54 protein-coding genes and 1 pseudogene (2 of these 55 running past the window's edge) are annotated in these 57,671 nt (G+C 55.7%); 26 read left to right on the top strand and 29 right to left on the bottom strand.

Annotation, left to right across the window (positions count from 1 at the left end; translation table 11 throughout):
- Positions 1-104, bottom strand: partial view of a hypothetical protein gene (locus KT71_RS16095; RefSeq protein WP_023660198.1) — the 5' portion only. 421 nt of this gene lie to the left of the window's left edge; the window shows 104 of its 525 coding nt (coding positions 1-104); it begins with the start codon at positions 102-104; its stop codon lies off the left edge, out of view.
- Positions 101-1,750, bottom strand: coding sequence for a cation:proton antiporter (locus tag KT71_RS16090; protein ID WP_023660197.1), 1,650 nt, complete (start codon positions 1,748-1,750; stop codon positions 101-103). The genes KT71_RS16095 and KT71_RS16090 overlap by 4 nt, the downstream gene beginning before the upstream one ends.
- 706 nt (positions 1,751-2,456) lie before the next feature.
- Here KT71_RS16090 and KT71_RS16080 point away from each other — a divergent pair.
- From KT71_RS16080 to KT71_RS16045, 8 genes are all read left to right on the top strand, one after another.
- The gene (locus tag KT71_RS16080) at positions 2,457-3,026 is read left to right on the top strand and encodes a DUF7933 domain-containing protein (protein ID WP_008294294.1); all 570 of its coding nucleotides are present in this window, start codon (positions 2,457-2,459) and stop codon (positions 3,024-3,026) included.
- Entirely contained in the window at positions 3,019-3,945 is a 927-nt protein-coding gene (locus tag KT71_RS16075; RefSeq protein ID WP_008294295.1) for a YihY/virulence factor BrkB family protein, read from the top strand. Before KT71_RS16080 ends, KT71_RS16075 begins: the two co-directional genes overlap by 8 nt.
- Positions 3,942-4,847, top strand: coding sequence for a mechanosensitive ion channel family protein (locus KT71_RS16070; protein WP_008294296.1), 906 nt, complete (start codon positions 3,942-3,944; stop codon positions 4,845-4,847). Before KT71_RS16075 ends, KT71_RS16070 begins: the two co-directional genes overlap by 4 nt.
- A 524-nt stretch (positions 4,848-5,371) precedes the next feature.
- The gene (locus tag KT71_RS16065) at positions 5,372-5,566 is read left to right on the top strand and encodes a hypothetical protein (RefSeq protein WP_008294297.1); all 195 of its coding nucleotides are present in this window, start codon (positions 5,372-5,374) and stop codon (positions 5,564-5,566) included.
- 373 nt (positions 5,567-5,939) lie between these two features.
- Positions 5,940-7,241 (top strand): sigma-54 interaction domain-containing protein, encoded by a 1,302-nt coding sequence (locus KT71_RS16060; RefSeq protein ID WP_169729168.1) that lies wholly within the window; start codon positions 5,940-5,942, stop codon positions 7,239-7,241.
- A gap of 249 nt (positions 7,242-7,490) precedes the next feature.
- Positions 7,491-7,889, top strand: coding sequence for a SpoIIAA family protein (locus KT71_RS16055; protein WP_023660195.1), 399 nt, complete (start codon positions 7,491-7,493; stop codon positions 7,887-7,889).
- A 54-nt stretch (positions 7,890-7,943) separates the two neighbouring features.
- Positions 7,944-8,102, top strand: coding sequence for a YqaE/Pmp3 family membrane protein (locus tag KT71_RS20240; RefSeq protein WP_008294300.1), 159 nt, complete (start codon positions 7,944-7,946; stop codon positions 8,100-8,102).
- A gap of 96 nt (positions 8,103-8,198) precedes the next feature.
- A complete protein-coding gene (locus KT71_RS16045) occupies positions 8,199-9,599 on the top strand; it encodes a TrkH family potassium uptake protein (RefSeq protein WP_008294301.1) in 1,401 nt (466 codons plus the stop codon).
- 74 nt (positions 9,600-9,673) lie between these two features.
- Here KT71_RS16045 and KT71_RS16040 read toward each other — a convergent pair whose 3' ends face one another.
- Together KT71_RS16040 and KT71_RS21250 are read right to left on the bottom strand one after the other, a co-directional pair.
- A complete protein-coding gene (locus tag KT71_RS16040) occupies positions 9,674-10,987 on the bottom strand; it encodes a mechanosensitive ion channel family protein (protein ID WP_023660194.1) in 1,314 nt (437 codons plus the stop codon).
- Positions 10,988-11,168: 181 nt separating this feature from the next.
- Entirely contained in the window at positions 11,169-11,300 is a 132-nt protein-coding gene (locus KT71_RS21250; RefSeq protein WP_008294304.1) for a hypothetical protein, read from the bottom strand.
- Positions 11,301-11,819: 519 nt separating this feature from the next.
- Between KT71_RS21250 and KT71_RS20930 the strand changes: the two genes are divergently transcribed.
- From KT71_RS20930 to KT71_RS19840, 5 genes and pseudogenes are all read left to right on the top strand, one after another.
- Positions 11,820-12,209, top strand: a complete 390-nt coding sequence (locus KT71_RS20930) for a hypothetical protein (RefSeq protein WP_008294305.1) — start codon at positions 11,820-11,822, stop codon at positions 12,207-12,209.
- A gap of 74 nt (positions 12,210-12,283) precedes the next feature.
- Positions 12,284-12,682 (top strand): hypothetical protein, encoded by a 399-nt coding sequence (locus KT71_RS16025; protein ID WP_040362427.1) that lies wholly within the window; start codon positions 12,284-12,286, stop codon positions 12,680-12,682.
- A gap of 444 nt (positions 12,683-13,126) precedes the next feature.
- Complete coding sequence (locus tag KT71_RS16015) at positions 13,127-13,408, top strand: hypothetical protein (RefSeq protein ID WP_008294308.1); 282 nt, start codon at positions 13,127-13,129, stop codon at positions 13,406-13,408.
- A 24-nt stretch (positions 13,409-13,432) separates the two neighbouring features.
- A pseudogene (locus tag KT71_RS19845) lies at positions 13,433-14,110 on the top strand (sigma-54 factor interaction domain-containing protein); the annotation flags it as partial.
- 15 nt (positions 14,111-14,125) lie between these two features.
- Positions 14,126-14,623 carry an AAA-type ATPase lid domain-containing protein gene (locus KT71_RS19840; protein ID WP_491844273.1) on the top strand — a complete coding sequence of 166 codons (498 nt, stop codon included), beginning with the start codon at positions 14,126-14,128 and terminating at the stop codon, positions 14,621-14,623.
- A 90-nt stretch (positions 14,624-14,713) separates the two neighbouring features.
- Here KT71_RS19840 and KT71_RS20235 read toward each other — a convergent pair whose 3' ends face one another.
- Both KT71_RS20235 and KT71_RS21425 read right to left on the bottom strand, forming a co-directional pair.
- Complete coding sequence (locus KT71_RS20235; protein ID WP_008294311.1) at positions 14,714-14,881, bottom strand: DUF1328 domain-containing protein; 168 nt, start codon at positions 14,879-14,881, stop codon at positions 14,714-14,716.
- A 110-nt stretch (positions 14,882-14,991) separates the two neighbouring features.
- On the bottom strand, positions 14,992-15,168 hold the full coding sequence (locus KT71_RS21425; protein ID WP_023660189.1) for an entericidin A/B family lipoprotein: 177 nt from the start codon (positions 15,166-15,168) through the stop codon (positions 14,992-14,994).
- A 404-nt stretch (positions 15,169-15,572) separates the two neighbouring features.
- Between KT71_RS21425 and KT71_RS16000 the strand changes: the two genes are divergently transcribed.
- A complete protein-coding gene (locus KT71_RS16000; protein ID WP_008294312.1) occupies positions 15,573-16,310 on the top strand; it encodes a Crp/Fnr family transcriptional regulator in 738 nt (245 codons plus the stop codon).
- A gap of 503 nt (positions 16,311-16,813) precedes the next feature.
- On the opposite strand, the gene KT71_RS15995 is transcribed toward KT71_RS16000, so the two are convergent.
- On the bottom strand, positions 16,814-18,001 hold the full coding sequence (locus KT71_RS15995) for an AI-2E family transporter (RefSeq protein WP_008294313.1): 1,188 nt from the start codon (positions 17,999-18,001) through the stop codon (positions 16,814-16,816).
- Positions 18,002-18,823: 822 nt separating this feature from the next.
- Between KT71_RS15995 and KT71_RS15990 the strand changes: the two genes are divergently transcribed.
- From KT71_RS15990 to KT71_RS15980, 3 genes are all read left to right on the top strand, one after another.
- Positions 18,824-19,945, top strand: coding sequence for a GTPase domain-containing protein (locus KT71_RS15990; protein WP_023660188.1), 1,122 nt, complete (start codon positions 18,824-18,826; stop codon positions 19,943-19,945).
- Positions 19,942-21,522, top strand: coding sequence for a GTPase family protein (locus KT71_RS15985; protein ID WP_008294316.1), 1,581 nt, complete (start codon positions 19,942-19,944; stop codon positions 21,520-21,522). The genes KT71_RS15990 and KT71_RS15985 overlap by 4 nt, the downstream gene beginning before the upstream one ends.
- A 267-nt stretch (positions 21,523-21,789) precedes the next feature.
- Complete coding sequence (locus KT71_RS15980) at positions 21,790-22,221, top strand: hypothetical protein (protein WP_169729166.1); 432 nt, start codon at positions 21,790-21,792, stop codon at positions 22,219-22,221.
- Positions 22,222-22,289: 68 nt separating this feature from the next.
- Here KT71_RS15980 and KT71_RS20225 read toward each other — a convergent pair whose 3' ends face one another.
- From KT71_RS20225 to KT71_RS15930, 10 genes are all read right to left on the bottom strand, one after another.
- On the bottom strand, positions 22,290-22,799 hold the full coding sequence (locus KT71_RS20225; protein ID WP_023660185.1) for a DUF4112 domain-containing protein: 510 nt from the start codon (positions 22,797-22,799) through the stop codon (positions 22,290-22,292).
- A gap of 507 nt (positions 22,800-23,306) precedes the next feature.
- Entirely contained in the window at positions 23,307-23,789 is a 483-nt protein-coding gene (locus KT71_RS15970; protein WP_008294319.1) for a BLUF domain-containing protein, read from the bottom strand.
- Between the two features lie 164 nt (positions 23,790-23,953).
- Positions 23,954-25,657, bottom strand: coding sequence for a two-component system response regulator (locus KT71_RS15965; protein WP_008294320.1), 1,704 nt, complete (start codon positions 25,655-25,657; stop codon positions 23,954-23,956).
- Positions 25,658-25,682: 25 nt separating this feature from the next.
- Positions 25,683-26,099: a response regulator gene (locus KT71_RS15960; RefSeq protein ID WP_008294322.1), complete on the bottom strand. Its 417-nt coding sequence runs from the start codon at positions 26,097-26,099 to the stop codon at positions 25,683-25,685.
- Positions 26,096-27,640: a sensor histidine kinase gene (locus KT71_RS15955; protein ID WP_008294323.1), complete on the bottom strand. Its 1,545-nt coding sequence runs from the start codon at positions 27,638-27,640 to the stop codon at positions 26,096-26,098. The genes KT71_RS15960 and KT71_RS15955 overlap by 4 nt, the downstream gene beginning before the upstream one ends.
- A gap of 304 nt (positions 27,641-27,944) precedes the next feature.
- On the bottom strand, positions 27,945-29,456 hold the full coding sequence (locus tag KT71_RS15950) for a sensor domain-containing diguanylate cyclase (RefSeq protein WP_008294324.1): 1,512 nt from the start codon (positions 29,454-29,456) through the stop codon (positions 27,945-27,947).
- A 183-nt stretch (positions 29,457-29,639) separates the two neighbouring features.
- Positions 29,640-30,236: a DUF4136 domain-containing protein gene (locus KT71_RS15945; protein WP_008294325.1), complete on the bottom strand. Its 597-nt coding sequence runs from the start codon at positions 30,234-30,236 to the stop codon at positions 29,640-29,642.
- A gap of 117 nt (positions 30,237-30,353) precedes the next feature.
- The gene (locus KT71_RS15940; RefSeq protein ID WP_023660184.1) at positions 30,354-31,433 is read right to left on the bottom strand and encodes a polysaccharide deacetylase family protein; all 1,080 of its coding nucleotides are present in this window, start codon (positions 31,431-31,433) and stop codon (positions 30,354-30,356) included.
- Positions 31,433-32,188, bottom strand: coding sequence for a glucosaminidase domain-containing protein (locus KT71_RS15935; protein ID WP_008294327.1), 756 nt, complete (start codon positions 32,186-32,188; stop codon positions 31,433-31,435). The genes KT71_RS15940 and KT71_RS15935 overlap by 1 nt, the downstream gene beginning before the upstream one ends.
- Positions 32,189-32,192: 4 nt before the next feature.
- Entirely contained in the window at positions 32,193-33,404 is a 1,212-nt protein-coding gene (locus tag KT71_RS15930) for a lytic murein transglycosylase (RefSeq protein WP_040363354.1), read from the bottom strand.
- Between the two features lie 155 nt (positions 33,405-33,559).
- On the opposite strand from KT71_RS15930, the gene KT71_RS15925 reads away from it, so the two are divergent.
- Both KT71_RS15925 and KT71_RS15920 read left to right on the top strand, forming a co-directional pair.
- The gene (locus tag KT71_RS15925; RefSeq protein WP_008294329.1) at positions 33,560-34,075 is read left to right on the top strand and encodes a thermostable hemolysin; all 516 of its coding nucleotides are present in this window, start codon (positions 33,560-33,562) and stop codon (positions 34,073-34,075) included.
- Positions 34,076-34,122: 47 nt separating this feature from the next.
- A complete protein-coding gene (locus tag KT71_RS15920; protein ID WP_084567002.1) occupies positions 34,123-35,127 on the top strand; it encodes an MBL fold metallo-hydrolase in 1,005 nt (334 codons plus the stop codon).
- On the opposite strand, the gene KT71_RS15915 is transcribed toward KT71_RS15920, so the two are convergent.
- From KT71_RS15915 to KT71_RS15905, 3 genes are all read right to left on the bottom strand, one after another.
- Complete coding sequence (locus KT71_RS15915) at positions 35,117-36,391, bottom strand: NAD(P)/FAD-dependent oxidoreductase (RefSeq protein WP_008294331.1); 1,275 nt, start codon at positions 36,389-36,391, stop codon at positions 35,117-35,119. The genes KT71_RS15920 and KT71_RS15915 overlap by 11 nt on opposite strands.
- Before the next feature lie 186 nt (positions 36,392-36,577).
- Complete coding sequence (locus KT71_RS15910) at positions 36,578-37,633, bottom strand: efflux RND transporter periplasmic adaptor subunit (RefSeq protein WP_008294332.1); 1,056 nt, start codon at positions 37,631-37,633, stop codon at positions 36,578-36,580.
- On the bottom strand, positions 37,630-40,926 hold the full coding sequence (locus KT71_RS15905) for an efflux RND transporter permease subunit (RefSeq protein WP_008294333.1): 3,297 nt from the start codon (positions 40,924-40,926) through the stop codon (positions 37,630-37,632). Before KT71_RS15905 ends, KT71_RS15910 begins: the two co-directional genes overlap by 4 nt.
- 182 nt (positions 40,927-41,108) lie before the next feature.
- Here KT71_RS15905 and KT71_RS15900 point away from each other — a divergent pair, with 182 nt between their 5' ends.
- Complete coding sequence (locus tag KT71_RS15900) at positions 41,109-42,374, top strand: acyl-CoA dehydrogenase family protein (RefSeq protein ID WP_008294335.1); 1,266 nt, start codon at positions 41,109-41,111, stop codon at positions 42,372-42,374.
- 5 nt (positions 42,375-42,379) lie between these two features.
- On the top strand, positions 42,380-43,771 hold the full coding sequence (locus KT71_RS15895) for a phosphotransferase family protein (protein WP_008294336.1): 1,392 nt from the start codon (positions 42,380-42,382) through the stop codon (positions 43,769-43,771).
- Between the two features lie 103 nt (positions 43,772-43,874).
- Here KT71_RS15895 and KT71_RS21125 read toward each other — a convergent pair whose 3' ends face one another.
- On the bottom strand, positions 43,875-44,078 hold the full coding sequence (locus KT71_RS21125; protein ID WP_238549432.1) for a hypothetical protein: 204 nt from the start codon (positions 44,076-44,078) through the stop codon (positions 43,875-43,877).
- Between KT71_RS21125 and KT71_RS15890 the strand changes: the two genes are divergently transcribed.
- Positions 43,992-44,285 carry a diacylglycerol kinase gene (locus tag KT71_RS15890; protein WP_238549525.1) on the top strand — a complete coding sequence of 98 codons (294 nt, stop codon included), beginning with the start codon at positions 43,992-43,994 and terminating at the stop codon, positions 44,283-44,285. The genes KT71_RS21125 and KT71_RS15890 overlap by 87 nt on opposite strands.
- A 19-nt stretch (positions 44,286-44,304) precedes the next feature.
- Here the strand turns inward: KT71_RS15890 and KT71_RS15885 are convergent, their stop codons facing one another.
- The 6 genes from KT71_RS15885 to KT71_RS15860 form a co-directional block, all read right to left on the bottom strand.
- On the bottom strand, positions 44,305-45,219 hold the full coding sequence (locus KT71_RS15885; RefSeq protein WP_008294338.1) for a M14 family metallopeptidase: 915 nt from the start codon (positions 45,217-45,219) through the stop codon (positions 44,305-44,307).
- A 115-nt stretch (positions 45,220-45,334) separates the two neighbouring features.
- Positions 45,335-46,276, bottom strand: coding sequence for a TM2 domain-containing protein (locus KT71_RS15880; RefSeq protein ID WP_008294339.1), 942 nt, complete (start codon positions 46,274-46,276; stop codon positions 45,335-45,337).
- Positions 46,277-46,298: 22 nt separating this feature from the next.
- Complete coding sequence (locus KT71_RS15875) at positions 46,299-46,694, bottom strand: MAPEG family protein (protein WP_008294340.1); 396 nt, start codon at positions 46,692-46,694, stop codon at positions 46,299-46,301.
- 122 nt (positions 46,695-46,816) lie between these two features.
- Positions 46,817-47,506 (bottom strand): SDR family oxidoreductase, encoded by a 690-nt coding sequence (locus KT71_RS15870; RefSeq protein ID WP_023660182.1) that lies wholly within the window; start codon positions 47,504-47,506, stop codon positions 46,817-46,819.
- A 79-nt stretch (positions 47,507-47,585) separates the two neighbouring features.
- Positions 47,586-48,497 carry an AEC family transporter gene (locus KT71_RS15865; RefSeq protein ID WP_008294342.1) on the bottom strand — a complete coding sequence of 304 codons (912 nt, stop codon included), beginning with the start codon at positions 48,495-48,497 and terminating at the stop codon, positions 47,586-47,588.
- A 38-nt stretch (positions 48,498-48,535) separates the two neighbouring features.
- Positions 48,536-49,507, bottom strand: coding sequence for an NAD(P)H-dependent flavin oxidoreductase (locus KT71_RS15860; RefSeq protein WP_008294343.1), 972 nt, complete (start codon positions 49,505-49,507; stop codon positions 48,536-48,538).
- Positions 49,508-49,629: 122 nt separating this feature from the next.
- Here KT71_RS15860 and KT71_RS15855 point away from each other — a divergent pair, with 122 nt between their 5' ends.
- Positions 49,630-49,833: a hypothetical protein gene (locus KT71_RS15855; protein WP_023660181.1), complete on the top strand. Its 204-nt coding sequence runs from the start codon at positions 49,630-49,632 to the stop codon at positions 49,831-49,833.
- Positions 49,834-49,892: 59 nt separating this feature from the next.
- Here the strand turns inward: KT71_RS15855 and KT71_RS15850 are convergent, their stop codons facing one another.
- A complete protein-coding gene (locus KT71_RS15850; RefSeq protein ID WP_008294345.1) occupies positions 49,893-51,749 on the bottom strand; it encodes a choice-of-anchor I family protein in 1,857 nt (618 codons plus the stop codon).
- Between the two features lie 167 nt (positions 51,750-51,916).
- On the opposite strand from KT71_RS15850, the gene KT71_RS15845 reads away from it, so the two are divergent.
- Both KT71_RS15845 and KT71_RS15840 read left to right on the top strand, forming a co-directional pair.
- Positions 51,917-54,148 (top strand): acylase, encoded by a 2,232-nt coding sequence (locus tag KT71_RS15845; protein WP_008294346.1) that lies wholly within the window; start codon positions 51,917-51,919, stop codon positions 54,146-54,148.
- A 4-nt stretch (positions 54,149-54,152) separates the two neighbouring features.
- On the top strand, positions 54,153-55,118 hold the full coding sequence (locus KT71_RS15840) for an alpha/beta fold hydrolase (protein ID WP_040362422.1): 966 nt from the start codon (positions 54,153-54,155) through the stop codon (positions 55,116-55,118).
- Between the two features lie 19 nt (positions 55,119-55,137).
- On the opposite strand, the gene prlC is transcribed toward KT71_RS15840, so the two are convergent.
- Complete coding sequence (gene prlC, locus KT71_RS15835) at positions 55,138-57,171, bottom strand: oligopeptidase A (protein ID WP_008294348.1); 2,034 nt, start codon at positions 57,169-57,171, stop codon at positions 55,138-55,140.
- Positions 57,172-57,273: 102 nt separating this feature from the next.
- On the opposite strand from prlC, the gene KT71_RS15830 reads away from it, so the two are divergent.
- Positions 57,274-57,671, top strand: partial view of a glycerol dehydrogenase gene (locus KT71_RS15830; protein ID WP_008294349.1) — the start only. The gene runs 856 nt beyond the window's last position; only the first 398 of its 1,254 coding nucleotides appear in the window; it begins with the start codon at positions 57,274-57,276; its stop codon lies off the right edge, out of view.

The following is a 57,671-nucleotide window of genomic DNA, read 5'->3' as shown; positions in this document are numbered from 1 at the left end:
TCGTCACATCCGATCAAGAGCGTGCTGAGCAATGCGAGGTAACAGTGTCGCCTCAAAAACACGGTTACGGTACTCGGATTTTTTTCGTTCGAGAAACGTTTCATGCTTGAGATTCTCGCTGGGGTAGGACTGTCGACAGTTGCCTCAGCGCTGAATCTGCAGCGTCACGGTAAGGCATCAAAATCAGGTCCACGTTGTGCTGCCTGAGCCAGGCCGACGACTCCCGATCTGGGGCAGCGATAATCAGGCCGCATTCATGACCTACTTGTCGCAGCGATTCTATGGCCATTTTGATCAAACCTGCATCGCGCACCGTGAAGATTAACCATTCAGCCTCGTTCAAGGGCAGTGTGGAAAGGAACTCTGCATCAGACGCATCGCCATACGCTACATCGACGTTACTGCTCTCCACCAACGTTACTTTCGCCGGATCAAGATCGACGGCAAGGATCTTGTGCCCCTGCTGATGGAGACCATCCGCAATAACCTGTCCATAACGACCCAGTCCAACGACAATGATGTCGGGGCTGGCTACTTGCTCGCCACCCTCAATGCGCTCACGGAAAGGGTCTTGGCGCTCGAAGAACTTCAGATGCGTAGCAAGGACCGCGTATAGAGGCTGCGAATACAAAATCATATAGGTCGACGCGCTGATGGTGATTAGTCCCACCAGCGCAATCAGCCCCACGGTTTCCTCGGTGAGATGGCCCAATCCAAGTCCCAGGGCTGCCAACACGAGAGAGAACTCGCTGATCTGCGCCACCGTTAAACCAGCATGGAAACCGGTTCTGCGCCGATACCCCATCACGCCCATGATGCCCATGACAATCAAAGGATTGCCGATCAACACAAAAAGGGATAGGAGGATTGCACTGGGAAGCTGGGCGCCCAGATGGAGAAGATCAATAGTTGCGCCCAACTCAATAAAGAAGAACAGGAGTAAAAAGTCTCGCAGACTGACAAGGCGCGCTGCTATTTGCTCGCGATAGGGTGTGGAGGCAAGACATATACCGGCAAGAAAAGCCCCCACCTCCTTACTGAACCCAAGGGCTACTCCAGCTGCTCCCCCTAGCACTGCCAGGGCGATAGAAAACAGCATCAATAGCTCTGAAGACGTTGCTAATCGCGGCAGGATGAGAGGCAGGACGTAGCGCATGAGAGCTAACACAGCCAGCAGCATTAGCGCGCCCTTTACGACGACTGCCAGGGCCTCTTGCAGCAAGGTATCGCCGCTGGACATGCCACCAAAGGCCGTCAGGGCGATCATTACCAGAACGACCACAATGTCCTGAACAATCAGAAAACCAATGGCAATTCTGCCATGGAGAGTCTCCAGTTCCCGTTTGTCCGAAAGCAACTTTACGATAATGATCGTACTCGAAAAGGTCAGTGCTACCGCGACATACAGAGCAACGGTAGTCGACATGCCCAGGGCGAGGGACAAGCCAAAACCAATCGCAGTGGTAAACGCGACCTGACCAAGGCCTGAGGCAAGAGCGACGGGACCTACGGAACGAATGACGTGTAGGTCGAGGCGCAAACCGACAACGAAGAGAAGTAAAGCAATTCCCAAACGCGCAAAAAGCTCGATCTCGTTGCTGGGAACAACAATACCTAAAGCGGAGGGGCCAAGCGCTATGCCTACTGCTATGAACGCGACGATCAGAGGTTGATTCAACGATCTTGCAATGAAGCCGCCGCAGGCAGCCAAGCCTAAGATCAGACCCACATTGAAGAATAAGCTGTCCATAGTCTCATCGCCTACTTGCAGAGAAGAGGTCATCGACCGTTAGCCGAACTCATAAGCTACCACACAAATGCGGATAATTATCATTACAGTTTGTGAGGGATTTAGGTAGGCGCCGCTAGGACACCGGTCTTCGATACAGCGATAGCTGGACAGCACTGATTGGTCGGCTGCCGTTGAGGAGCTCAACTAACAAGTCCCTCACAGAGCAGGTCTCCGCCCTGCTCATCAAAGTGGCGCGTGTCACAGATCTTTTATAGCTGCTAAGATTAACGCCTTTAACGTCGCCCAATCCTCAATTACAATGACAAGGGTGTAAAACGGTGCGCTGTGCAATAAGCAGGGCCTTATTGGCGTGCTTCGGGTACCACAAATCGGATAAAAATATGCGTACCAGCGAGCTTCGGTTTATCCCTGCGGCAAAAAACGGATCCCGCTGCAATGTACCTCGTCTCCTGGGATATCTAGGCGTTTTTTTCCTTGCATTGTTCGCCACGCGCTTCGCCTGGTCTCAAAAACCCGATTTCAATGTCACGGTTAACATTGGCCCTGTGGCGCCAAGCTCCACCGCGGTTTTCCTGGGCAAATTTGCAGCTTGCGCGTAACGCTAAGCAACAATTCCATCGTCAATCCCATCACCGGTGTTTCTGTTAATGGAGCTTTCCAGAGCTTTGGTTCTGCGGGTCTCGTCATTGGAGAGGGGGTGTGAGTGCTGAACGGCAGTTGCGGCAGTGGCACGCTCACCGTCACGCCGGGGTCTTCCTCTATTGTTGTTAGCGGCGTAGATAACCCGACGCGAGATGATGGCATTGCCGGCTCGGGTGAGTGCTACGTTGACCTTTCCACCGGAGCCTTTTCTACTGATGGTGCCAGCACCACGCTGAACCTTGAAGTAGCGGCGGGCGCAGTCAACTCAGATCAGGGAGTGAATGCTACTGGAGGACCTCAGATGATTACTGTCCGGGCGGTAGACCGACCGGCGATTAGCAAAGCGTGTAGCAGTACTAATATTCTGGTCGTGGGTGGCAGTACACGAACCCTGACGATCACCGTCAACAACCCTCGCAGCAATGTTGCTCTTGATGACGTAGCCCTGACAGATGTGTTCCCCGATAGCGGTCTAACAGGCGGTGCTGCCAATGGCGCTGTGATGGAGCCCAGGGGTACACCGGCTACGGGTACCTGTGTCGCCGGCGGCGGAACCGTGGTCCCAACACAGGGCGCGGCCGCGCGGGGTGAGGTAAGCGGCGTCAGCGTTCCGGCGGGCGGCAATGTTTAAGACACTCAAGGTCGGGCTGAAACGGTGGACGACTGTGCTTCGAGACGCCGGAGAATATTGGCTAGATAGCAATGCGTTCGCAAATGCGGGAGCACTCGCGTTTTTTACTATATTTTCCATGGCGCCGATGATGATCATGATCGTGTCCGTGGTGGGTGTTTTTTATGGGCAAGAAACAGCGCAAGGAGAGATCGCAGCAAAAATTCAAGCAGCGGTTGGGTCGAAAGCTGCAGAAGCGGTAGAGGAGGCGATCGCGCGCGCTCGTGACCAGGAGGATGGTCTTTTCGCCACGCTGTCGGGGCTTGGTGCTATGTTGATCGGGGCGACTACGGTATTTGGCCAGATGCAAGATTCTCTTAACGCCATTTTTGGTGTGGCGCCCAAACCATCAAGGAGTGGAGTCTGGCTGCTTATTCGCAAACGATTGACATCTCTCACGATAGTACTCGCGGTCGGTTTCGTCATGCTGGTTTCTCTGTCCTTGAGTGTGGTGCTACGAGTGGTACTTCAATCGATGCAAGAGTGGATACCTTGGCATGATGCAGCGTTCAGTGCTCTGGACACGGGGCTGTCACTTGCTGTAGCAGCGCTCCTTTTTGGTACGATCATTAAGACTCTCCCGGACGTGAAACTAAGCTGGCGAAACGTTTTGCTGGGATCGTTGCTAACTGCAGCGATGTTTACTGTTGGCCGCGTTCTAATTGCACTCTACCTTTCCGTTACTGCCACCGCGTCAACCTACGGAGCAGCGGGGTCTCTTGTGCTACTGTTGCTTTGGGTAAATTACTCGTCTCTCATCTTGCTTTACGGGGCCGCATTTGTGCGCGCTGACTTGGAGCATAGGGGGTGTGTTGTGCAGCCCGAGAGTGTAGCGGTACGCGTCCAGCGCTCCATTGTCGAAGATTTGGAGGGATCGTGAAGTTTCTAACACCACTATTTGATCAGCTACAGACTATGTGGGTCAGCCTGGTAAAGGCCTTACCGTTATTAAGTTTAGCTGCGCTCCTGCTCTTGGTTACGTGGATAATTCTGCGTGTAGTTAGACGGGTTTTGCGCTCCACTCTTGGAAAGTCCAGCATGCGGCCGTCTCTTGCGAATTTACTGCAAACGGTTGTACACACCGCTTTGTGGACGCTCAGTATCCTTACTGCTTTGACCATTGTGTTCCCAAGTTTGACCCCCGCTAAGTTGCTCGCCACTATCGGTTTGGGCTCTGTCGCAGTGGGCTTCGCCTTTAGAGATGTGTTCGAGAACTTCCTCGCTGGGGCCTTGATAATGCTTCGCAAACCTATGCGCATAGGCGACTTTATTGACTGTGGAGACGTGAGTGGGAAGATCGAGCAGATTACAATCAGAGACACCTACGTTCGCACCACGGACGGCGTTCTCATCCTCGTCCCGAACAGTTACATCTTTAAAAACCCTGTGTATGTCGAGACAGATCAGTCCCTGCGTCGCTACGAAACAGTTTGTGGTGTTGCTTATGGTGAGGACGCGGACAACGCTCGTGCGGTGATTTTAGACGCTGTCGAAAGTTTGAGTGACATCGATCAAAGCAAGGGTGTGGAGATCTACGCGAGTGAATTTAACTCCTCATCGGTAGACTTTACGATTCGTTGGTGGGCGACGTCGACGCCGCCGGGTTTACATTCCTCCCGTGACAGCGTTATTCGGGCGGTTAAACGCGCTCTGGACGATCGAGGCATCGAGATTCCCTTCCCCTATCGAACGCTTACTTTTGCCGAACCACTGGAACTCACGGGTGGAAACGTAAAGGAAAAAGTAGATGACGAAAGAAAAGTAGAAGAAGGACAGGCTTGAGCTTTTCGGCCATCGCTCATCTTTCGCTGGGTCTTGTGCGGGGGGGGGGGGGGGGGGGGGGGCTGCATCCGCAGGCTCACATGGAAATTGATGGACAGGGCCGATCGAAACTCTTTTACGGAAACCGTGGCGAATTCTCGAGATCGAACGGCAGATGCTGGGTAAAACCATCCGCCATACAGCATGAATCCTATTGCGGAGAGCAACGGACTGAGCCTGGGTCAGCGTGAAACTTGCAAAGCGTTTGCAAACTTTGCCTATAGCAGCGTATCTAAGCAGTACGTATCACAACTAGATATTCGCTCGTATCAGGATAAGCTATATATTTCATAAGCTTAGATTATTCAAAGGGATGCAAATAAAAACTGGCATGCCGTGTGCTTCCTAAATTGGTGGGCACGCTCGAGTGGAACTTATTTTCGAAGGTGACGAACATCTTGGTGCAGCTACGCACAAGCTTCGTCGGGACGAGAAAAAGAAACCGAGCTGTTGCTAATTAACCTAACCTAGAAAGGAGATACAGCATGAGTTCTTCCATTACCGACTCAGTGAAGAAATCCGTTGAAAGTAAAGCCGATGAGATCCAAAAGGAAGTAGAGGCTGAAAAGGCTGAAGCTGATCGCAAGAAAGCGGCGGCGGAGAGTGACCAGCAGGCGGCCGATGCGAAGAATAAGGTGAAAGATAAAGTCAACGATCTAAAAGATAAGTTTACTTCCTAGCGTTACAAGCCCCCAGCAGGCGACAAGAGCGCACGCAGGTGCGCTCTAGTTTTTGCAGTGGTTAGTCCGTAACATTCACAGAAACAATCTGACATCACGTAGCTCGCGTAGATATTCGCGAAAATATATCTATTCGCGCACTCGGCGCGACGGGGTCCAGGTGTCGCGATAGGCGCGATAGGGCTGATGCGTCGGAGACAGGATTCACACCGCGAGCGAGCCGCTCGCCTCGCATCAGCACGCAGGGAATGAACGGATGCCAAAGCCTTTATGTCTTATCGTAGACAGTGACCCAGAGCACGCAGCGGCTATAGCATCCCTGTGCAAAGAGAAAGGGTATCGGACGCAAGTTCGCCATTATGGCGAAAACGATGTGGATCAAGCCGCATCGCCAGAGTTCGTTTCTTCTCTTGCATGCGACGACGTAGATGTGGCATTTCTAGACACCGGCTTAGGCTTGACGTCGTTGAGCTGTCTTAGTGACGACGGACTGGCCGGCGCCGAACTGTTCGCGATGGCGGGCGAAGATGATCCGCAATTGGCAGACGCCTGCATTCGCGCAGGTTTTGGATTCTATTTTTGTAAGCCACTCGCTGCCGTCAGCGTCTCTGGTTTGCTTGAAGATATTAATGAAGAGCTGAGCAGCCAAAATGCATTTACGGAGGGTGTGGAGCCCGATCTTGCTCTGGACCAATTCGGCTTAATGCGCGGCTCATCGCGCCCTATGCGAAAGCTGTTTCGAATGCTGCGCAAAGTGGGGCCTACGGAGACTACCGTATTGATTGTCGGGGAGAGTGGCACGGGCAAGGAGCTGGTTGCAGAGACCTTGCACACGCTATCGAATCGCTCAGATCAGCCTTACTTGACGCTAAATTGTTCTGCACTGGCGGAGAATCTCATTGAGAGCGAGCTTTTTGGGCATGAGAAAGGAAGCTTCAGCGGGGCCCACAAACAGCACATCGGCTTTTTTGAGCGAGCTCACGGCGGCACTTTGTTCCTTGACGAAATCACCGAGATGCAGCCGGACCTGCAATCTAAGCTTTTACGCGCTTTGGAGAGTGGGGAGATACGACGCGTGGGTGCCGTAGACCCAATTCGCGTCGATGTCAGAGTTGTTGCAGCTACCAATAGGGACCCTCTTTTAGCTGTAGAAGAGGGGATCCTTCGAGAGGATCTCTATTATCGATTGGCGCACATCTCTGTGCATGTGCCACCCCTTCGTCGTCGCGGCGGCGATGTTAAGGGACTGGCTCACTTCTTCTTGGCGCAGCTCAATGAGGAGCACGGTACATCAATCAAACTTGGCGAAGAAGCGTTGGCGGAGATCAGCAATTACGATTGGCCAGGTAATGTGCGCCAGCTACGACATTCTATCGAGCGGGCCTACATTGTTTCTGAAAGCACTGTTGAGGCCTCAGCGTTTGCTCTTCACGCTCATGCCACGCCTGTAAGTCTAATGGAGGGCCTTATACCGATAACGGTGGGCATGTCCCTAGCAGACTGTGAGCGTGAAATCATAACGGCCAACTTAAAGCATAATGACGGCGACAAAAAAGAAACAGCGAGAATTTTGGGTGTGAGTGTCAAGACGCTCTACAATCGCCTCCGTGACTATGACAACGACACGTCTGCGTCCTCCGTGATCGACGAGTCATTGGATTCTGCCCTCTCCTGAACACTCTCCGTGCTGAGCGCGATGCAAATTTTGCAAACGTCTGTAAAAAACCTCCCTTGGTCTATTCATGAACTCCGGTTTCGGTATTTTCTATAAAAGCCGGTCCCACCCTAAGTCCTTGTAATAGCGAAAGTATTTTTTTTTAGCTTCGGACTGGCCCGGACTTTGCTCATGCTATGTGGACGTCGCTGAGTGCACAACAACACACTTCGCGACGATGAACCCATTAATTCAGGCAGAGGAGACAACATGTTACGCACTCAATCTATCGAAGAATTTGCTACGCACCTACACGGCGTCTATGGCTTTCGAGTTAAGGGCGAGATCTCCAGTAAAGATCTAGAGGATATGGCTGAAAGAATGAATCAGGTGTTTGATCGCATGGATAAAGTAGACATGCTCGTATCGTTCGAGAACGACGAGGGCGCGGAGTTGGGTGCTGGCTTGAACGTGGAAGTCATAAAAGCTCAATTTCGTGCGCTGACTAGCGTTAGAAATTATTGTGTCGCATACGCTCCTGAATCAGCGAAGTCTTTGATTGAATTTTTCGACAACATTCTGCCTGTGAAAGCTCGAGCTTTTGGGTCAGAGCATAACGCGTTGGAGCATCTGCGAGCGCAAGAGCCGCTGACGAAGAAAGCTGCTTAATCACGCTCGACACATCCAGCATTCACTCTATTCTTCGCGTTTAAGGACATCACTATGGACATTATACGTCTTATATTCTCAATTCTTCTGCCACCCCTTGGCGTCTTCCTGCAGGTGGGAATTGGAGGACAATTTTGGCTCAACATTTTGTTCACACTTCTGGGCTACATTCCAGGAATTATTCATGCGGTATGGATCATCGCTCGGCGTTAGGGGTGGCCTGGTGACCAGCTTGGCCTGACGAAGTTATGCGTCTCAACGTTCTTGTCAACCTGACTATGGCCCCCTGAAAGCAGCTCGGACGACGAAATGAGCGGTAAGGCGCCAAAGCATTCCAGTGGGGCTAAGGCGCCTGTTATGGGCCTGGGCCGGCTGCTGAGCGGGATGCTGAGGCGCATCCCGCCCGTCTGGAGCATAGTCATTGGTTATGCCGCGTACATGGTGGTTTTGTTCGCGTTTCTGAGTCTCCCGACGGCTCAAAGCACCTACCCGGCCACCGGCTTGGATCATGCGTTCGTCGCAGTCTCCGCGGTAAGCACAACGGGGCTCTCAACCGTTGATGTGGGAAACACTTACAGCTTCTGGGGCGAACTCGCAATATTGCTTGCAATTCAAGCGGGGGGATTAGGTTACATGACTTTGGGTTCCTTCGTCCTTTTGACGATGGGAAACGGCTTGTCGGCCAACCGCATTCGTATCGGGCGCTTGGCATTTCACCTGCCACCCACATTCGCATTGCGTCTTTTCTTGATTCGCGTTGTGGCTTACACGGTCTTAATTGAGCTTATCGGCGCAATTATCCTATGGACGCAGTTTTCCGAGGTGACCGGAACTTTCGACCGTGCTTGGGCCGCTGCTTTTCATTCAATATCAGCATTCTGTACTGCAGGTTTTTCCATTTTTCCTAACAGCCTGGAGCAATACAGGAGCAACTACGTGGTCAATGCAGTGGTGATCTGCCTAAGTCTTGCAGGAGCATTAGGATTCATCCTGTTTAATGACGTCTGGAGCAAGATCAAGGACTGGTCTAACCATCATTTCTCGCTCACGAGCAAAGTCATTCTCATGTCTACGCTGATATCGATTTTGCTCGCGACCATGGTCTTGTACGTTTTTGAGAACGCGCTTTTCAATCTTCCGGCGGAAGAGCATTTAGCGGTAGCCCTGTTCCAGGCGACTTCCGCGCTCACGACCGTAGGCTTTGATACCTACCCTGTCAGTAGGTTTGCGCACTCTGGGCTGTTTCTTCTCATGCTATTGATGACCCTAGGAGCTTCACCAGCAGGGACGGGCGGAGGACTGAAATCGACAACATGGATGACCGGTATTGGAACACTTACAACGGCGTTGAGTCATCGCCGGCCTGGGCAAGTGTTCGCTTTCGGCCGCGAAATCCCGACGCGTAGAGTCATCGCTGCTTTTGCCGCCATCACTCTCTACGTTTTGTTCCTTTTTGTCGGGACTTTTACACTCCTATCTGTCGAGCCCTCTATTGCTATTGCAGACTTGAGCTTCGAGGCGGCTTCTGCCTTGGGTACTGTCGGCTTATCTACGGGGATAACCGCGGATCTGGGTAGTGCGGGTCGGTGGACGATAATGATTTTGATGTTTATAGGGCGGGTGGGCCCCCTAACTGTCGCTCTCGCCCTGTCTTCCATGCTTCCCGAGTCAGATCACGAGGGACAACCTGAGGAAGATCTGGCTCTATGAGCAAATTGCTTAGACGCCAGTGCTTTAGACGCCAGAGGTCGCAGGTCGGAAATTTTCGATCGACGGGGTCACACTCACTTTTCTACGCTGCCGTCGACGTCCGCTATCAAGTTAGCGCCCGACGCCTCAGGCACTCGGGAAAACGCGGCTTGAGAATATATATCCTCAGACTCTGCTTCTAGATTTCCCTCCGCGTCGTTCACGCTCCTATCGTCATCTCTATCTGACGATGTAATTTCTAATTCGACGTCACGAGTATCCAGAGGCACTTTTGCCGCTGACGTGTTCGTCGGGGTTTGCTGCCCTAAAGGTAAATCGATAGGTAGCCCATCAGGAAACACAACCTCTCTTGCTTCGTCGGGCATCGACACGCCTGCCCTCTCAAAAGCTCGTTTTGTTAATCTAATCACTGCAGAGAGCACTCTCAATTGGCTGTTGCGGGTAATGTCGACCCAGAAAAAAATCGATAGGTTGACGGTTGCTGGCCCTAAGGAATCTACAAGGACCATGGGTTTCGGATCAGTGACAACAGCCGGATGCTCGCGGAGTACCTGCATTGCAGTTGCTTGGGCTGTTTGAATCGAATCCGCGTAACCAATGCCCACCGAAAAGCTTGCACGGGATTTAGGGTTGGTTGTGTAGTTGATAATAGTCCCTTTGTAGACTGAGGAGTTCGGGATCTGTACGTGGTTGCCTTCCAGGGTCATTAATAAGGTCGACCGCGTCGTTACTCTTTGCACGAATCCTTGATGATCGGCAACGGAAATAAGGTCGCCGATCGCAAAAGGACGTTGGGCGCTAATAAGTATGCTGGAAAGAAAGTTCTCAGCAATATCTCTGAAGCCAAAACCGATAATCAATCCGACTATTCCGGTACCTCCTAAAACTGTCAAAGCAAGACTGGTAAGTCCGGAGAGCTGTAAAACGAGGTACAGACCCACCAAAAATACTGGAATAGCAATTGCTCGGGCAAGTACCTGGCGAAGTAACAAGCTCCTCACTTTGCCCGCAAGCGATCTGCGCGCGACACTTGCAATCGCGGCACAAAGCGCCCCAGTGAGAATTAGAAGAATTCCCCCGAGCAGGATAGCCGGTGTTGCCTGAGCCGCATGTACGAAAGTTTGACCAAGGCTCTCAAAGCTAGCTGAGAAGTCCCAGGGCGACGCTGTCTTCAGGGCGATGTGGTTGACGACGGCAACGACGTCCTGAGTGCTTGCTGCAAGCTGAGACGCCCATTCAGAGTGTGCCGCCGACTCGGCTGTGCCTGAAAGAAATACGACGCCCTCATCAACTCTCACGCCGGGATCTTCGAACCAGTTGGTCGCGTCAAGTATCTTGACCAAGCGTTGTGCTATGTCCGCGTCACCAGCGTCCGGAAGGATGTTCACCTTAGAAGGTGCCGTAACGTTTTCGGTAATGTTTAGGCCTTCCGATACGTCTATGTCGAGCTGAGCGTGAGACGTGGCGCAAACCCAAGGCGCCCCCAAGGCAAATAACGCATGGCAGAAGCCCCTGCCGCGCCAGCGGTGGTTTAGTGTTTCAGGGCGGCGGTGCCTAACCACGCTACAATCACCAGTCAACGTTACGAACCAGTGCGTCACCCTTCAACAGTTTGAACACACCCTGCTCACTGTCATAGCTTACCGCAGACCGGTCAATCTCAATGCTCTGCCAGCTCGTCTGCAACTCTAATGCGTCCACAACGCATGCTTTTTTGGTAAGGCGACAGCGTCGAACGAATCCAAGATGTTGCGCATGTAAGCCCAACAGTGGTACGGGTTTTTCGAACGTTACCTTTATGCCCTGGTCGTTCCGAGAGGGGTCCATTAATCTCTAGCCTCTTTTACTATGATGTTGATGTGGCCGGCTTGACTGATTGGTTATGTTCCGCCCACCGCAGCCCTGCAGCGCTCTATGACGCAAAACTTATGCCAGGTTGATAGCAGGGTCACACCCAGGTGAATCGTTCCTCCAGCACGCCTCGCAGTCGGACCACCTTTGTAAGATTGGGTTTTTGAGAAGAATATTTTTCCATTGATCACGATGGAATAGCGTTTCTTAGGCCGACGCAGGGTCTGAGAAGACGCTGGAATTGGGGAATGGAAGGTCTGTGGCACGGTTGATGCTTGGAGTATTTGTGAGCGACCCTGGTGAGCGATTAGGACACGGCGCAATAAACATGGGCGCATGCAATTTGACAATCTTTTTAGGAGGAAAGGTATGAGTGATTTAAAAGCTGGCGTCAGTAAACACATCGATCAGAACGTAACGAAAGCGGGTGCGAATCCGGAGCAAGCTTCCACGACTGCTCCCTTCACAGCTTCGGTAAATCGCTCAGATGCAAGTGAAGGTAGCACCACGGCCAAGGTTGCCGCCGCCGCCCACACGGCTATCGATGCGTTCGAAGAAAGAGCATCGAGCACAGAGCAGTTGCTACGAGAGCAAGCATCGCAATTGGGTGAGAAAGGTGAAGAAGCGACTCACCAGGTGCAAGACGTGGCTGGCCAATTCAAAAACAGCGCGATGCAATATGTTGAGGAGAGACCCGTACAATCGCTGGCGATCGCCTTTGGCGTTGGTGCCCTCGCCGCTACCCTGCTTCGCAAATAGTCGGCGTGGAAACGTTGGCAACGCCGCCACCGTCAGGTGGCGGAACTGTCCCCGGACCTAAGAATGACCCAGACTTGACGGGGCAGCATGCTGGGAGGCCAGGTGATGATGGCGGCTTCCGCGCGGCCATGGAAGAGTGGATGGTCGCAGTCTCGGAGCTTGCGGGAGACTATGCAGCACTCGCGATCTTCGAAGTTCGCACCGCGGTCAACGCGGCGGGCGTGTTTGTCGCGCTCAATGTGATGTTTGCTCTTTTCGTCGCGATTGCTTGGATCTCCGCATTCACTGCTGTGGGATTGATGGTAATCGACATATCGGCGACGGCGACCTCGGTTAGCGCACTGACTCTGTGTGCATCGGCTACAGGAGCTGCGGTTAGCTGGGTGTTGCGCACTGTGGTGCGAGACAGAATAGGCGCAGCAATCAAAACTGGGGTGTCTACCAACGTCCGCACCAGGGAAAACAAAGCATGAAATTCTCGCAAATCGGACAGTGGCTTCTTTCGCACCCTGAGAATGAGCGAGAGCGATTAAGGAGTAAAGTTGAGGAGTCCAAACTTAGGCTCAAGCGCGATCAGCAGGCTGTGAGACACATGGCGAGCGCCACGTTGTCTAAGCGCGTGGCACAGCCGTCCAGCTTGGCAGCCAGCGCGAGTCTTGGCTTTGTCTTAGCCGCATCGCGACCCGCAATGAAAGGCAAGGGAGTGCCGTCACTCACGTCGCTATTATCTCTCGGGGCACGCGCTCTCACTCTAAAAAGCGCGCTAAGCGATGTTTAGGGGTGGCATGCGTCAACATCAGCCCATCCGACAGCGTGCATACAGGGGATATTGGCAATGATTTGGGTCTCTAAGCTGCCGCATTGGCTTTTGCTTTGAGTTAAGGCGCGCGAAGCGCGGTCAGGGGAACATCTATCGGGTGACTGTCGTCGATTGGCAAGCACACCATCTTCCCCTTGATGTTGTGGACCAGAGAATGCCTGCCAAGCCCGCGTGTTTAATCATTGATGCAGATTTCGCGCATGCAACCGCTTTGAGAGGAGTTTGTGTGGATGTAGGTTTTAGTGTAGCCGTCCACCTTAACGCTCAACTAAAGAGCAATGAAGAAACCTTAGCTGTGGTCGATGCTGAACACTTTGATGTGGCATTTCTCGATGCTGCTCTCGGCCCCCCGCTATTATTTCTTCTGGCGAATCAATGACTCGATCAAGCTGAGATTTTTGTCATGGCTGAGCATGACGAGCCGGTAGTTGCTGAGCACTGCGTACGAGCGGGGATTAGTCACTATTTTTGCAAACCTTTTTCAGCCGAGAACGTCCGCGAATTGCTTGGCGATGTGTACGAGGAGCGGGGGTCCTCGAGTAGGCGCAACCGAAAATTTATGGCGAGCCCATCGCTAGACCAGTTTGGATTGATTCGGGGGTCCTCGGTCCCATGCGTGAGTTGTTTCGACTTTCTCGAAAATTTGGTCCGGACCGACACCACCGCTCTCATCATTGGCGAGAGGGGCACGGGAAAGGAGCTGATCGCCAAAACCTTGCATACAGTCTCGGCGCGCTCCCAACATGCCTATCTAACCTTGAACTGTGCCGCGCTCGCCGAAAACCTGATTGAAAGCGAGCTGTTCGGTCATGAGAAAGGGAGCTTCAGCGGTGCTCAAAAGCGGCACTTGGGCTTCTTTGAGCGCGCGCACGGAGGCACATTATTTCTTGATGAGATCACGGAGATGTCGACCGAGCTTCAAGCGAAGCTACTTCGAGTACTCGAGAACGGCTAGATAAGAAGAGTGGGTTCGGTTACCCCAATGAGCGTAGACGTCAGGGTGATTGCAGCATCAAACCGCGATCCTCGGATCGCCGTTGATGATGGGCGTCTGCGCGCGGACTTGTTTTATCGCTTAGCTCACATTGTTATAACCGTGCCAACCCTTCGTGAGAGAGGCACCGATGTCAGAGGTCTCGCCAACCTTTTTCTGATGCAACTCAACGATAAGCACGATACTGCCGTTAGTTTTGATGAAGACACCTTGACGCTTATTTCTGACTACCCATGGCCTGGAAACGTGCGTGAACTAAGGCATAGTGTCGAACGGGCTTACATTCTCTCGGACCAGACGGTTACGCCGGGTAGCCTTCTGTTGGACAGTGACATCACAGCCAAAATAGTATCGTCAGTATCTCGGAGAGCGCTGAATCTGCGTTTGGGCACGTCTTTGGCTCAATGCGAGAAAATTATTATCCTCGAAACGTTGCGCGCCCAGCAAGGCGACAAGGCCTCCACATCCAAACTCCTTGGTATAAGTCTTAAGACGCTGTATAGCCGCCTAAAGCTTTACCAAGATAGGCAAGCCGAACGTGGCGTGGAAGGGACAAATGTCGGAAACGACACTGTCACCTTGCACGCCCGCTCAGCCTGAGGTAAGCCGCATTTCCCACAGCACCCTCTTCAGAGGCCAGGAGAGCAGGTTCCTCGGCACCACTTAGTTCAAACTACAATTTTCTAGGGCCTACAAATTCCTACGGCCGCGTCCTATCACGAAGAATATGATGGACAAGACGAGCCCAACAACGAATAGGATCCACGCAATATCGACCGCTGCTGCGGCGATTCCGGACAGGCCTAATAAGCCGGCTACCAACGCTATAATCAAAAATGTTACCGCCCAACCAATCATAATAATCTCCTCTTAGCTAGATTTCGAACTCCGATTTTCTTCGGTCGCCTACGCTTTCCAAAATCGACGACAAGTTACTGCTATTCAACATATTCCATTGGAGACTTAATTTACCGAGTCGCGTCTTGCACGGCTTCGCCCGCCCGTTCTACGTCTTCACCCACCCCTTCTACAGTGTTACAGGCGCTCAGACCCGTGATGGCCGCACAAGTGATCACAATGCGAAGTGGCGTGACGACTCTACGCCCGACCCATTGAAAACGACTTTTAACTTTTCGACTTTTCATACGCTTTTCGCTCCTCGCTATGATCTTGATGAATTGCACTTACTGAAGCATACAACGTGCCAATCGGTGGGTTGCTGGATAAAGTTTTCATTAAGACTCTCCAGAGACTGTAGTTACGAACAGCGAATTTCTGGTAAGTATCTGTTAAACAGAAGCTTTTTGCGGGTCTTCCGTTTTCCTGAGCCCTGAGAGGAAGGTGTCGCAGGGAGGATGAGACGCTACCGTAAAGGCAACCTTTAACGCTCCGCATCTAAGAATATTTCAGCTGTTTGTAAAATGAGCAATTGCGGAGACGTTTTTACAAGCAAGATGTACCATTGAGATTACCGCGGTTGGGAGAAGACTACTGGGTGCTTCCATAACATCGCAAAAATGGCATTACGGTTGTTTTAGGTAAAGTTCGCATGGCTGATCACGACAGTTGTCTGGTTTCAAAGCTTTCGCACTACGTGAACCTGAGTGCAGCCGATAAGCAGCTGCTGGCGAACATAGAAAAGACGGAACAGGATTTTGCTGCCGATGAGCTCCTGTATCGCTCTGGCGATAAAATCCGGAACCTCTATGTAGTCAAGACGGGTTGGCTTATCGGCTACTCCCATCTACCCGAAGGTGGACGACACATCACACGCTTTTATCATGCAGGGGATATCCTAGGGCTCTCCACTCTGGCTTTCAGCCGTTTTTCCACCGACGTGCGTGCCGTGAACAAAGCTGTACTGTGCCCTTTTCCGAAGAGCGCATTTGAAAAAATCTTCTTACAGTCACCTCGACTTGCTGCACTTCTTTTTACCTTGACATCCCGAGAGCAAATAATCCTAACGGATCGACTGAGGGCAACAAGCAGTCTTAAGCCTTCGGGACGTTTGGCGTATCTTTTTCTGAATACGCCCGATCGTCTGCGAATCACGAATTCGAGCATGACGATTACGATGAACATGCCACTAACACAGCAGGATCTGGGTGATGCGCTGGGCTTAACAAACGTCACGGTTAGCCGAACGTTGCGCGCGATGGAGGCTAAAAACCTCATCAAACGTGGGGCCGGTAAGTTAACGCTTGCCGACGAGGAACGTTTGATCGACTTGTGCGATTATGAAAATCGACACCAGCATCTTGATACCAGCTGGTTTCCGAGTAGCTGACCCGCGACGCACAACGTTTTGGCGCGGCAAGAAGCGCTCCCCATCTCAGTCACGGCATTGCCAAGTGCTTTTAGGTGCTTTAGTCCTCTGGTGCGCGCTTTGATTTGTGCGCGACCTGGCATCCAATATACTTACGTCTAGGCGGGCGCGGGGTTCGACCTTCGCGTCGTGCTTTGGGTTCGCAGCGCATGTTTGGCTTGTCGCAGGACCTGAACGTTTCGAGAGCGTCGCTAAGCCCCCGCGTTTTAGCATTGTTAATTCCGCGCCCTCTGCGGCCTCAGGACCACCTGATCGCTCAATGACATCCCTTTTAGGTTGTTTCAATTTTTTTCGACAGTTAATGCGGCGATATCCGCTCTGCTTTGGGATCGTGGGCTGCGGGGTTCGCTACGCCATGACTTTGCACTGCTTTCAGACTCCAGGATTGCTGGCTTGAAGCTGGAAACCCGAACCCGGCCGAAGCGTCCTACCATAGGGCTAACCACGCCTGAATGCTGGAGGTGTTAGCTTAAAGTCCGAGCTGCGAGTGACGCGGAGCGACCACTACCCTCTAACGCAACTTTAAAAGACACCAAAATCGGCACAGCGAGTAAGGCGCCTATGCCGCCCCATAGAAAGAAGCAAACGAGGAGCGAAAAAAACACAATCAAGGGATTTAGGGTAAGACTCCTCCCAACGGCATAAGGCGTTACGATATAACCCTCAAACGTCGTGAGAACGAGAAAGGCTAACGGCGCCGTCAGTATCGGAAACTCGAGAGGCTGGGATATGAGTGACACAGCGAGTAGCACAAGGGTGGTTATTGCAGCGCCAATATACGGCATATAATTTAGGAGCGCCGCGACGACTCCCCACAAAACGGGATTCGGCAGTCCGATGAAGTAAGACAGAGCAGCCACTGCAAATCCAAGGCAACTGTTGATCAGCGTAATCATCAACAGATAACGACCAATAGCGCTTTCGATTGCCTGAGCGACCTGGACTGCTCCGCGACGTTCAGCGAAGCCGGGAAGCAATGCAATGGCATTGCGAAACAGCCTGTCACCCCAGCCGAGGATAAAAAACAACATAACAAGCGTTGCCACAGAATAAGCAAAGCCCTCGCTTGTTTTCATCATTACACTCTGCTCGACCACGCTTTCCGAGTTGACAAAGATTTCTGTTTTGCCCTTCGCACTGCCGTTGCTTAGATCCGTGATCACCGCTCTAGTCTCGCGCATGTCCTCCAGGGGGCCACGCACTTCCGAAGCCTGACGCTGCAGGGCTCTCAAGGCATTCGGCGCCTCTTTCAACCATTCTTTTGCAGGCTCGCCAAGGGAATACAACCCAGATACGAGAAGCACTGTAATGATGCTAACGATTAAGGCTGCCGTGAGAGGTGCCGGCACTCCGGCCGTTGCGTGCACTGAGCGCACGATAGGGCGGAGCGCGAGACTTGCCAACACCGCCAATGCAAGGGGAATGAAAACGCTCTCGCCAACCACCAAGGCGCCTAGCACGGCTAGCAAGGCGAGCACTCGCAAAGGAAGTATTAAAGCTTCCAGAGCGTTTGTACTCGCACTCTGCGAATCATCTATTCTGAGCATTGAGCTGCCCTCGTCAGACGCGTCTAGAAGCGCTGCTTCCGAGGACACGCCCGCTTTGTCAGCAATTTCAATATCAGGCCGGCGATTGGTTTCTGCGACGCTCATGGAAAATCAAGATCCTTTTGGGTTTCGGCCTTTTTGGCTGGTTTGGGTGGTGTTCAGCGCCATCGCGAAGCACTAACTCATCAAAGCGCCAATGTCTCTATGCAGACTTTGTGCCATTCTGCGACTGCAGCGGTTTGGGAGGCGCACTGTCACCGAAGAAAGCATTGACCGGAAAAAATTGCCTCGCAGTTTGCAAGACTTGCATCAGTCGGTAGAAAACGTCGGATCACTTGAGCTGACGGAGAGGCACTCCAATCTTGCGTGACCTTCCGGGCTGGATGGACCGACGCTTGATCGATTACTGCCGTTCCGTGGGTGACACGACACTAATCGCCATAAACTAAGGGGGCAGACGCGCTCCAGAGCGCCTTACGCCCTGCTCCCCCAGCTCCCTATTTTATCGTCGGGTCAATATTGAGCACCTCCTATTGGTCACCTGGATTAAGCGTCGCCCAACTAAACGGAATCACCCTCGATTAACTCGTTCTCCGTGGCGCACCACTGCGGCAGGGTAGTGAATTCTGTAATCCCTTGCGTCTGGTAAACCTTTCTGCGTCCACTTCCTTTGTGACTCTTTCAAGATTTTGCAAAAAGATCGCCAGCAGCGAACCAGCGAGTCATTCGCGTGTGCTGGCGCATCGCGATGCCAAACTCGGTCATTTCGATCCAGTGCGAGGCAAAGACAGGGTGTGGAAATGCCTGATCTAAAGCGCGTATCTCCTGTTCGGTGAAGAGACCATGGGGCCGCCATAATGGAGGTGGCACGTATTTCGCTAGTTACTATCTCCTGTTACTGTAATTTCTCGAGGTCTAACCACAGAGATGAACAATCCCAGTGAGACAGCCCGAAGCACAAACCGAACGGAACCATCAGACGACCTGCGATCAGTTGCATCAGATGTAGCGACAATTTGGTTAATAGGAAAAAGTGGTGCGGGTAAGTCATCGCTGATACAGAAACTGACCATGAGTTCATCCGCCGAGCTAGGGACCGGAGTTCGGCCTTGCACACTACGGACCGCGCGATACGACGTGCCAGAGTCATCGCCCTTGTTACGTTTCTTGGACACACGCGGGATTGGAGAGGCGGGCTTCGACGCTGATGTCGAGCTACGAACGCTCAGCAGCCTGAGCCACGCGGTGATCATCGTCGTTAATCTTAGTGATGCGATGCAGCAGCCCGTTGCTGACATCCTGGGTGCATTACGAAAAATTGAGCGTCGATCTCTGAACAGAAAGGTTTGTGTGATTTATACCCACTCGGATGAAATTGACGATGACCGCACTCGTTTAAGGCTTTTTCGTTCATCGCAAGAAATGATCAGTAAGGCTTGGGGAGAGGAGGTGGCTCACTGCTTGGTGAACCTTGCGGATCCCCATGACCGCACATCACCAGGCAGCGATTCGCTGGACAAATTACTGCAGAGCTTCGTGCCTTGGGCTGGTGCCGTTTTTGAGGAAACGCGCTTTCGCCAACGCGAAAAACACGCTTTCGATCAGATTCGCGATAAAATTCAAGGCTATGCGACTGCGGCGGCTGCAAGCGACACCCTTCCGATCGCGGGCTTGGTCGCTGTTCCTACAATTCAGGGAAAGATGATGCACTGGGTAGTAGGTCAGTGCAATATGGCTTGGAGCCAGCGCCTTTTTGCTGAGTTCCTCGCGATGCTCGGCGGGGCGTTTGCCATGAAGTACGCTCTCCACTTGGGAGAGCGTCAGTTAATAAAAGCGATACCGGGATGGGGTCAGACGGTCGGGACCGCGGTTGCAGCAACCACTACATATGCCAGCACTTTTGCCCTCGGGCGCAGCCTCTTTTACTATCTCTTTGCCAAGCTACATCAACGCGAAGTTGATACTCACCATCTAAAGGCCATGTACCGCGAGGCGCTCATGAACAAGGGCTTGAATTCATCGCGACGGCCGAGCACTTCGTCGGTATGAAGACCCCTTTTGGCTCATTGTTCGCGCTCAGATCCCGTTTCTACTGGTACTCCGCCGCCGTGCTGGGACTTGCGATACCCGTTTTGACACTGTCGTGCGTAGGCGTGTACTTCCTTTGGCGCGAGGGTTGGCTACTGTGGTTTTTCTTCGGCATTGCATTGACTGCCATCCCGCTCATTGTTATGAGTCCCAAACCAAACAAGCCCGTCGAAACCGACGAGGACACTACGGCACCCCAATACCTGGAGATCAAGCGAGAATGGTCGGACTTTGATAAGAGCGTATGGAAAGAGGCCCTCTTGTCTCTCGAAACACGAATCAATCAGATTTCGAGTTATCAGGATCTAGAGCAAGCCGCGTTGGAACAATGGAAATTGGTAGCGTCGCGCTATTCGGATGACGACCCTCTTTTAAGTTTTACGCTTCCCGAGGCCCTTTTGGTTACAGAGGTTCTAAGCAGGGAGTATCGGCGACTTGTCCTGCTGCATTTTCCCGTCGCGCGGCAGCTGACCCTCGGTAAAGCGCGCCATATCTACAACTCCGGTACTCGCTGGTACGGGCGATACGAAGGGGCCTACAAAATCTGGCGAGTTCTGCGCGCAGGCCTCAATCCAATTGGTAGCGTTGCTAGCGAGGTGCGAGGCCACGCAATGGACGCTTTCCTTGGTGATCTATCCCTCTCGGCACGGAACGGCTTATTACGAGTTCTTTTTGAAGAGGTAACGCAGGTAGCTATCGACCTCTACTCCGGTCGCTTGCGGATATCCGATGAAGAGCTGCAGCATCACATAAAGGGGACTAGCAGGCCTGTCCTGGATCCGGTCTTGCCGCCTCCCAGAGTGATACTCGTCGGACAGGTTAATGCGGGTAAATCGACGCTCACCAACGCTTTGAAAAATACCTACGTCTCAGAAGTAGACGCCTTGCCCTGCAAAACAGCACCCACCGCTTTCCTCTGTGAACTGCCCAATGGGACCGAGATCGAACTCATAGACTCGATGGGATTGGATGGATCAGAGCAAGCGTTGCAACTCAATCTGCAAACAGCTGTCAACGCTGACCTTGTGATAATTGTGTCGGCTGCAAATCAGCCAAATAAAGAGCCTGAGTATCGCTTCACTAAAGCATGGAGGGCTTACTTTGAACAGCGGATGGATCGTACAAAGCCCGAGGTTGTGCTCGTCACCACGCACAATGACAGGCTGAGTCCGTCGACGGAGTGGCAACCACCCTATAACTTAGACACTTGTCCATCGGCTAAAGCAAAGGCGATGCGTGACGCTATTGAGTACCTCCGTGAGGTCGTCGACGCGGGAGCGGCCTGTCGCGCAGTCCCCATTGCCGTCAGTGAAAACATCGAGTTTTACAATATTGATGTCCTATCTGGCCTACTGGCTGAGTCAGCCCAAAGGGCTCGCGGCATTCAGCTCAATCGCCTGCGCACTCAAGCTGCTCAAACTGCATTTTCAACCACAGGTTCACTAAAGAGCGCCCTTCGCGCCGGTCGATGGTTAGGTAAGCCGGTGGTCGCGCGTTACGGACAGCGCTGGAGGCAGTGGAAACAATCGCGCTCCTGAAAGTTCGCTTCTGTGATTGGTAAATATTACTGAGCCTATAGTCTTTTTTTCTCGTTTTTTGACCTAATGCGGCGGTACGAACAAAAATTCGCAGCGCGCTGAAACATTTTAGATCTTGCATGCCACTGGCCGACTGGCTTGACAAGCCTTTGCGAATTTTTGAGTTTGGCATGGCACGCTCTGTGCTTACTACTTGTTGAGAGACCAGATTCTAGGCACACAAGCTGGTGAAATAGGTCTCGACCTTCAATCCCAACAAAGGAGACGATGATGAAGAATTTTACGCGCTCAGCGATTTACTCAGGACTTATTCGAGGAGTTGCTACGGCAGGTATTCTCGTCACGGCAGTGACTGCATCTGCAGACGACGACCCTATGGAACGTGCCGGAGACAAAATCGGTGAAGCTTACGAGGAGTCCGCTGAGTCAGTTAAGCACTGGGCAGATGAGACCGGTGAAGCAGTCGAAGAGGGTGCTGACGCCGTAGGAGACAAAGCCCGAGATATCAAAGATGGCGTTGCGGACATGGCAGACGACGCTGAAGACAAGATTGGTGACGCCGGTGATGACATCGCTGACGCCACAGAGGACGCTGTCGATGAAGCTGCCGACGCAGCCGACGATAGTTCCGATGCTATTGCGGATGCCGCCGACGATGCTCGCGAAGAAATCGAGGAAGCGGCAGACAGCACTTTGTAATTGCAGTTCGTCCTTATTATCTCGGTACGAGAAAAAGCAGTGCGAAGGCACTGCTTTTTTTTTCCAGCTTACGCTATGAGTAAGCTTAAAAGAAATGCTGTCGCGCCAACCACAAATCCCCCTGCTATCACAATTACGATACTGATGAGCAGAACAAAGGCCCCGGAAAGACGAGCATTCGCTGTGCTGGCGACTCGCGTCGCTGACAAATGACGTTCCAGTATGGCCACATTTTTTTCGTTTGCTTTCCAGACAAAATCAAATAAGTCGCCGACGAGGGGGATGACACCAATGAGGGTCTCAACGAAGACGTTAAGAAGCATTCGCGTTAGCTGTAGAAAAGAAGCCCCAAGTTGCGCCGCTCGATAGACTATAAATAAAGATATAATAGCCGAGACCCCATCACCCACGATGGGCACTAGACCAAGCAAACCATCAAAACCAATACGATACCCGCCGGGCAGTGTAATCGCACTATCGAGTTTTGTGGCCAGTTTTCGAAGTCTCTGTACTTCTCTCTTCTGTCGCGCAGGGCCATGGCGGGATTGGATATTCACGGTTCGTATTTCAGTGCTCATACTGGGCGTCTCGGTTTTTTTTAAGGTTTACAAGTTAAGCTTTTGCATTGGACCTGTTTTTGTATTAGCCAGCTGCAAAGTCAGTGCCAAGACGACAGGCTCGCCATTTTCGGACGCTCTGGCAATATCAACCGCTAAGGCGGGATATTGGTGAGAAGCATTCTGTGATTCTTCGCACAAAACCGCCGACGGAGGTATAGGCTTGCTGTTTCATCGATGTTGAGCTCAGGCGCCGCGTTGAGGGGGGGGGAGGGGGAGAGGTATAGCGATCTCCCGTTGCACTTTGTGCATAGCTTTGATTTCCCGTTCTGATTTGCCGATACCGCGCTACCTGATCATGCGCTTTACACTCGCACAGGAAGTTTTTTCAAAGTCATGCCTGAGGGTGGCTACTATAATGTCATCGGAGCGGTAAGTGGCTGGGGTAGCGGCCAATGCCGGTGCTGTTCGAACAAACGACGAGCGCTCCTTACACGCGGCGTTGCCGCGGAATGGCGACCGTATCGATTAGCCTGATTTAAATCGCGAAAGGGAAGCCAGCGGCCCCGCATCCACATGTTCGAGGATACGTTTTAGGGCGGCGACGTTGTTTTTATCCTCGGTGCTCTCTAGGGCGTCGAGGAGCACCGCGCGAATCTCGTCGGCCTCGACGCGCTCCATTTCCCATCCCGGGTACAGACGCTCGCGCATGTCAGCGCTTCGCTCCAGTTCGACAACGTCGTGGTGCCGTGAGTCACCATGGAGGCTCGTGATCAGATCCTGTATTTCCTTGGGCGGTCCTTCCACCCATTGGAAGAAGACGCCGTTGCCGAAGGCCAGCATCCCCGTGACCCTTCGGGCGGCATTGCGACGTTGAGAGAACTCAATAATGCGGTCGACCTCGTCGTCCCCAACCCCTTCCGATGCTCGGCTGCAGTACACGAAGGTCTCGAGGGCCGTCGCAGCGTCCCCCAGGTCCGCGTCGAGGGGAAAGCCAGGTTCGTCGAACATACAGCTTGCTCTCTTTACTTTTTACTTTGGGGGGAGGGCCAGAACAGCCGCTTGAGATTCCCAGAATAGCGCATTTATCGGAATGATGTTCGCAACGCGTGGTTTGTCCTTGGGTATCGCCCCATAGCGCCGTCTTTTACCCTAGGTCTTGAACATGCCCCTCATTACTCGTCTGCTGCTGCGAGTAGCGTTTGAAGGTCCGAAGCGGGCATTGGCCGCGCCAGCAAAAACCCTTGTAGCTTATCCAGTTCAAGGCCGATGCAGTTATCTTGTTGTGCTGCAGTCTCAATGCCTTCGGCCACGATTTCGAAGTTTAACTGGCGCAACATGAGCGCTAAGCCGGCGAGTACCTGCTGCCGCCTACCTCCCGTAGCACTGGGGATCTGCATACTTTTGTCGAGTTTTACAATATCGATGGGGTAGTCCATGAGGTGAGCAATAGACGAAAACCCCATGCCGAAGTCATCCAACGCTATCTTGAAGCCATGCTGGGAGAGCGCGTGTAAAGCGTCGCTTATTTTATCGCTATGTTTAAAAAAGGCTGTTTCGGTGATTTCTAACACGACGCTTTCAGGAGCTACCTTAGCGGCGGTAATAGCGTCTGAGAGGCAGCTAAGGAGGTCGTCGTGCTCTAGTTGAACAGGCGAAATGTTGATGGACATTGTCAACAGTGAGTTTGTTTCCTGCCACTTAGCCAGCTGCTTTATGGCTGTGGTGATGACCCATTTACCCAGGCCGTCGATCATACGTGACTCTTCTGCGATTGGAATGAACTCGTCCGGTCCATAACTTGGATCTTTTTCAGGCCATCTGACCAGCGCTTCTGTACCAACGATCTTTGAGGTCTTTGCGTCATAGATCGGCTGATAAAAAAGACGGAAGCCCGAGTCTTTAAGGATGCTGCCAATTTCATTGCGAATGCCGACCCGACGATGAAACTCGGCTTGATAGCGAGCTTCGTAGAAGCAAATTTTGTTTTTTCCACTTTGCTTCGATCGATACATCGCGATGTCGGCGCACTTCATCAATTGGTTGGGTGCGGTGGTATCAGCGGGGCAAAGTGCAGCGCCGATGCTCACTCCACAGCTGATTTCGACGCCGTCGCAGGTAAATGGAGTGGTGAATTTCCCTAAAATCCGATTGGCAATTGCGCTCACTTCTTGAAGATTGGCGACGCCGCCAATGATGATCGCAAACTCATCTCCCCCCATCCGGGCAAAGCCTTCGTTTTCGCGCAAACAGGTGCTGATTCGATTAACCGCCTCAATGAGGACTTGGTCTCCAACTCCGTGACCTAAAGTGTCGTTAACATTTTTGAAATCATCGAGGTCAAGGGCAAGCAAGGCGACGCTGTTGTTCAATCGTCGATTCGTTGCGATCATAACCTTCAATATTTCTTCGAAGTGGTAGCGGTTTGACAGGCCGGTGAGTGGGTCGCGCTCCGCCATGCGTTTTACGGCAAGATAACTTTCGTGCATTCGCTGCTCAACTTCGAAGCGTTTGCGAGCATGCACAATGGCTTTGCTGAGTTTTCCTTGATTGATTTCGTTTTTTGGAATGAAATCCTGGGCGCCGACCTCTATGCAATTGAGTGCAAGTTGAGGGTCCTCAGAGGCGCTAACCATCACAATTGCTGTGTTTCCTAGGTCAGGCTTTGAACGCAGTTCGATCACCATTTCGATGCCATCAACCTCAGGCATGCTGTAATCTAAGAGGATGACGTCGAAACGCTCCTCCTCGATTGCTTGCAGGCCCTCGTTCACGGACGTCGCCTCACGAATCTCGTGAAACTGCGTAGCCATGGAGTTGAGCGTTCGCTTGATCAGCCGACGATCTACGACATCGTCGTCAACAATAAGTACCTTCATACAACAAGAACTTCCATCATCTGAATCATTCCGGCAGAACTACAATTTGCCAATATCCGTTGATGACATCGACAATCTTGTCCAAGCTGCCAGCAACATTGTCCTTGAGAAAATAGCCAGCCACATGCTGTGAGAACCCTTGGCGGATGTCTTCATCTTCCTTAGAGGTTGTCACCAGAAAGACTACTGTGTCCTGGTGTTCCGGGTCTTGACGAATTTCCTTTAGAAACTCCTGGCCATCCATTCGAGGCATATTGATGTCGAGCAAGATGATGAAAGGTTTTGAGACTTCGCCGGATCTGAGTTTCTCAAGGGCATCTATGCCGTCAACTGCGCGGACAACTACGTTGGCGATCTTGCGCTTGTCAAAAGCACGCATTAGAAGCTTAAAGTCCACATCGTCATCTTCAACGACAAAGATAGTTGCTTGTTTGGCTGTCATAATTTTGATGTCCGTTTGGGCCACGAGAGTTTGAAGGTGGTGCCAGACTCTCCGTCGGAGTCCACAGTGATCGTGCCACTGAAGTTGTTAATATATTTGAGTACAACGGACAGTCCGATACCGCTTCCCTCAACCTCGTCGCGGGGTTTAAGCGTCTGGAAAAGCTTAAAAATTCGATCGAAGTAAATCGGTTCTATGCCAGGGCCGTTGTCTCTCACCTCAATCAAGTAGTAATGCTTCGACTCTGTGGCGGTAATTTCCACTTTTCCTGTGGGCTTGTCGTTGTGTTTAACGGCGTTACCAATCAGATTGAGCATCACGGTTTTGAACGGCACCATCGGTAGATGAAGGGTCTTTTGCGGTGCCGAGATAACAAAATCGTCCGGTACATCGAGAAGTTGAGCGATGTCCTCGCAAAGCGTACTCAGAACGATGTCACTGCTCTCCGTGACATCCTGTCCAATCCGAGCGTAGCTCAAAAGGTCGTCGAGAAGCGTCTGCATTCGATTGGCGCGGTTGATGACGAGGTTTATATTGTCACGATGCTCCTCGGGAAGGAGCGACGCACAGTCTTCGTGTATCCACTCTAACAAGCGACGAATCGCATTTAGCGGTGACTTTAAATCGTGTGAGGCTATGCTCGTAAAGTTTTCCAGTTCATCGTTCGCTTTTTTTAGTTCACGGATGAGGTCTTCTCTACCCGTCATATCTCGGCATATTCCGAGAATGTAGCGCTTACCGTTTTCATCCTCAAAACGGCGTTTGACGGTTTCGACTATTTTGTAGCTCCCGTTGGGCATATGCAGCTTTTCAATAACCTTGCTGACACCCTGTTCGAAGGCGACTTTATCCTGAGCCAAGAAAAGCTCAGCCTCGGCAGCGTCGTACTCTTCCACCGTAGTGTAGCCAATGATTTTGTCTCGCTTGTCCTCGGGATACACTGCCAGAAACGCTTCGTTGGCGTACACAATACGGAATTGCTCATCCTTTACGAAAATCCAATCGTCATTGTTTTCTGAAATCAATGTTTGGAGGCTTTCTGCCTTGGCGCTTTCAAAGACCTGTTTAGCATGGAGCAAGTGTCGAACGATATTGCGATGAAGCACACTCAAGATTGCGTGTTCTTTCGGAGACATTTTTGCTTCTGAGCGACGAAAGAATACTAAGCAGCCAATGTGCAGGTCCGAGGGCATAACTATCGGTGCGACAATGCGATAGCCACTTCGTTCGTCAGAGCCTGGTGCTGTCTCTCTGATCAAGAAGTCGCTGTCGTTTACTTGAATATCTGAAAGCTCGTCTGTCTCCAAAAACTGCTGCTGTGCTTCTGCGGATAAATCAAAGGGGAGACCCGCGCGGGATACTAGAACCGGTCCCTGGGGGAAGCTGGCAATAAAAACTGAGGCCTTCGCCTCAAATATGGTAGTGCTTAGGTCGCAAACACTGTCGAGGCTGGTCTGTATTTCTTCATCAAGGTCCAACGACCAGACTTTGGTATCCGGGTCTTGGGTAGGGCTGCCTAGGTAAGCATTGGTGCTGGGCATCGCGACGGTGCCTTTATTCCGCGGTTTTGTTGCAAAAGAGTGTGCGTATGCCCCGAGCCTAAGTTTCGCAGTTCATAGCGCACACTCGGCAAGGATTGAACTTAAGGCCGGTAGGGCAGAGAAGCAACAAAATTATGCGCATGTGAACGGTTACTGCAAATAAATATTAGTCGCATGAACTTCCCGGAGTTGTGACTACCGCCTCTATTGGAGGCACGTTTGGCAGCGCTTGAGGCGGGGCGGTTCAGCCTGGCAGGCCGAGCATGGAAGCAGCTTCACCATTCCCGCACCGGTGGCTTTGCAATTACTGTGCAGTGGCAAGTGCAGAGGGAGGTTTTGGCAAGGCAGATGCACTAATGCACAGATCGCGGCCGCTCTGCTTGGCAAAATACATGGCCTGATCCGCGGCAAAGATAAGATCCCGGGTACCACGTAATGTGGAGGTCTTATCGATGGTCGCGATGCCGGCGGAGACGGTCACCTGAATGTTCGCATCGCCGGCGCTAATGTGACCGTTTCGTACGTGATCGCAGATTGTCTGTCCCAGTGCGTTTGCTTCCGCCTCGGTAGAGGCGGGGAGGATGACGACAAACTCCTCGCCGCCGTAGCGTCCGACGATGCCTTTGTCGCCCACAAGCTTTGTGAACGCCTCCGCCAGCCACTTCAGGACCTCATCGCCGGCAAGATGGCCGTAGCTGTCGTTCACCTGCTTAAAATGATCTGCATCGATAAACATCAGGCTCAATGGCTGGCCGCTCTGCGTGGCTTCATCGAACAGGCGATCCAGCTCGCTGTGAAAGTGCCCACGGTTGATAGCGCCTGTGAGGCTGTCCCGCTGACCTTGCCGCTCGAGCATCGATACCCGTTGTTCAAGTTCCGACACCTTCTCATCGCTGATATCCCGCGATGCCTCGCTCATCACTTCAAAGAGTTTCTCCTTTGATGCTTCCAGCAAAGCCATGGGGTCCTTGACCAGCGTGGCGTCAAAAAGTCCTTCTGCCTCGCGAACGGCTTCGGCAACGAGGGGGACAATATTGGTGCCTGTCCCACCGTCTTCATCGCAGACACCGTTGATGAGCCACACCATGCGCGCAGCTTGAAACTGGTCGCCTGCGAGCATCGCATCGGCCAGGAGGCCGGAAACCGCGACGCACCAATGATCCTGCCGGGCGCCAATTTCCAGGGTAAGCTCGGCAAAGTCGTGGCTGCTTGCGACCAACTCGCTGATTTGTGACGGTAACTTCCAGCTCTCGAGGAGCCAGGCCCCCACGACTGCGTGATCGCATCCAAACTCCGCTACCTCAGCGGCGCAGAGTGCTTCATGAGAGCTGTCCGCGAGAGTCGCGTAAGCCTGGGGCGCTGCCTGTGCCAGGGCGAGTACCCCGATGTCCTGCACCAGTGCTGCAAGAAAGCAGGCCTCCGGGTCTTTACTGCCCAGCTGCCGGGCAAGCAGTCTTGCAATGGCGCCGCTGGCTACGGAGCGATGCCACAGGGCGTCGGTATCGATATTCGCCGGCGGTGAATCGGAAGATTTAACGGATAAGGAAAAACTCAAAGCGATCATCATGGTGGACTTAAAGCCCAGACGGGATACCGCCTGGGAAATATCCACCACGGCCTCGCCGCGGTAGTACTGCGGCGTATTGGCACTGGCGATGAGCTTTGTGGCGATGCTGATATCGTTGCGGACAATCTCGATGATGTCCATGAGCCCGTAGTCTTCCTGGGAAGAAAGCTCAATGATTTGTGCCGCCACCGTTGGCAGCGTGGGAAGGGTTTTACAGGCGGCGAGGGCGCTCTGGAGTTCGCTATTCATGTCTGGTCTTATTCTTTAAATTCCCGATGATTCAAAACAGGCCTGAGTTACGGGGGCGTAGCCTACCCTGTTTTGGGCAAAAGTGTCCGGGAAATTACAAAGAATAAAACGGGCGCGCGCGTGGGTGCGAATGCAGGTGCGCCTGTGGGTGTTTCCGAAGCGCCAGACGAAAGTCGCGTTGCCTCAGGGGGCAGGCGGTAATGCGGCGATCCCTTTGCGAACCGCCGCACGGACCTCCTCATGATCTATGCGGTTAGCGTCTTCAACAACAATGCTCATGTCGACCCGCCAGAGAACTTCCGATGAGCTTGCGTCGAGAAACATGAGCTTCATTTCTCCGGTCTTCACCGGGCCGCTCAGGGCATAGGCATTGTCTTCCAGGGCACCATCAACCTGCCGGTTTACAGAGCTCCCGTACAGCGTCGTGTTGGAGCCGCCGCGTAAAAGCTGGCCTTCGGCAAAGCCCGGTGCTGCCACGTACTCAATGAGAAACTCGGCCTGAGCCTTGTCCACACGGCGATAACCCAGCTCCTTCATGGCCTCTTCCACGCCGGCGCGGATCGAGGGGCTCTTCTGCGCGAGCATATCTTTGCTGTGGGGCGACGCAGAGGGTGGTGCACTGCGCCATGCGTAGTCGGTGTAGGCCGTTGCAGCAAACGTCGCGGTGTCCGAGGGCGTCACCTGCGTCCCGCTACAGGCACTCAACAGAAAGAGAGCGCCTATCGCTGCAACGTGGAAGCTCTTGATCGTAGGTAAGGAAAAACCCGGATTGACGTTCATGCAATCACAGCACTCCAAGACGGTTTGAAGATCCTAGCCCAGCTGAAGCCCCAATTACACCCAGCAAAGATAGGGGTTTTTAAGGCGTCGCACGGAGCGCAGGTTCCCGGGGCCTGACTAATTCAGCAGCCACTGGCCGTCTTCATCGGCAATTAACCAAAGCCGCGAATACCAGTGGAAGACGCCGCGCTCCCGGGAAGGCGCCGTGCAGTTGACCTTGTTACGACCAGCTTGCATCGCGGGCAGCGAGACAAGGAGCACATCGTCATTCCAACGCTGCTCCAGGGCACCCCCCGTGGAGGCATAGCATTGCAGTTGTCGATGGTCAAAAGCTGCATCTGCAAGCTGCAGCCGCCATTCCCGCGGCAGCGGGGCGCCCGGTGTAAAGAAAACCTGTGAGTCTGTGTCATTGATGACGGGGAGGGGCCGCGTAGCCAGGGCAGTTTTCAGTCGCGCGTCGCTATCGCCGCCCCGGTACAGGGGGAAGCGCGGTATGCGCGTTCGCGGTGTTGTTCCAGCGACGGGCCCCGATTGTTGAGCCAGCCCAAAAAGATCGCGCTCGGACAGCAACGCCTCCGTCGCGCGGCTGTATTCACCAAAGGGGTAGGCAAACACCTTGAGCACCGCGTCTGCCCGTATCTCGCCCAGCTCCTCGCGCAGCCGCGCCAGGCTGCCATCAATTTCGTTTGCCCGGGTTGCCCCCGGCGTATTGGCATCGCTTTTGGGATCCAGGCTCTCGAGGTGCCTATGGGATTGAGAGTGAGGACCGAAAGTAGCGAGTGTATCCCGGGCCATGGCCCGCAGTGTCGGCCAGTTAAGGAAGGCGGGACTGCTCTCGTCAACGACGTCCGTGGCCACAAACACACTAAACGGCATGTTGCGCTCGCGAAGCATGGGATAGGCAAGGTCACCGACGGAGCGATAGGCATCGTCAAAGGTCAGGGCCACGGCTCGTTCCGGGAGTACGCCGTTGCTATAAACGCCATCGAGGAGGTCCTGCAGGGGTATCACCTCATAGCCCTGTTCTTCGATGAGATCGAGATGTGCCGCAAAGCGGTTTGGGGACACGCGTGTGGAATGGGGTCCTTCGTCAGAAATACGGTGATAAAGGAGAATGACGCCGTGCTCCGCGGCGCCTGTGCTAACTCCGCCAAGGCTCAACGCTGCCAGACACGCTACCAGTAGCCGGCGCGCCATCAGCCCGCGGTGGCCTCGTCCAGGAGCGCCTGGTTCTGGCTCATCATCGACAGAAGCTCCTGAACATAGGGCGCGCCGCGCTGAGAGTAAGCTTCCAGCCCCGGGGCGAGGGCGGCGCCGGTGATGGGCTTGTCACTGCTCCGTCGCTGTAAACGCAGACGACGCATGGGCGCGTAGCGCTCGTGGGTATTGAGGTTGTTCATGTAGCGCCGAACGGACTCCGACACGCTGTCAAAGGCCGCCACTTCGTGGGTGCCGCTCGCCGTACGTCGCGCCGGGACAACGCCGCAACCGGGTTGGTAGCACCAGTGGCCAAAAAGATTGTTGACCTCCACGGCGAAGCGCGAACGCCCCCAGCCAGATTCCTTAGCCGCCTGTGCCAGCGCCAGATCCTCAGGAATCACGTCGACGCGACGCCAGAGCCTGTCGGCCACAGCGCCAGGTTCGTCCCGGTCCCACTCCACTTCGTATTCCTGCGCGAGGGCTTTAAGACTGCGGCGCTGAAACCAGCCCGGGCTGTCACCCGCCTCCAGCATAGCGCGAATTTCGCCAAGGTCGGCGCGCTGCTTCAGAATGCGCGTGTTTTGCTCCATCACGATCGGGGCGAGGTAATCGTAGAAGGTGGCCTTCATGCGCGACACATCGTCGATGGCCGCAAGGTCCGGGAGCTTGTCCCTATGTCCTCCGCAGGCGGTGAAGAGGATACAAAATGCAGCGAGGATCAGCGTTTTTTGAGGAAAGCAGCTTGAGGTCATAACCTCAGGGTAACGTGATTGCGGTAAGAGTCTCCAGGGTTCGACGATCAGGATAGCCGTCCGCAGGTAGCTTTTGCTCGAGCTGGAAGGCGCGCAGAGCCGCCCGCGTGCGCTTGCCCAGGACACCATCGGGTTCTCCTGCTTCGTGACCCAGGCTATTCAGTGCCCGCTGTGCATTCTCAACGTCCGCCCTGCGCAAAGGCGCCGACGCAGCGTCGCCCAGGGCGAGGGGAGGAGCGCCCGCCAGACGGTCAGCGAGGAGGCCCACGGAGAGGGCGTAGGACAGGGACTGATTCCATCTCATCACCACGCGAAAATTCTCATAAACCAGAAAAGCGGGACCGAGGTGGCCGGCAGGGAGGAGCAGCGCGGCCTCAAGATCCAGGGCGGGCACCGTCGCGCCGTCAAGCTGTCGAACGCCCAGAGGCGCCCAGGCGCGCAGGCTGCGCTCACCACTCAGGGAAGCAAGTTCGTAGGGAAAATTTTCTGGAAGAACTACCTGTCGACCCCAGCGGAGTTCGGGAGTCCAGCCAAGGCTGCGCAGGAAGTTGGCGCCGGAGGCCAGGGCATCACGCTCACTCTCCCAGAGATTGATACGTCCGTCGTCGTCGCCATCAACGGCGTAGCGCAGATAGGACGAGGGCATAAACTGCGTGTGGCCCAGCGCCCCGGCCCAGGAGCCGCGAAGCGTGTCCAGCGGCAGGGCCTCGCGCTCCATGAGCTCAAGGGCATTCACGAATTCCCCGGCAAAAAAATCGCTGCGCCGGGGGTCGCAGGCCAGCGTGGCCAGGGCATTCAGCGTGGGAATATTCCCCAGGTAGCTTCCAAAGTTTGTTTCAAGCCCCCAGAAAGCGATGAGGTAGCGGGGTGGTACGCCGTAGCGCTCCAATAAGGTCTGGAGAAAAGGCTGGTGTTTGGCAAGAAGTGCACGACCGCGCTCCACCCGGCTTTCCGTGACACGCGTGTCCACGTAGGCGCCAAAGGTTTGCACAAACTCCGGCTGCTTCCTGTCGAGTTCGATGACTCGCTCCAGAGGCGCAATTTCCGGGAGCACCGCCGCTACCAGCGATGTTTCAACACCGGCCTGCCGGGCGCGATCCCCAAGATCCGCGATGCAGCTGTCGAAGGCCTGTTGATCAACGGCTGCCGACGCGGTCGGGCACAGCGTCAGTAGAAGCAGGCTACAAAAGCCGATGCTTACCCGCATTACACTCATGGCCTTTATCAACCCGGTGCCAGCCGTTTTCTCGGGTGTTTCATCAGTCGTTTCCACGTGAATTCAGTCAGGCTAATTACGATACCATGCACATCCCGGCGCACATATAAAATGCTCCGGATTCTTTTTGTGTTGCGAACAGCGCGGCGACCTTTATGAACAACTTTGTTTTCTCCATGGTGGACGCTGCCAGCGAGGACTACGCCGCATCGGTGGAGTTTGCATTGGCGGCCTATGGATCCTCGCCCCTGCAGTCTATCCGCCAGGCCTTCCCGTCCTATGCCTGCATGTACCGCCATGCAAAGCTCGCGGCGGTTTGCGGTGTACGCGGGGCAAATAGAGGTCTGTTCCTTGAGCAATTTATGGAAGAGCGTGCCGATGACTATATCGCACGGCATGAGGGGTCTCCCGTAGCGCGGAGCGCCATCGCTGAGTTGGGGGCGTTTTACGCCCGATCTCCCGCGCTGGTTCCAATGTTCGCTACACAAATCGAAAAAATGCTTGGAGGCCAGGGCTACAGTCACGCACTGGTTTTGTCGCCCAGCGCTGCGGGCACCCTGGCAGATTGGTGCAAAGAGCGTGCAACCATGGCAGTTGCGTCTGATCATCGGCCAGGAGATCCGCAGGAGCCCAAGACCCTGAAGGTGTCGGTGATAGCGCTTGATGCATAAAGGCTATGGTGAACTCAGAGAGATTCATAAACACCCGGGACCGATAAATGACTAATCCGACGAGACGATCAATGCTCAAAGCCGGCATCGCGTCTGCAGTGGCATTGGCGACACTACCTGTAACGCTTCGCGGGACAAACGCTGCTGCCCTCAGCAAGCCGGTCGTTGCGGAAAGCTCCTTCGCACGCATCGTCGAGGTGGGTGACGGCGTCTTTGCCGTGGTCTCCACACCGCTGGACAGCGCAGGGAACTTTGCAACGCCACAAACCCTCTGCAACGGCGGGCTCGTCGTCGGGGATGAGCGTATTCTATCCGTCGACGGCTACTATCAGCCCGAGGGCGCGGCCTGGGTGAATGAGCAGGCAAAAAAGCTCTTCGGTCGGCCCGTGAGCGATGTGATTTGCACCCATCTCCATCTCGATCACACGGGCGGACTGGCAGGCTTTCAGGACGGTGCCACAGGTCCCGAGATCTATATGACGGCGCGCACCTGGGCCATGATGGTGGATCAGTACAGCAGCGGGACAGCTGTGGATGGCACATCCTTTCTGGCGCCCCCTGCACGCCTCGTGGGACCTACCCGGGTCATCGATGATGAATCGCAGTCACACACCCTGGATCTCGGTGGTCGCAGCGTCACTATTCTGCCCCTGGGGGGGCATACGCCGTCCGATCTTGCCATTCTTGTGGATGATCTGCCGATTACTTTTGGCGGTGACCTGGCCTGGTGGGGGCTGTTTCCCAATTACGTCGACGCGGTGCCCTCGAAGCTGGCGGGCTCCGTGGAGACTCTCATGTCCGGCGGATCCCGTCTCATGGTGACGGGCCACGGAGGTTTGGTTTCGACGGACGATATGGCGCCCTATGCGGAGCTAATCGCCAGCATTGATAGCGCCGCACTCCAGGCAAGGGAGCGGGGTTGGTCCCCCGAGAAAGCCGGGGAGGTCTACAAAATGCCCGCGTCGACAGCCGACTGGGGGTTTTTTAATCCCCGTTACCCCGAACGTGCGGTTGCCGCCTGGTATCGCGAATGGGGGATGGCTACTCCTTGAGTTTGCCGATTCCCAGGAGCTTCAAAATGTACTTTTCGTAGATCGGCTCTGAGTTTCCCGACTTCATTTTTGACATAAAGTATTTTTCGTAGGCGATCTTCGCCAGGTGCACCCATTTCCCTTTTTTGATCCAGGCAACGTTTCTAGGTGGCATTTGCGGAAGCGCCACAAAAGCCGCTCCGGTATCCCCCATGTCCGCAAGGCACAGGGCATTCCAGGTTGCCCGGGTCTCTGGTGGTTTGCCCGCAATGTCATTGGCAACGTTGTGCACAATCGCCGTCACCATGGATTCAATCATGTAACCGGTCTTGGGCGCGCCCGTAGGCACAGGTGTGACTTCGATGGGGGGAATTGCCACACATACACCGGCAGAATAAATATTCTGCCACTTGGGGTTGCGTTGAAACTCATCGATATTCACGAAGCCGCGGGGGTTGCACAGTCCCTCCACATTGGCGACACAATCTACCCCCTTAAAAGACGGCAGCATCATAGAAAACTTGTGCTCCAGCTCGTGCTGCTTTTTAAGCTCTCCATCCTCGTTGTATTCGTCAATATACATTTTGCCCGCTTCACATTTGGTGACCTTGGCGTTACAAATCCAGTTGATGTGATGCTGACGCAGTTCGGACTCGAGGACCGACTTGGAGTCACCCACGCCCCCCAGGCCCAGGTGACCGATGTAGGGCTCCGAAGTGACATAGGTCATGGGGACCTTGTCGCGCATCTTGCGTTTGCGTAGGTCGGCATCAATAACGAATGCGGTTTCGTAGGCCGGGCCAAAGCACGAGGCAAAGGGCATGGCGCCAACAATGACATGACCAGGGTCTTCCAGAACCTGCTGATAGTTTTCGTAGGCTTTTTCGGCGTGACTTACCGTGCATACGGATTGCGTATGGCCACCCTCGGGGCCTGCGCCCTCCACTTCCTCAAAGGCCAGACGCGGCCCGGTGGCAATCATGAGGTAGTCGTAATCAACGCGTTCCTCACCATCAAGCATGAGATAGTTTTCGTCAGGCTCAATGCGCTCGCAGCGCTTGGCAATGAAGTTGATATCTTTGCGTTCTAGATAGGGGCGGATATCGAAGGTGATGGTTTCCCGGTCGCGCCAGCCAACGCAGAGCCAGGGATTTGAGGGTACAAACTGAAAATAATCCCGCTCATTGATAACGGTGATGTCGTGACCTCTACCGAGCATGTCTTTGAATTCATAGGCAGCGGTCATGCCGCCGATACCCCCGCCAAGTACAACGATGTGAGCCATCACTAATCTCCTGTCTTATTTTGTCGACGACCTCAGGATAGGGGTCTGAGTGTTATCTACTGCTGTCTGCTTCGCCACGCCCGTGCCGAAAAGGCCGGACACGCCAGCTTTATTTATCGCTTATTAAGTTCGGCAGGATCATGACCCAGGTCAAAGGCAGGGCAGTTAAGGCGAATGGCAGTTTTATCAGCCAGGTGGCATCAGTAACTCATCACCAGGGGCGAGTCCGGCGGTAACAATGATGTGCTCATCATCTACCCGCTCCCCCAAACGCAGGAATCGCCGTGCAGGCCCCGCATCACTGTTCACCCAGGCGATGTTGAGCTGACCAACTTCAGCGATGCGATCCAGGGGTACCACCACCACGTGCTGTGGGCTTCCTGCTACGAGCATTCGCGCATACATACCAGGCAATAGCCCCGGTGCAGCGGGCAGAGTGGCCTTGATTTTGAACGCCCGGGAGCCCGGGTCAGCGGCGGGAACGAGTTCTTCGATACGTGCCGTAAGCCGACTGTTGAGCGCGGGTATTTCTACGGCCACCTCCTGTCCTTCTTTCAGGCTCAGGGCGAGGGACTCGCGTACCCAGGCTTCTATGCGCAGGGAAACAGGGTTGTATAGAGAGAGAATGCTCTGCCCCGGCGACACCGTATCACCGGGTTCCACAAATCGATCGACAATCCGTCCGGCAATGGGAGAGCGGATTTCAGCAAAGGACAGCGAGGTTTTTGCGATTTCGAGGCTTTGTTTTGCTGCGGCGAGCTCCGCAGTGAGAGCGGCGGCATTCGCGTTCGCGGCGTCAAGGTCAGCATCCGCGATGAGTTTGCGTTCATGGAGCTCTACCGCTCGATCCCGGTTTTGTCGCGCCTCGATAAGTCGTGCCTCTACGGACTTCATGGCCTCGCTTGTCTGAGCGACCTGTGCCTCAAGATCCTCGTTTTCCAGGGTAACGAGGAGCTGTCCTGCCTGTGCATAATCGCCCGCCCGCATGGTTATCTGTTCTACCCGGGCCAGCAGGCGCGAGGCGATAATCGTCGTTTCCCGAGCTTCTACAGATGCGGCGATACTCTCAACAGCCGGCACGTCCCTGAGCGCTACGGTGTAGCTATCCCCGTCATCAATGGGACTCTGTGCAAGCACTCCCGGCTCTGTGCGATCCCGGAAAATACCAGCCATCAGGCCAATGAGTAACAATAGCCCGGCCAATGCCCCCAGGGAAAACAGGATTGTGCGCTTAGCGTTCATGGAGAGTCCTCCCTAGGATCCGCTGTGACTGCGGTCTCTGTTCCTTCGAATACAAGCAGGTAAACCACCGGAACCACGATGAGCGTGAACAGCGTGGAAGCCACAATACCGAAGATGATCGCTAGAGCCAGACCATTGAAAACGGGGTCCAGGGTGATCACCAGGTTGCCCAGCATTGTTGTACCGGCAGTGAGTAATACCGGGCGCATGCGTACAGATCCCGCCTGTAACAGTGCTTCCCGAATAGGCATGCCCTCGTTGCGAGCCTGAGTGATGAACTCAACGAGTATCAGAGAGTTACGAACAACAATGCCCGCCAGAGCGATCATGCCGATCATGGCGGTGGCGGTGAACAGCACCGGCTCCGGCGCTCCGGCTATGACGCGTTCGCCCAGGTGATTCATTAGCCAGAAGCCGGGCATGATCCCAATGATGGTGAGGGGAATGGCGAGCATTATGATGAGGGACAGTGCGGTAGACGATGTCTGGATGCGTAGCACCACAAAAATAGCGAGGAGGGCAAATAGATAACCCAGTCCCATGTCCCGGAATACGTCCAGGGTGATCTGCAGCTCGCCCTCACCAGCCCAGACTACCGATGTCCCCTCGGGTAGTGCCCAGCCGTCACCTCCGCCGTTGGTAAAAAATGTGCGACTCTGCCAGGGGCGCACCGCAGCACTCCGGGGCTCCTGATAATCCGCAACCAGATCTGCGATGACGGCTCCCGGCGTGCGACCGTTGAGTTCTGCGGTAACGTATACCACCGGGCGAAGATTCTTGCGAAAAATAGGCGTGTCGGCGTGTCCGCTAACAAATTCACCTAATTCCCCCATGGCTACCAGGGGTTGCGGTGCCAGATCGAGGCCCTGGGGTGACTGGGTTTTTACTACGCCGGCACGACCCCGAACCTGCAAGCGCTCCAGGTCCACCCGTGAGGCGCGCTGTTCCTGTGCGAGGCGTAATTCGATGGGAAGAGGTTTGAGTTCCTGGGGCTGTTGTAAATATCCCGCAACATAACCGTCGTTGGCCATGGTGAGCGTCTGGGCGATGTCGCTGGTGGATACACCGGACAATGCCGCTTTTTTCTGATCCGTAGTAAAACGGAGACGCGCCTGGGGACCTTCCAGGGACGCATCAATCTCCACGACATGGGCTTCACGGGACAGTCGCTCCATCAGTACCGTAGCGGCTTCCTGCTGGCTGGCATAGGGGGTCAGGGATTCACCGTAGATTTCGCCTACCAGCGTACTCAGCACCGGCGGTCCGGGGGGGACCTCTACGACTTTGATGTTGACACCTGCGGTCTGCAGCGGGCCCAGCAGCTCGCGAAGGCGCAGGACAACCGCGTGAGATTGGTGCTTGCGATCTAGTTTTTCTTTGAGGACCAGTCTCAACTCCGCCAGATGAGGGCCCCTGCGCTGATAGTAGCGGCGGACCATGCCGTTGAAGTCTATGGGAGAGGGTTCGCCGATGAATGCAGCCACCAAATCAACTTCGGGTAGACGCAGGACTTCATCGGCCACTCGCCGTGTATGAGCGGCCGTTCGCTCGAGGCTTGCGGACTCCGGCATGTCTATGAGGACCTGCACCTCATTTTTGCTGTCGAAGGGAAGGAGCTTCAGGGGCACCCATCTCAAGGCCGGCAGGAGAGCGGCAAAAACAAACAGAAAACCCACAACCCACAGCAGGCGATGGGCATGCGCACGGGTATCTAAAAAGGGGCTGACCAGGCGGGCGTAAGCTGTGACTTTATCAGGGGCACCGGAGGGTTCATTGACGGGCTCCTTAAGGAGCCAGCTGGCCAGCCATGGAGTCACCAGAAAGGCAACCAGTGTGGAGCTGATCACACTGACGGGCACGTTAAACGCCATAGGTGCCATGTAAGGCCCCATCATCCCGGTAATCGCTGCCAGGGGCAGAAAGGCGAGAACGATGGTCAGCGTCGACAGGATCAGGGGAGTGCGAATTTCATGCATGGCCGCCACCACGCGCTCTGTCAGAGACATCTGCTGACGTTTCATATAGCGCGCGATATTGTCTACCCCGGTTATCGGGTCGTCGACAAGCAGTCCCAGAGACAGAATCAGCGCGAACAGGGTGACGCGATTGATGGTGTAGCCCATCAGCATATCAAGGGCTAATGTGATGCCGTAGCAAACAGGTACCGCCAGGCCAACAATTAAAGCCGGCCGCCATCCCAGGAACAGGGCAATAAAGACCACAACGGTGACAATTGCAAAGCCAAGGGAGCTTGCCAGATTGTTCACCTTGGCGTCCGCGGTTTCCCCATAATCACGGAGAACTGCGACATCGACCTCCCGAGGTAAGAGGTCTTCACGAAGCTCCTCGATGAGATCGAGGGTGTCGTTTGCCAGGGTCACCGCGTTTGCGCCCCGTTGCTTGGCGACGGAGATGGCGACCATGGGGTATTGATTGTTATCACTGTCGAGGCCGGAGAAATCCAACCAGGTATAGCTGTCCGGTTCAGCCGGGCCATCGATGATGGTGGCTACATCCTGCAGATAGACAGGGGCGCCATCGATGACGTTCACAACCATTTGTGCCAGTTCCGAGGGCGCTCTCAGCACATCGCCGGCTTCCAGCGCAATCGCCGTGTTACCTATGGTCCAGGTGCCTGCTTGCTGCAGTACGTTGGAAATCTGCAGGGCAGACACGATATCGGCAGCTGTCGTATGGCGCGCTGCCAGGCTTTCGGGGTCCAGTAAAATTCGGAGGGTGCGGAGTCTCCCACCGATGACGTTGACTTCGCTGGTCTGGGGAATAGCCTGAATAGCGGTAGAGATTTCGTCTGCCATCCGCCGCAGTTCAAAATCGCTGTACAGCGCTTCGTCCTCGCTCCACAGTCCCAGCACCAGGATTGGGACATCGTCCACCTCCACAGGCTTGAGCAGCCACTCGGTAACAACGGCTGGTATCTGGTCCTGGTTTGCGTAGAGCTTGTTGTAGCTATTGAGGAGGGAGTCTTCACGATCCTCGCCGACAAAAAAGCGTAGAGTAACGGCAGTCTTCCCCGCATCCGTGCTGGAGTATAGATGTTCGACTCCCGGTATCTGCGCCAGCAGCTTCTCAAGGGGAATGGTGACTTGACGCTCGGTCTGTCGTGCCGAGAGCCCCGGCGCAGACACGAGCACATCTATCATGGGGACCACAATCTGCGGTTCTTCTTCCCGGGGGGTGAACGTCAGCGCCATGACCCCCGCGAACAGGCCGAGCAAAAACAGGGCTGCCGGAAGAGAGCCACGAAGCGTTGTGGCCATGATGCGATCAAACACGAATACTGTTGCTCCTTGTCATAGGGGGGAACGCGACCGAAGCTCAGGTAAGTATCATATTTTCGCCTGAAACAGTCTTGATGCAGGTCAACGGTAGCCGGTCTTTAGCCTCCAACGCCATTAATCTCATTGTATTACCATTCCTCATGGAAACGTCCTATCGCAGATACCAGGGAAGCTGAATGAACTTTGACGTACCTACCGATGTTGCTGAATTTCTGACGGAAGTCGACCAATTCATCGAGGACAAGATCAGGCCGCTGGAAAACAGCGACGACAATATGCGTTTTTTTGATCACCGGCGCGAAGACGCCAGGACCGACTGGGAGCGCGATGGCCTGCCCAATGAGGAGTGGGAAGCGCTGCTTCGCAAGGCAAAAGATCTGGCCATAGAGGCCGGGATCTTCAACTACCCGTTCCCAAAAGAGTTCGGCGGGCGCGAGGGTGGCAATCTGGGTATGGCGCTGATTCGCGAGCATTTAGCCGCCAAGGGTCTGGGTCTGCACAATGACCTTCAGAACGAGCATTCCATCGTCGGTAATAACATCGCGCTTCTGCTGATGCTCCACTACGGCACAGACGCGCAAAAAGCCCAGTGGCTTGAGGGCATGGCGTCCGCCCGCCAGGGATTTGCCTTCGGTATTACCGAGCCGGAGCACGGATCCGACGCGACGCACATGGAGACCGCCGCGGTGCGTGACGGCGATCACTGGGTGATCAATGGTGAGAAGACCTGGAACACCGGGGTGCATATTGCGGATGCGGACATGGTCATGGCGCGGACCTCCGGGCAGCCGGGGGAGGCGGCGGGAATCACCGCGTTTCTCGTGCCCATGGAGACACCGGGTGTGAAGATCGAGGAATATCTCTGGACCTTTAACATGCCATCGGATCACGCCCGGGTGTCTTTCGCCGATGTCCGCGTGCCTCACAGCGCAATCTTTGGCGGCGAGGGAAAAGGGCTCATGGTGATCCAGCACTTTTTTAACGAAAACCGCATCCGCCAGGCGGCATCGAGCCTGGGGGCGGCGCAGTACTGCGTTAACGAAGCGGTGGCCCATGCCCGGGAGCGAAAACCCTTCGGCAAAGCGCTGGCGAGCAATCAGGCTATTCAGTTTCCCCTGGTGGAGCTCAATGCCCGCTGCGAGATGCTCCGCGCCCTTATCCACAAAACCGCCTGGCTCATGGATCGCGATGGCGCATTCTCGGTCTCGGACAAGGTGTCCATGTGCAACTACCAGGCGAACCGACTCTGTTGTGAAGCAGCGGATTTTGCCATGCAGGTTCACGGCGGCATGGGTTACTCCCGCTATAAGCCTTTTGAACATATCTACCGGCATCACCGGCGATATCGCATCACCGAGGGCGCCGACGAGATACAGATCCGGCGCGCCGCGGGTTATCTCTTTGGTTTTATGAATCAGAAAAAACCCAAGGGCGTTGAGTAACCGTCATGGCGCAGGAGTTTGAAACCGCGTTAGAGTCTGTGTTGAAGCGGCAGCTCCCGGGTTGCCGGGCGCTTCTTGCCTGGGAGCAGCTTACCGCCGGCGCGAGTCAGGAAACCTATCGCCTTGAGATTGAGGAGGCATCGGGAACGCGACGCTACGCCCTGCGCCGTTCGCCCGCCCAGCTAGACCCTCAATCGGCAGTCGGCACAATCTCCCTGGAGACCGAGGCGCAGCTGTTGCAGTTGGCCGGGGCTGCGGGTATTCCCGGTCCGACGGTGCATTACGTTCTCCGGGAGGACGATGGCCTCGGCAGCGGTTTTGTCATGGATTGGCTGAACGGTGAGACCCTGGGTCAACGCATTGTCCGGTCGGAAGCACTTGCGGATGCCCGCGCCAAACTTGCCCGGGAATGTGGTCAGATACTCGGCCGCATCCACAGCCTGGATTGGGCATCGAGCCCCCTGGCGGAAGCGTTGCCGCGGATCAGCCCTGAGCATCTGGTGCGGGATACCTGGGCCACCTATCGCGATTTGCAGGTGCCCGTACCGATGATCGATTACTGCTATCGCTGGCTGCTGGATAATGCGCCCGGGACCTGGCGTACAACCCTGGTTCATGGTGATTTCCGCAACGGCAATCTGATGGTGACCCCCGAGGGCATCAACGGCGTACTGGATTGGGAATTGGCACACATCGGTGATCCCCTTCGTGACCTGGGATGGCTCTGCGTGAATTCCTGGCGCTTTGGTAACGATGCCCTGGCCGTGGGTGGTTTCGGTACCATCGATGAGCTGAGAGAGGGGTATCGCGAGACCTCCGGCATCGAGGTGTCCCGCGATGAAATCAAGTACTGGCAGGTCTTTGGCTCCTTCTGGTGGGCCATGGCGACATTGCAAATGGCCGACGCCTGGCGACGGGGAGAAACCCCCAGTCTCGAGCGTCCCGTGATTGGCAGGCGCTCCTCCGAGGCGCAGATGGATTGCGTCAACCTGCTGATCCCCGGTGAATTTGATCTGCCGGACGAAGGGGCAGTTATTGCAGATGGCACACAGCTACCCATGCCCGGAGAATTGCTGTCGGGAGTGGCGGCATTCTTAAAGGACGAGCTTGCCTCCGAGCTCCAGGGTAGGCAGGCATTCCTTGCCAAAGTGGCGGCAAACTCCCTGGGCATTGCGCAGCGGGAATTTCAGTTCGGTGGTGATTTGGCAAAAAAGGAGCAGGAACGTCTGGAGCAGCTTCTCGGGCAGCGGGGCAGCCTCGAGGTATTGCGCTGGGAGCTGGTTCATCGCTTGCGTACTGACATGGCTCTCGATACGCCGGGCCTTGCCGGGCATCTGCGTCAGACCGTCGCGGGCCAGCTGGCAATTGATCAGCCGCGCTACCCCGCTTTACACTAAGCTCTCCGCATTCCTTTTTAAATTTATAATCCCGGCCGTCCCTGAAGGCGCTGCGACCATGCGCGACAGGTGACGGTAGGTAATAACAGGCCACAACAGGCGACTACAGGCGACTACAGGCGACAGCAGGTGAACCGCGATCAATAAACCAAACGGAGATGGCCTTGAGCGCATCCTGAAAGCCACCGAGTGTTCCTATCACGGATTTCGCAGCGCTTTTATTCACGAGTCCGCCTTTCGTCAGGAGCTCTTTCTGGGCATCGTATTGCTGCCTGTCGCCTTTTACCTGTCCACGTCGAGCAACCATCTGCTGCTGATGATTATCAGTCTGCTTTTATTGTTGCTCACGGAACTGCTCAATTCCGCCATTGAAGCGGTCGCCGACGCGGTCACGCTGGAGGATAATCCGCTTATCGGCAGGGCCAAGGATATGGGCTCCGCCGCGGTGTTCGTAGCCCTGAGCCTCCTTGCTCTGGTCTATGGCGAGGCCGTGTTCCGCCGGTTCTTTGCCTGATTATTCGCCGGCAAGCCTTTCAAACGCTCAGGAGATACTCCAGGCCGCCCGTCACCGCCGCCACCTGTGCGGCGATGCAGTCATTGTCTGTGACCAGAGGACTATCGGGATAAACCTCCGTGGTTGTGACAAAGGGCGCGTCCGTCACCCCCATACACAGTCCCAGCCCTTTACCGTCGTAACAGATAACCCCCTCCTGCTGCAGCGTCTCGCCGATGATTCTTCCATCGATGGAGGGCGCGATATGCGTCACCCGGGCGACGGACTCGATGATGGCACGCTGAAACTCGGGGGAGGGGCGCGAGCTGTCCGCCACGCCGTAAAAGCCGTCGGGAATGTCCCAGTGATCCTGAGGCTTCGCGTCCCGCGCCGCGAGGGCAGGTCTGAACTCGCTGTTATCCGTGTCGGTGGTTTCGTGCAAATCAAAGTGCCCCAAAAAGTCCCATCCCCGGCGTGACAGCCAGTCCATGACCGCCGCGCTCTCCTCTGCAGGGCTGTTGGCGACAAAGGAGCGGTTGGGGTCAATGGCCAGGGGGTTCCAGCGGTTGATGGTTTCGAAGGCCCAGGGGCTGACACAGGGCATGACCAGAAAATTGAAAGCCCCCTGGTAAGCCTCGCAGGCCGTTTCCAGAAAACTCAAAGCTCCCATAACGCCGCTGGTTTCGTAACCGTGAACGCCACCGGTCACCAGTATGTTCGGCAGTTCAGGGTTCCAGTTTTTGGAACTCAGGGCGTGGAGGGCGTACTCATCGCTGTCGTAGGACAAGCTGCCGTACTGCGCGACATCGTAGTGTTCCATGAGGGCCTGTACGCGAAGTTCCACAAGTTCACTGTACGAGCGTTGCTTTTCCTGTACGGCACGCCAGGCAGCTTTTTCGGCAATGCCCCAGGGCACTCTGGAATCGCCAATGGCGTAGGAATCGGAGTCACTCATCAATCGGTCTCAGCTGTGATTATGGGCGCACCATACCGCATGCGAGAGCGATGTCCAGATAATGGCAACCCTGAATGCTGCAAGTCCAAACTAACGTAAAACCCATGGACGGGCCCTAGATCGCTGACCCGAGATAGATCGCGGCGAGGGTAATGCAGGTGAGAACCCACACCGTGAGATCGCGCCGTTCCAGCAGCACGTGAGTTGTGAGAATGGCACCGATGGGCGTGGCCAGGGCATAAACGGATATCAGGGTGAGAAGAACATCAGCGAGAAAGTCCAGAGGGTGAATGCTGATGCCCTGGCTGCTGATATCCACTGCTTCCACCAGGTCCATGCCGGTAAAAATGATGGTGAACCACAATCCGATCTGCAGGTAGAGCCAGGCTTCTGCCCGGGCCCGCTTTCGAAAGGGCGCTGTGAGGAGGCCCAATACCGGTTTAAAGAATAGCGTCAGGGGGCCCCCGGGATCATTGACGTAGTAGTACAGACGCAGGCGGTGGCTCCAGCGGTCAAAGTTTTTCAGTACGGGAATGGTGGCCAGGGCATCCCAGCGGGCACCGAGGAGGGTGATAGCACTCAGAGCAACGATGGCGATGATCGGTTCGTAATTGCCGGTGTTCGTCGATACGCTGCCCACGGCGATGCCTGCAAGGGCAAGGACCAACACGTCACCGAAGAGTCGGGCATGCCCCTGGCGCTTGGCGATCCACGCCGGATGTTTGGGCAGCGCCGCACCGCGACTCGGTGGCATGAACGCGAGGGCTCTCGGTGGTTGTCCCCGGCGTTCCCGCTCGGCCTGATCATCATTGTAAGACTCAAGGAGGGTCCGCATGAGAAACGCATCCACAAGCCACCACAGCAGTGCCCCGCCGGCGGTGAAGGCCATGGTCAGAGCCGTTGCCGGTCTGTCCAGATAAAAGCGATGACCGCCGATGAGCCCCGTAGTCGCCCACAGAAACCAGGCGATGCCCGCGCGCTTTTTGGGATAGCGGTAGAGGTCTTCGAGTACCGCCCGGGAGAAGTCGGCATCCCGGTGGGAGGCTTTGGTCTCCACGGGGCCTTACACGGCGGCTCTGTTAAGCCAGAAGCGCCATGACCATCATGGCCAGTCCCGCAACGCCCACGCCCCAAACCAGACTGCGCAGATAGGGAATGCCCACGAGATAGATGGGCAGGTAGGCCACCCGAGCCCAGAAAAACACCGTGGCACCGAGGGTGGCCGCCTCGGCCATGCCCGCTGCCTGGGCAGTAAGGGCGAGAGGTACAAACAGAATCAGGGCTTCGATGCTGTTGTTGGCAGCGCGCTCAGCGCGTCCTCCGAGGGGCGTGGCGTCGGGAAGATTATCGCGATTGCTCAGCCCCGCCTTCAGGCCCTCGGGCGTCCATTCGCGGTTGCGTAGAAACGCTCCCAGCATAATCGCCAGAAAAGTCAGCAGGGTCGTGTAAACAACAATACTCAATAAAGGGGTCATGGCGTTTCTCCAGAGTGGTTATGCCACGCTACAAAGGCGGCGCGGCGTCAAAAGTGTGTTTTAAGCAGATTCAAAAGCAGGTTGAACGCACAGCGAAACGCCGACCCCTCCCTGCCAGAGTACTACCAGGGTAATTCCTCGCCCGTGTAGGTCAGGAGTCGGCCGCTGTCGTCGGGGGTGAGCTGTTCAATCACGGCCATCATCCCGGCGATGGATGTGTCCGTCTGAATGTCAGCGCCGTGGCCACCCATGTCTGTGACCACCCAGCCCGGGTGCATGGCGATGGCGATGATCGCCTTCTCCTTAAGATCGATGCTGGCATTCTTCATGATCGCGTGGAGGCCGGCCTTGGAACTGCGGTAGCTGTACAGCCCGCCGCTGTTATTACCGCCGATGCTGCCCAGGGTGCTCCCCATGCCGACAATCACTTTTTTCTCGCTGGCTGCCACATGATCGGCGAAGGCCTGAATCAACATCGCCGGCGCGACGACATTGATATTCATCACATGCTGGAATTCCTCGGCTTTCAGAGTTCCCAGTCCCGTTCGTTCTGCCATGACGCCGGCATTGAGAATCAGGACGTCGATGGCGGTGCCCCGCAAGGTGTCAGCCAGTTCCGCGATGGCGTCCGTATCGCCGACATCCAGTTTATAAAGCGTTACGCAGGGTTCTGCGGCGGCGAGGGCTTTCGCTTCCACAGCATTGTCAGGGTCCCGGCAGGTGCCCAGGACCGTCCATCCCGCGGCGGCGTACTGGCGGATAAATTCCAGACCCAGACCGCGATTAACCCCTGTTATCAGAACTGTCGCCATAAGAAGGTTCTCCGCAAATAGTGCTGACGCACCCTCCAGTACTTGAGGGGCCAGGTCAAGGGCAGCCACTGAACACGCTTCATTGCAGCACAATACCCAGGGCTAGCGGAAGAAGGATCAGGGATGCGAGATTGCCTATAAGCACAATCGCCGCGACGCGCTGGGGATCCCGGGCGTAGCGCTCTGCAAACAAAAAGTTCATGACCGCCGGGGGAAGGGCGCCAAAGACAATGAGCATTGCCGTGTCCCGTTCATTGAGTCCCAGCAATCGCGAGAAACCCCAAGCCAGGAGCATGCCAACGGCAGGCTTCAGAAAAGCGCCAACGAGGGGTGCGGTGAGGGCGTCAAAGCGGATTTCGCGCATGCGCACACCCAGGGCAAACAGCAGTAGCGGTACCGCCACGTTCCCCATGAGCTGCAGCGCCGCTACCAGGGGCGGCCAGACGGGAATACTCATGAGGGAGATGCCGAGTCCGGCAAATACGGCCAGGAGCGTGGGGTTGCGCCACAGGGTTTTGAGCTGTGCATCGCGATCGAGCATGTGCAGACCCACGGAGAAGTGCAGCACATTGGAGACGCTGTAGAGGATAACCGCCGCAGCCAATGCATCATCTCCCCAGGCCAGCACTGCCAGGGGAATACCGATGTTTGCGGAGTTGTTGAACATCATGGGCGGCACGAAGGTTCGCCACTCGATGCCCAGGACCTTGGCGAGGGGGCGGGCCATGAGCCCGCTACACAGAACGATGAGCGCCGCTCCGGCTGCCAGGCCGGCATAGCGCACCGGGTCAAAACTCTTGCTCATCATCGCGCCGAGAATCAGGGCAGGGACAAACACATCCATATTGAGGCGATTGGCCACGGACATTTCGGGATTGTGTTTGCGGCCGTAGAAGAAGCCGGCGATGACGATGGCAACAATGGGAAACAGAATGCCCGCGATGCGGGCAAAGGTTCCCAGATCAAGGAAGGAAGCGCCGGTGACGTTCATGGTGCGCTAAGCGCAACGTGGAGCAGTGGATAACTGAGCTACAGCATACCGCTCAGTCGCTGGCGGATCATGGCCTCGGCGTCCGCCATGATTCTGCTGATGAGCTCATCGCAGCTCGGGATGTCGTTGATCAGGCCCGCGACCATGCCGCAGGACCAGGCACCGCATTCCACGTCGCCCTCCATCATCACACGGGGGTAGACCCCTGCCACCTCTTCGGCGATATCACCAAACTCCAGATCCTTGCCTTTGGCTTTTTCTGTGGCGAGGATTTTCTCGACGGCGGGGTTGTTGAGCACCCGCTCGGTGTTGCGCAGGGGTCGCATCACCAGTCGCGTGTCCAGCTCTGTGGCCTGGAGGATTGCCTGCTTCACATTTTCGTGGACGGGAGCCTCCTTCGTGGCCAGGAAGCGCGTGCCCATGTTCATGCCCTCGGCGCCCATGGCCAGGGAGGCCACGAGGGAGCGAGCGTCCGCCATGCCCCCGGACGACACAAAAGGAATCTCAAGCTCATCGGCGGCCCGGGGCAGGAGAATCATATTGGGAATGTCGTCTTCGCCGGGGTGGCCGCCGCACTCGAAGCCATCCACGGATACCGCGTCACAACCGATTTTCTGGGCCTTGAGGGCGTGGCGTACCGCGGTGCATTTGTGAATTACCTTGACGCCGGCTTCCTTGAGCGCCGGCAGATACTCGGAGGGATTGTTGCCTGCGGTCTCTACCACCTTGACGCCACCGTCGATGATGACCTTGATGATGCCCGGATAGTCCGGAGCGTTGACCACGGGTAAAAACGTCACGTTTACGCCGAAGGGTTTGTCCGTCATCTCCTTGCAGCGGGCGATTTCATTGGCCAGATCCTCCGGCGTTTTCTGGGTGAGTCCCGTAATAATGCCCAGGCCGCCGGCGTTGGATACGGCAGCGGCGAGCTCCGCAAAACCGACATAGTGCATGCCGCCCTGGATAATCGGATGCTCAATGCCAAACATTTCCGTGATGCGCGTTTTCATGACCGGGTTCCCCTGAGAATATGACTGTGTTGTGACGCGAGAGGGCGCTATGCTGATTTATCCGGGTTGCTTATGCAATCTGCAATGAAGGGGTTTCTTACGATATGCACCGATCTCGGGTCATGGCGGCGTCTGTTGTAATGCTCACCTTGGGGTTCACGGGCTGCACGGGTGATTTACCACAGTCGGAGTTTCCTTGCCTGGTGGCTCAGGACCGCTACAACAGATTCAACGAGACCTATGTGTTTTCACCCATGGGCGATAAGGAGCGGGCGATGCGCTTTGCTCAGGAAGCGGAAGCTGCCTGCTTGCAAGATGAAAATTAGGCGAAAAAAAAACCCGCCTGGAGAAGTAGGCGGGGCTGCTTTAGCTGCTGTTAGGGGCCTTAGTCGCTACCGACGACCGTCACGCCAAAGATCGCCGTGGTGCCGCTGACCTCGTTGCCGACGATGAGAATGGGTTCGCCACTGGGGCTGTCATCGGCGGCGACAAACTTGATGGACTCGGGACCAAGATCACCCGCAGCGGAAAAGTCGCCCGCATCGACCAGATCGCCGATATCTACAGAGAAGTCCCGGGTGCTGATGTACTGCACGAACTCCGCGGACTGGGGGTTGCTGATGTCGTAGACCATGATGCCTCCGACGCGCTCGAGAGCGATGAAGGCATAGGTGTTGCCGCCGATGGTAGCAACTTCCACAGCCTCGGGCTCAGGCCCTTTGTCGTCGGAACGATCATCGCCCTCGTTGTCATCGTTGCTGGCATTAAAGCCCTCGCCGAGACGCTGGGCCGTGATCAGTTCAAAGTCACTGCCACTGTCAAAAACCAGGGCACCGGTGCTGCCCTCCCAGATGGAGAAGGAGCGGGCGCCGTAGCTGTAAAGTGCTTCATAGCTGCAGCTGGCATCGGGCTGCCCGGTGGTAGCCAGATCACTGCAGCCGGTCACGCCCTGATCAACGACAATCTTGATACGACCGAGGTTTTCGTTCTGGAGCAGGGTTTCCAGGTCGGGAGCGAAGCGGCTGAGGTTGCCCAGCTCAACGGTCGCGCCCACATCCAGAAGATCGCCCGCGCGAATCTCGTCGAGGTAGTGGAAGCAATCACCGTCGTCAAAATCAAAGCCGCCCTGGGCCGTGCAGTCGGCCTCGTCGCTGGCATCGGTCAGGTACTCCCGGGCATCGCCCTCGTTGGCCGTAACCAGATAGGTGCTGCCCGCATAGTCATAGCTGGTGATCGTGTCGGGCATGAACAGTCCGCGCAGGGGCCAGCTTTGGAGATTGGCACCACCGTCGCGGTTGCTCGCATCCAATTCGTTGCCGATGAGACCGTGATCCTTGTAACCCAGTCCCAGAACGGCGGAGATTTCTGCGCCGGCGATATCAACCACCGCCACGGCGTTGTTTTCCTGGAGAGCGACCCAGGCGGTGCTGCTGTCCGAAGACACGGTGAGGTATTCCGGCTCGAGGTCCTGAGCAACACTGGCTGCCTTGGCCGAGATTCGCACCCCGCTGCCCAGAGACTTGCTGCCGCCGCTGTTAAACGCCGTGAAATCCAGCATAGTCACATCCGCCTGGGTGACGGCAGACACGCCGCCTGAGACGTCAATGAGGCTGACGCTGCCTTCGGGGTCAACACTGTAATCGCCATTGGGCTCGCCTTCGTTGGCGACCAGTACGCTGTTGCCATCGGGTGTAAAGGTCACCATGTCGGGAAGCGCGCCGACCTCGACGGCAGAGAGGAATGTGCCGTCGGTCTGATAGAAAGCGATGTAACCGTTGTCTTGCTTGGTGTCTGCCTCGATGGCAACGGCCAGGGCGCCATCGGAGACGGCTACGCTGTTTGCAGCGCCGAGGGCAGAGGCATCGGCCAGGTCGGCAATCGCCCCCGCAACGTCTGCGGCCACGTCAAGGGAGCTGGCAAGAGTCGGGGTCGAAGGCGAACTGATGTCGATAACATCGATTTGTCCGGAGTTTGCATTGACCACGAAGGCCTGCTCGGTGGCGGGGTCGTAGTCAACGATCTCTGCGGCGGACTCATCGAACTCCGCTGTTTCATAACGGCCCAGAAAACTCAGGGCTATGGTGCTGGCACTGCTGCTTGAGCCGTCCGTGCCAGGCTCGCCTGCAGGGCCCGCGGGTCCGGCCGGGCCCTGGGCGCCATCGGCACCGTCGTCGCCCTCGCAACCCGCTAGACTCAGAGGTCCGATAAGGGCAAGACTGATTAGTAAACGTTTGTAGGACATGCGTTAACTCCCTTCCGATGGGGCCCGATGCGGGCGAAAGCAAAGATGACAAGCCTGTGGCAGCTGCATGACAGATTGATGAAGAAAATGCGGCGAAACGGTGACGTTTTTGTGACGCTTCGGTGATAACGTGATGTTTTTGTAGCCCGTAAACAGTGAGTGGATTTATGCGTTTTTCTGCAGTGTTCCGTTGGTGGGTCGCCCTCTGCACCGTTGTGGTGCTCACGGCCTGTGAGAGTGAGAAAAGTGTTGCCGTGGATCCTGAGCTTGCGCGTCTCGAGGCGCGTGCTGCGGCCGTCACTATCATCCGGGATGATTACGGTGTGCCCCACATTTACGCCAAGACCGATGCGGACGCGGTGTTCGGCCTGCTGTATGCCCAGGCGGAGGATGATTTTCCGAGAGTGGAGCGCAACTATTACTGGGCGATCGGCCGCCTGGCGGAAGCCGAGGGGGAGGCCGCGCTTTTCAGCGACCTCCGCGCCCGGCTGTATATGTCCACGGACGAAGCGAAAGCCGCCTACGCCAAGGCGCCGCCATGGCTTCAGGCCCTCTGTGACGCATTTGCCGATGGATTGAACTATTACCTGGCGACACATCCGGAGGTGACGCCCAAGGTCCTCACCCGCTTTGAGCCCTGGATGCCCATGTTCTTTTTCGAGGGCTCTATCGGCGGTGATATCGAGCAAATTCCGCTTGATGGTATCAAGGCTTTTTACGGCGAAGGGCGCTCCATCGCCCTAGCGCAATTGGAGCAGGCGCGGGAGCCGACGCTGGGCTACGAACAGCATCTGGGTTCCAACGGCTTTGCCATCGCCGGTGAGCACACGCGCTCCGGCAATGCCATGCTGCTGATCAATCCTCACACCTCGCTGTACTTTCGCGGTGAGGTCCACGTGGTGAGTGAGGAGGGCCTGAACGCCTACGGCGCCGTCACCTGGGGGCAGTTTTTTGTCTACCAGGGTTTTAACGAACACACGGGCTGGATGCATACCTCCACCGGTGTGGATTTTATGGACGAGTTCGTCGAAGAGATTGTCGAGGATGCTGATGGTGCTGACGGCGCCTTGATGTATCGCTATGGCGATGAATTGCGGCCCGTTGAGGTGTCAGAAGTCACCCTGCGCTACAAAACCGCCGATGGCATGGCGGAGCGAACCTTCCCCCGTTACCGCACGCACCACGGTCCCATTACCCATATGCTCGACGGTCAATGGGTTGCGACCCGGATCAACTGGGATCCCGTGACGGCACTGGAGCAGTCCTACGTGCGTAGCAAGAAATCCGGTCTTGAGGGTTTCAACGAGATGATGGATTTGCGCACGAATTCCTCCAACAACACCGTGTATGCCGATTCATCGGGCAACATCGCCTACTACCACGGCAACTTCATCCCCCGGCGCAATACGCAGTTTGATTTTTCCAGGCCGGTGGACGGTAGCAATCCCGCGACGGACTGGCAGGGCCTGCATACGGTGGATGAGATTGTCACCGTGATCAATCCCGAGAACGGCTGGCTGCAAAACTGTAACTCCACACCCTTTACCGCAGCGGGAGCGTTCAGTCCCAGGCGTGAGGATTATCCGGTGTACATGGCACCCGATAAAGAAAACTTTCGGGGCATCCATGCGCAGCAGGTATTAGAGGGTGTTTCTGATCTAACGCTGGAGGGGCTTCTTGATCTGGCCTACGACAATTACCTGCCGGGATTCGAGGTCCTGATCTCCGGACTGATTGAGGCTTATGACGCCGGGGGAGACCCCTATCCTGAGCTGGCAGCCCCCATTGCCGCTTTGCGGGATTGGGATAGGCGTACCCGCGAAGATTCCGTCGCCATGTCCCTGGCCCAGTTTTACGGTATGCAGTATCGGGAGGATGGCGCGAATCCCCGGGGGCTCCGGCGCATGGCGCTGATTAACTATTTCGGCCAAGAGTCGCCTCTCGATGAGCGGCTTCGCGTGTTTGCGTCGGCGGTAAAACGCCTGGAAAACGATTTCGGTCAGTGGAACACCCCCTGGGGGGAGATCAACCGCTTCCAGCGATTATCGGGGGATATCAATCTCAGTTTTGATGACGATAAGCCCAGCCTCCCCGTGGGTCTGGCGTCGGGAGACTGGGGCGCCCTCGCGTCTTACCGGGCCGTGGGGCGAAACACAAAACGTCTGTACGGGGTCTCCGGCAACAGCTTTGTCGCGGTAGTGGAATTCGGTGACCGGGTGCGCGCCAAAAGTATTCTCGCCGGCGGCCAGAGCGGCGATCCCGAGTCCCCGCATTTTTACGATCAGGCTCAGCCCTATATTGATCGGGAGTTTAAGGACGTGGCCTTTTATCGCGAGGATGTAGACGCCCGGGCGGTACGCCGCTATCACCCGGGTGAACGGCTGCAGGGCACAGACTGACGCGGTGTCTGTGTCTCTGAAGCTCACGATCGGGCTGCTTGTTCTGCTCCTTGTCGCCGTTGGAGCCCTGTGGACCCCCGATAAGAGTCGTTCGGTACTCGAGGCCCGATACCTGCAGGGCGGGGAGGACCTCCGGGAGGTGGATGGCGTGCGTCTCCACCTGCGGGTTTCCGGTCCCCCGGACGCGCCGGCGCTGTTCCTGCTTCACGGCTTCGGGGCAAGCCTCCATACCTGGGACGCCTGGGCCCGGGCATTGGAGGACCGGTACCGTGTGATTCGCATGGACCTGCCTGGAGCCGGACTGTCTCACCCGGACCCCTCGGGCGATTACTCCGATGAGCGAACCCTGGCGTTGATGGCGGCGATCATGGAGGACCTTGCGGTGGCCAGGGTCGTCTTGATCGGTAACTCCATCGGTGGGCGGCTTGCCTGGCGCTTTGCGGCGGCCTATCCCGGGCGGGTCTCCGGTCTCGTGCTTATCTCTCCCGATGGCTTCGCCAGCGAGGGCTTCGAATACGGTAAAGCCCCGGAGGTGTCTGCCATGACAGAGCTCATGCGCTATACGCTGCCGCGGTTTTTGCTGGAGATGAGCCTGCGGCCCGCCTACGGCAATCCCGAGATCCTTACGGATGCCGTGGTATCGCGCTACCACGATCTGATGCTGGCCCCGGGGTCCCGGGATGCGTTGATTAAGCGCATGGCGCAGACCGTGCTGGTGGACCCAAGGCCCCTGCTATCGCGCATCCCTGTGCCCGTGCTGTTGCTGTGGGGTGAGGAGGATGGCGCCATTCCCATCGAGAACGCAGCCGACTATCAGGCGAATCTCCCCGACAGCCGCCTGGTCACGCTGCCGGGGCTGGGACACGTACCTCAGGAAGAGGACCCTGTTCGTTCTCTGGCGCCTGTGAGCGCGTTTCTTGAGTCCCTGAACCTGACGTCCAGCCCGAGCAGCAGCCCCGGCATAAGCTGAGAAGAAAAGTGCCGCCGGGTTAAGCGGCGATGCCCGTGTGTCGAAGGAGGGCATCGACCTTGGGTTCGCGGCCGCGAAAGTCCACAAACAGGTTCATGGCGTCATCGGAACCGCCGCGCTCGAGAATGCTTGTGAGAAAGCGTTTTCCCGTGGCTTCGTTAAACACGCCTTCTTCCTCAAAGCGTGAGAAAGCATCTGCAGATAGCACCTCGGCCCACTTGTAGCTGTAATAGCCAGCGGCATAGCCGCCGCCAAACACGTGGGAGAAGGCATGGGGAAAGCGGTTCCAGGCCGGCGCGGGCACCACGGCCACCTGTTCTCGCACTTCATCGAGAATCTTGTAGATCGCATCGCCCGTCGCGGGATCGTACTCAAGGTGCATACGGAAATCGAAGAGGGCGAACTCCAGCTGTCGCACCATCATCATGCCCGACTGGAAGTTTTTGGCGGCGATCATGCGCTCGTAGAGATCCTCGGGAATGCGCTCTCCCGTCTCATGGTGTGCGGCAAACAGATCCAGGGCTTCCCGTTCCCAGCAGTAGTTCTCCATGAATTGGGAGGGCAGCTCCACCGCGTCCCAGGCGACGCCACTGATGCCGGCAATGCCCGGATAGTTAACGCGGGTGAGCATGTGGTGGAGTCCGTGACCGAATTCATGAAACAGGGTCTCCACTTCGCGGTGGTTGAGGAGAACATCGGCGTCCCCAACGGGCGGTGTGAAGTTGCAGGTCATATAGGCCACGGGGATCTGTTCGAAGGAGGCCGTCTGCATACGCGACTGGCAGTCCGCCATCCAGGCGCCGCCGCGCTTGTGCTGTCGGGCACAGAGGTCAAAGTAAAACTGCGCCCGCACGCTGCCATCGGGGTCGCGGATTTCATAGAAACTGACGTCGGGGTGGTAGGTCTCCACATCGTCGACCCGGTGGAAGCTGACGCTGAAGAGTTTTCCTACGACGTCGAACATACCCGCAATCACCCGGCTCACGGGGAAGTAGGGTTTGACCTCTTCTTCGCTGATGTTGTGGCGATGCTGGCGGAGCTTCTCGCTAAAGTAAGCGACGTCCCAGGGTTTAAGATCCCCATGATTATGCACTTCGGCCGCGTAGGCCTTGAGCTCCGCAAATTCCGCTTCGGCCTGGGCTTTGGAGCGCTGCGCCAGGTCATTCAGAAAACCCATGACCTCGTCGGTGCTGCGCGCCATCTTGGTGGCAAGGGAGCGCTCGGCGTAGTTGTTAAAACCCAAAAGCTGCGCCGCCTCGTGACGCAGCGCCAGAATCTCGCGCATGTTCTCGGTGTTGTCGAATTCCCCGGCCTGGGGACCCTCATCGCTGGCCCGGGTGGCAAAGGCGCGATACATCTCCTCCCGGAGCACGGCATCGTCGGCGTAGGTCATCACCGGCAGGTAGGAAGGGAAATCCAGGGTGAGAAGATAGCCCTCGAGGCCGCGGTCGGCGGCCATCTGCTTTGCGAGGTCCATGGCTGTCTGGGGTAGCCCCGCCAGTTCTTCGCTGTTCGTGATCGCCTTGCTCCAGGTGTTGCCCGCATCCAGAACCTTGTTGGAAAAGTCACTCGACAACGCCGAGAGTGATTGCTGTATTTCCTTGTAGCGCTGCTTCTTGTCTTCGGGGAGGTCCACACCCGAGAGCTTGAAGTCCCGCAGAACATTGCTCAGAAACTTTTTCTGATCGGCGTTGAGCACGTCGGCATGTTCTGCCACCACTTTGTAGGCCTCATACAGCGCTTCGTTCTGGCCCATTTCCGTGCTGAAATCCGAGAGCTTGGCCAGACAGGCGCTGTGAGCTTCCCGGAGCGCTTCGCTGTTCAGTACGCCGTTAAGATGAGACACCGGTGACCAGGCCCGGGACAGGCGGTTATCCAGAAGCTCCAGCGGCTCCACAAAATTTTCCCAGCTGGGTGTTTCGTCGGATTCCAGCCGCTGGATAATTTGCTCCCGGTTGAGGGCCAGAAGCTCATCGATGGCCGGTTCCACATGCTCGGGCAGGATGGATTGAAATTGCGGTAGAGGGCCATCGGCTAGAAGCGGGTTGGACATTGGGGTTTCCATGCTGGGGTCTGGGCGCGCAATTTTGCCATGAAGCGGCGGGCGGTGGGTATTTGCCTTAAACTTTGCCCGAACAAAGAAAAGAGATTACTCATGGCTTTTGATGCGCAACAGTCACAGCAGTATGAAGGTGGCAAAGGTGGCGAAGGTGGCGAGACAGCTGCTCTTGAACTTTTTGCCTTACCCACCGCAGCCCAGGGCTTGCCCAGGGTTTTTGGGAGCCCCCGTCGCTATGTGCAGGCCCCCGGGGTTATCGGGCAAACGGGAAGCTATCTGCGCAAGCTGGGTTTTGATTCCTGTGCGGTGTTGCTCTCCGCCCGCAGCCAGCAGGCAGAGGGCGCCGTTCTGCTGCAGAGCCTTGAGGATGCGGGTATTTCTGCGACGATTCTCACCTTTGGCGGCGAATGTTCCTTCGCCGAAATCAACGCCCACACGGACGCACTCCTTGCCTCGGACGCCGCTCCCGCAACGGTGATCGCTCTGGGTGGTGG

Source organism: Congregibacter litoralis KT71 (genome assembly GCF_000153125.2).
In the GTDB taxonomy this organism is placed as follows: Bacteria; Pseudomonadota; Gammaproteobacteria; order Pseudomonadales; family Halieaceae; genus Congregibacter; species Congregibacter litoralis.
The sequence above is the reverse complement of the archived record's forward strand: the minus strand, read 5'-3'. Positions and strand labels throughout refer to the sequence as shown.

Coding starts and splice junctions, on each gene's coding strand:
- KT71_RS20225 (WP_023660185.1), bottom strand. CDS start 22,799: ATGAGCACTGAAATACGAACCGTGAATATCCAATCCCGCCATGGCCCT.
- KT71_RS15870 (WP_023660182.1), bottom strand. CDS start 47,506: ATGGCGACAGTTCTGATAACAGGGGTTAATCGCGGTCTGGGTCTGGAA.
- KT71_RS15865 (WP_008294342.1), bottom strand. CDS start 48,497: ATGAACGTCACCGGCGCTTCCTTCCTTGATCTGGGAACCTTTGCCCGC.
- KT71_RS15955 (WP_008294323.1), bottom strand. CDS start 27,640: ATGCCCAGCACCAATGCTTACCTAGGCAGCCCTACCCAAGACCCGGAT.
- KT71_RS15990 (WP_023660188.1), top strand. CDS start 18,824: ATGAACAATCCCAGTGAGACAGCCCGAAGCACAAACCGAACGGAACCA.
- KT71_RS15885 (WP_008294338.1), bottom strand. CDS start 45,219: ATGAGTGACTCCGATTCCTACGCCATTGGCGATTCCAGAGTGCCCTGG.
- KT71_RS15965 (WP_008294320.1), bottom strand. CDS start 25,657: ATGAAGGTACTTATTGTTGACGACGATGTCGTAGATCGTCGGCTGATC.
- KT71_RS16065 (WP_008294297.1), top strand. CDS start 5,372: ATGAGTTCTTCCATTACCGACTCAGTGAAGAAATCCGTTGAAAGTAAA.
- KT71_RS15935 (WP_008294327.1), bottom strand. CDS start 32,188: ATGACCTCAAGCTGCTTTCCTCAAAAAACGCTGATCCTCGCTGCATTT.
- KT71_RS15900 (WP_008294335.1), top strand. CDS start 41,109: ATGAACTTTGACGTACCTACCGATGTTGCTGAATTTCTGACGGAAGTC.
- KT71_RS15980 (WP_169729166.1), top strand. CDS start 21,790: ATGATGAAGAATTTTACGCGCTCAGCGATTTACTCAGGACTTATTCGA.
- prlC (WP_008294348.1), bottom strand. CDS start 57,171: ATGTCCAACCCGCTTCTAGCCGATGGCCCTCTACCGCAATTTCAATCC.
- KT71_RS15930 (WP_040363354.1), bottom strand. CDS start 33,404: ATGAGTGTAATGCGGGTAAGCATCGGCTTTTGTAGCCTGCTTCTACTG.
- KT71_RS15985 (WP_008294316.1), top strand. CDS start 19,942: ATGAAGACCCCTTTTGGCTCATTGTTCGCGCTCAGATCCCGTTTCTAC.
- KT71_RS15945 (WP_008294325.1), bottom strand. CDS start 30,236: ATGAACGTCAATCCGGGTTTTTCCTTACCTACGATCAAGAGCTTCCAC.
- KT71_RS15925 (WP_008294329.1), top strand. CDS start 33,560: ATGAACAACTTTGTTTTCTCCATGGTGGACGCTGCCAGCGAGGACTAC.
- KT71_RS15970 (WP_008294319.1), bottom strand. CDS start 23,789: ATGTTCGACGAACCTGGCTTTCCCCTCGACGCGGACCTGGGGGACGCT.
- KT71_RS15845 (WP_008294346.1), top strand. CDS start 51,917: ATGCGTTTTTCTGCAGTGTTCCGTTGGTGGGTCGCCCTCTGCACCGTT.
- KT71_RS15995 (WP_008294313.1), bottom strand. CDS start 18,001: ATGAGCGTCGCAGAAACCAATCGCCGGCCTGATATTGAAATTGCTGAC.
- KT71_RS15920 (WP_084567002.1), top strand. CDS start 34,123: ATGACTAATCCGACGAGACGATCAATGCTCAAAGCCGGCATCGCGTCT.
- KT71_RS20930 (WP_008294305.1), top strand. CDS start 11,820: ATGAGTGATTTAAAAGCTGGCGTCAGTAAACACATCGATCAGAACGTA.
- KT71_RS15960 (WP_008294322.1), bottom strand. CDS start 26,099: ATGACAGCCAAACAAGCAACTATCTTTGTCGTTGAAGATGACGATGTG.
- KT71_RS15910 (WP_008294332.1), bottom strand. CDS start 37,633: ATGAACGCTAAGCGCACAATCCTGTTTTCCCTGGGGGCATTGGCCGGG.
- KT71_RS15855 (WP_023660181.1), top strand. CDS start 49,630: ATGGCGGCGTCTGTTGTAATGCTCACCTTGGGGTTCACGGGCTGCACG.
- KT71_RS21425 (WP_023660189.1), bottom strand. CDS start 15,168: ATGAAAAGTCGAAAAGTTAAAAGTCGTTTTCAATGGGTCGGGCGTAGA.
- KT71_RS16090 (WP_023660197.1), bottom strand. CDS start 1,750: ATGGACAGCTTATTCTTCAATGTGGGTCTGATCTTAGGCTTGGCTGCC.
- KT71_RS15895 (WP_008294336.1), top strand. CDS start 42,380: ATGGCGCAGGAGTTTGAAACCGCGTTAGAGTCTGTGTTGAAGCGGCAG.
- KT71_RS15950 (WP_008294324.1), bottom strand. CDS start 29,456: ATGAATAGCGAACTCCAGAGCGCCCTCGCCGCCTGTAAAACCCTTCCC.
- KT71_RS16075 (WP_008294295.1), top strand. CDS start 3,019: ATGTTTAAGACACTCAAGGTCGGGCTGAAACGGTGGACGACTGTGCTT.
- KT71_RS20235 (WP_008294311.1), bottom strand. CDS start 14,881: ATGATTGGTTGGGCGGTAACATTTTTGATTATAGCGTTGGTAGCCGGC.
- KT71_RS15850 (WP_008294345.1), bottom strand. CDS start 51,749: ATGTCCTACAAACGTTTACTAATCAGTCTTGCCCTTATCGGACCTCTG.
- KT71_RS16055 (WP_023660195.1), top strand. CDS start 7,491: ATGTTACGCACTCAATCTATCGAAGAATTTGCTACGCACCTACACGGC.
- KT71_RS15940 (WP_023660184.1), bottom strand. CDS start 31,433: ATGGCGCGCCGGCTACTGGTAGCGTGTCTGGCAGCGTTGAGCCTTGGC.
- KT71_RS20240 (WP_008294300.1), top strand. CDS start 7,944: ATGGACATTATACGTCTTATATTCTCAATTCTTCTGCCACCCCTTGGC.
- KT71_RS21125 (WP_238549432.1), bottom strand. CDS start 44,078: ATGGTTGCTCGACGTGGACAGGTAAAAGGCGACAGGCAGCAATACGAT.
- KT71_RS15860 (WP_008294343.1), bottom strand. CDS start 49,507: ATGAAAACGCGCATCACGGAAATGTTTGGCATTGAGCATCCGATTATC.
- KT71_RS16000 (WP_008294312.1), top strand. CDS start 15,573: ATGGCTGATCACGACAGTTGTCTGGTTTCAAAGCTTTCGCACTACGTG.
- KT71_RS15875 (WP_008294340.1), bottom strand. CDS start 46,694: ATGACCCCTTTATTGAGTATTGTTGTTTACACGACCCTGCTGACTTTT.
- KT71_RS15915 (WP_008294331.1), bottom strand. CDS start 36,391: ATGGCTCACATCGTTGTACTTGGCGGGGGTATCGGCGGCATGACCGCT.
- KT71_RS16045 (WP_008294301.1), top strand. CDS start 8,199: ATGAGCGGTAAGGCGCCAAAGCATTCCAGTGGGGCTAAGGCGCCTGTT.